This is a genomic window from Pseudorhodobacter ferrugineus DSM 5888 (assembly GCF_000420745.1).
In the GTDB taxonomy this organism is placed as follows: domain Bacteria; phylum Pseudomonadota; class Alphaproteobacteria; order Rhodobacterales; family Rhodobacteraceae; genus Pseudorhodobacter; species Pseudorhodobacter ferrugineus.
Map to the genome: position 1 here is coordinate 1 of NZ_ATVN01000009.1, position 57,671 is coordinate 57,671.

The following is a 57,671-nucleotide window of genomic DNA, read 5'->3' on the forward strand; positions in this document are numbered from 1 at the left end:
GCTTCCGGTTCCGGCTGAGATCGTCCTGCAGCCATTGATCAATGAAGCCGGTGAAGCCATCAAGTTTGGGCCGCTTGATATCTGCCGTTCGTTGATATCCGGGCGGGACCGAAAACATCATCATCTTCTTCACGCTCGCACGCGAAATCCCGAAATGGCCCGCTGCCACCCGTTCGCTCATGCCGCCCCGACGCGCGAGGCGGACCTTCAAATATAAATCCACGACTAAAATCTCCCGCCCTCCCTGAAACCAGTAAGGGCCAAAGTGGCAACATTTTACATTGCCCGCAGCGAGATTATCACGCCACTTCCGTGGCTCACTTTTGCACTGCCGTTCTCACCAGCAGGGCAAGTGCGGCATGTGGATCGACGCAACGGTTGCGGCATCCTTCGTGACTAACCCAAAGGATTCGACCGTAGCTGAGCATGTTGGCTTTGCACTGGCACCTGACAACGGTTTGGGCAAGCGCTCCAACTGGCTTTGGGCTTGGGCACTTGCTATCCCAGCAGGTACTCAGAAAGAAGCAGCTGCAAAAGAGTTCCTGGAATGGGCAACCTCCAAGGAATATATCGACCTCGTAGCGGCTAAAGAAGGCTGGGCAAACGTTCCTCCGGGCGCACGCGCTTCGCTTTACGCAAACCCAGAGTACCAGAAAGTGCCATTCGCAAAAATGACACTGGACTCGATCCTGTCGGCTAACCCGCAAGAACCAACGGTTGATCCGGTGCCTTACGTAGGTGTTCAGTTCGCGGCTATCCCAGAATTTGCAGGCATCGCGACAGACGTGAGCCAGGAATTCTCGGCAGCTTATGCTGGTCAGCAGACCGTTGAAGAAGCTCTGGCAAAAGCCCAGAAAATCGCTTCTGACGCTATGGAAGCAGCTGGCTACTAAGCCCGACTGCCACCGAAGTCTGGGGGGCGGCTTGTCCGCCCCCCGGCCACTTTTCACCCCATTCCATCATCACCTAAACCTGTAGACAAAGCGCGTTTTGTGCTGTCAGGGGAGGATTGTCCAATGGCTACCAAAGCTTCTCGTACCGCTGCCCGAATAATGATGGCGCCTGCTGTTATTTTACTTCTGGGCTGGATGCTCGTACCGCTCATCATGACACTCTGGTTCTCGTTCCGTAACTATCTGCCGTTGCGGGGGGGTGATCTGGGCTTTGCGGGTTTTGACAACTACGCGCGGTTTTTCTCATCGTCGGCTTTTTGGCCCGCCGTTGGGGCCACGATGATCATCGTTATTGGCACGCTTATCATAACCGTGACTTTGGGCGTTTTGCTGGCCTTGCTGCTTGACCAGCCGATGTGGGGACAAGGCATTGTCCGTATCCTCGTCATCGCGCCGTTCTTTGTTATGCCAACCGTGTCGGCGTTGGTTTGGAAAAACATGTTTCTTGACTCGGTGAACGGGCTTTTTGCGCATGTCGCCCGGTTTTTCGGCGCTGCTCCCGTTGAATGGATGATCCAAGCGCCGCTCTCAAGTATCATTCTGATCGTCAGCTGGCAGTGGCTTCCCTTCGCGACCCTTATTCTATTGACCGCAATTCAATCGCTTGACAGCGAACAGCTCGAGGCCGCCGAAATTGACGGCGCACCAAAGGTAAAGCGTTTCTGGTATATCATCGTGCCGCATCTTGGCCGCTCGATCACCGTTGTGATCTTGATCCAGACCATCTTTCTTTTGTCAATCTTTGCGGAAATCTATGTGACCACCGCCGGGGCGTTCGGCTCCAAAACCCTGACCTACCTCATCTTCCAGCGCGTGTTGGAAAGCCAGAACGTGGGCTTGGGCTCGGCCGGTGGTGTCTTTGCAATCATTCTCGCCAACATTGTCGCCATCTTCCTGATGCGCATTGTCGGCAAGAACCTGGACTCGTGAGGGAACATCATGGCGCGCTCAATCACAAATAAGCAAAAGACGATCAACACGGCATTTGCCTGGGGCATCGGACTTATAATCTTCTTTCCGATCCTTTGGACAATCCTGACCAGCTTTAAATCCGAAGCCGACGCTATCGCCTTCCCGCCGAAATTCCTGTTTTTTGACTGGACATTGGAAAACTACGCCGTGGTGCAGGAACGCTCTGATTATATGCGTTTTCTGTGGAATTCGATCATCATCGCTGGCGGCTCTACGCTGCTTGGCATCCTAATTGCGGTGCCAGCGGCTTGGTCGATGGCCTTTGTGCCGTCACGTCGGACCAAAGACATCCTGATGTGGATGCTGTCGACCAAGATGTTGCCTGCGGTCGGCGTGCTCTATCCGATGTACCTTATCTTTATCAAAATGGGGCTACTGGATACGCGCATCGGTCTGGTTATTGTTCTGATGTTAATCAACCTGCCGATCATCATCTGGATGCTATACACCTATTTCAAGGAAATCCCGGCCGAGATTTTGGAAGCCGCCCGGATGGATGGCGCATCGCTTGGCAAGGAAATCATCTATGTCCTGACCCCGATGGCGATCCCGGGCATTGCCTCTACGATTTTGCTAAACGTCATCCTTGCGTGGAACGAAGCGTTCTGGACGTTGAACCTGACGGCAGCCAAAGCAGCCCCCCTGACCGCCTTTATCGCCAGCTATTCCAGCCCCGAAGGTCTGTTTTACGCCAAGCTTTCGGCGGCCTCGACGATGGCCATCGCACCAATTCTCATCATGGGCTGGTTCAGCCAAAAACAACTCGTTCGCGGCCTCACCTTTGGCGCAGTGAAATAAGGAGCTCGGATTATGGGACGTATTACTCTTGATAAGGTCGAAAAGCGATTTGGTGACGTGCAGGTCATTCCGCCACTGGACCTGACCATCGAAGAAGGCGAATTTGTTGTGTTCGTTGGCCCCTCGGGCTGTGGCAAATCCACGCTTTTGCGCCTGATTGCGGGGCTAGAGGATGTATCTGGCGGCCAGATCCGCATTGATGGCAACGACGCCACGATGATCCCTCCCGCCAAGCGCGGTTTGGCAATGGTGTTCCAATCCTATGCGCTCTATCCGCATATGTCGGTGCGCAAAAACATCGCCTTTCCGTTGAAAATGGCAGGCATGGACAAGGCCGAACAGGACCGCCGCATTGATAATGCTGCGAAAATCCTGAACCTGACCGATTATATTGACCGTAAACCCGGCCAGCTTTCGGGTGGTCAGCGGCAGCGTGTGGCGATTGGCCGGGCGATTGTGCGCGAACCGGCGGCGTTTTTGTTTGACGAACCGCTGTCAAACCTTGATGCGGCGTTGCGCGTTGGCATGCGCTTGGAAATCACCGAACTGCACTCACGCCTGAAAACGACAATGATTTACGTGACCCACGATCAGGTCGAAGCCATGACTATGGCCGATAAAATCGTGGTGCTGCGTGCGGGCCATATCGAACAGGTGGGCAGCCCGCTGGAACTCTATCGTCGTCCGCGCAACCTGTTCGTGGCAGGTTTCATCGGTTCGCCCAAAATGAACCTGATCGCAGGGGCCGAGGCGGCCAAACACAACGCCACCACCATTGGCATCCGCCCCGAACATATGGGCGTGTCCAAAACCGAAGGCATGTGGAAAGGCCGTGTTGGCGTGTCCGAACATCTGGGGTCCGACACGTTCTTTTATGTCCATGACACCGGTCTGACCGATGGCATCACAGTCCGCGTGCCGGGTGAATTTGATCTGAAATCCGGTGATACCGTCTATTTGACACCGGATATGACCCATTTGCACAAGTTTGATGATAAAGGACTGCGGATCGAATGACACGCCTCTCAGGAAAATCAGCCTTAATCACTGGTGCTGCGCGTGGCATCGGTCGCGGCTTTGCCGAAGCCTATGTGCGCGAAGGTGCGACCGTGGCCATTGCAGACATTAACCTTGACGCCGCCAAGGCTGCAGCAAGCGAGATTGGCTCCGCCGCCTATGCGGTCCAACTGGATGTCAGCGACCAATCCAGTATAGACGCGGCCATCGCGGCGGTCGTCGCCCGCGCGGGCAAACTCGACATTCTGATCAATAACGCCGCCTTGTTTGATGCGGCCGAAACGGTCGATATCACCCGTGCCAGCTATGACAAACTCTACGCCGTGAACGTGGCAGGCACCTTGTTCACCATGCAAGCGGCGGCCAAGCAGATGATCGCGCAAGGCCACGGCGGCAAGATCATCAACATGGCATCGCAAGCGGGGCGTCGCGGCGAAAGCCTTGTTCTGGTCTATTGTTCCACCAAGGCGGCTGTCATTTCCATGACCCAATCGGCCGGCCTGAACCTGATAAAGCATGGCATCAACGTCAATGCCATCGCTCCCGGTGTGGTGGACGGCGACCATTGGGTCCATGTGGATGCGATGTTTGCGAAACTTGAAGGCAAAGCCCCCGGCCAGAAAAAGGCCGAAGTGGCCGCAGGCGTGCCCGCAGGCCGCTTTGCCACCCCCAATGACCTGACAGGGATGGCAATTTTCCTCGCCTCGCCCGAATCCGATTATATCCTGTCGCAGACGTATAACGTCGACGGCGGCCAATGGATGAGCTGATAGGAAGACCCGTATGAAACTGTCCAACGCCACGCTGGCCGCGCTTCCCAAAACCGTTCGGGTGCCCCGCTATGACCGCGCAACCTTGACGCCGGGCATCGTGCATATCGGCCTTGGCAACTTTCACCGTGGCCATCAGGCGTGGTATCTGCACCGCTTGTTTGACGCAGGGGTAAACCATGATTGGGCGATCATCGGGGCAGGGGTCCGCGCCACAGATACTGCAATGCGCGACAAGCTGCTGGCCCAAGATTGCCTGACCACGCTGATCGAACTTGACCCCTCGGGAAAATCGGCCGAGGTGACAGGCTCGATGATCGGCTTTGTTGCCGTGGAGAAGGGCAACGCCGCGCTGATCCACCAAATGGCCGACCCCGCGATCCGTATTGTCGCGCTGACCGTGACCGAAGGCGGCTATTACATCAATCCGACCGATGGCAGCTTTAACGCAGCCCATCCCGATATCGTCTATGACGCGGCCCATCCCGACGCGCCCAAAACCGCCTTTGGCGCGATGATAGCGGCGCTGAAACTGCGCCGTGACCAAGGCATTGGCCCCTTCACCTGTCAAAGCTGCGACAACCTGCAAGGCAATGGCGCGATCTTGCGCCAAACCATTGTGGGCCTTGCCCGCATGTCCGCCCCCGATTTGGCTGATTGGATTGACACCCACTGCACCTTCCCCAATTCGATGGTCGATTGCATCGTGCCTGCGACTGGCCCGAACGAACTGGCCTTGGCCCGCGAATTTGGCATCGAAGACGCGGCCCCCGTCACGCATGAAAACTTTCGCCAATGGGTGATCGAGGATGCGTTCTGCGCAGGTCGCCCCGATTGGGACAAGGTGGGCGCCACCTTTACCCCCCATGTGCATGACTACGAAACCATGAAAATTCGCATCCTGAACGCGGGTCATCAGGTCATCGCCAACGCAGGCGAGGTGCTGTCGGTTGAAACCATCGCGGGCTGTATGGCCCACCCGGCCATCCGCGCGCTGTTCAGCAAGGTCGAAATGACCGAGATTGCCCCGCATGTGAAACCCGTCCCCGGCATGACGCCAACCGCCTATGTCGACCTGATCGAACAGCGGTTTTCCAATCCCTCCATCGTCGACACCACCCGCCGCGTGGCCTTTGACGGCTCGTCGCGCCACCCCGGTTTCTTGCTGCCGCTGGTGCGCTCTGGCTTGGCCTCTGGTGTGCCCATCGAAGGTTTGGCGCTGGTCGAGGCGATCTGGGCCCGTATGTGCGAAGGCACGCGCGAAGACGGCAGTCAGATCACGCCGAACGATCCGTTCTGGGACGCGCTGCAAACCGCAGCCCGCGCCGCCAAATCTAACCCGCAGGCTTGGTTGAACCAAAGCCATATCTATAGCGATCTGGCGCAAAACCCGGGTTTTTCGGTTGCTTTTACCGCAGCCCTAACCAGCATTTGGGCCAATGGCACCGTCGCCACGATTGACGCCTATTGCGCAAAAACGTAACGCCGCGCGAAAGCCCTGTAAAACGCGGCCAAGATCATCTTGGCCGCGTTTTGCATTTCAAATTGCATCAGACCAAACCGGTTTCAGCCATAGCGCAAACTGAGGCCCGCACAGGCTTGTGCCAGCAATCAGCGCGCACTGGGGGCCTTGTTCCAAGGGAAGAAAATGCCAACGAATGGGAACAACAAAAAAGCCGCCCGAAGGCGGCCTTTTGTAAGTCTTTGACAAGACTAACCGAAATGGAGCGGGCGAGGCGATTCGAACGCCCGACCCTAACCTTGGCAAGGTTATGCTCTACCCCTGAGCTACGCCCGCACCGTTTCGGTAAGGCACGATGTATAAAGACAGCGCGTCCGCTGCAAGGGGGAAAATGCATTGGTGACATTTTTTTCGTCATTTTCCGCAGAAAACTTTTCGCCCCTCTGCAAGCTCGCCGCATAACGCTCTGAAAACGCCATAAAAGTCGACTTTGGGCGGTGCGCGTCGGGCATTGCCAATCAAGGCCGCTCTGCCTATGCCAAGGAAAGCCAGATAAGGATGACCCGATGACATTGGACGAGCTTTTGACCCGCAGCGGCGGTGTTTGTGAATTCTGCGGTGGCGACCTGCGTTTGGGTGGTGTCGAGGTGGCACCCCTTGGCCCCGTCGTCCTCTGTGCCGTGTGTCGCGGCGACCGCGCCGATAGCGCAGGCCACTGGCGTTGCCTTGAAGGCGCGGCATGGTCAGCTGTACCCGCTGTGCAATACGCCGTCTGGCGCCGCCTGCGCAGCTTGGACGAGGCATGGGCCACCGAGACCCGTGATGCAATGATCCTTTTGCCTGAAGTGCAGGCGGTGGTCGATGCGCCCGATGCGGTGGAACACCGCGATAGCAACGGTGTTGTCTTGGCCGCGGGCGATACCGTTGTGTTGATCAAGGACTTGCCCGTCAAAGGCACCAGCATGGTTGCTAAACGCGGCACCGCCGTGCGGTCCATCACCTTGGTTGCCGATAATGCTGCGCATATCGAGGGGCGGGTTGACGGTCAGCGCATCGTGATTCTGACTGAGTTCGTAAAGAAGAAATAGCCGCCGCAATCGCAGAATTGGGCATGGGCCTTGGCAGGGGGCCACACCTGCAGCTTTCCGCTCACGGCCCGAAATCTCGGCAAAAAAGCGCCCAAGGCCCAAAGAATCGATCTGGATTATCCCCCCGTTATCAGTATGTTGCGCGGTGAAGGTAATGTGCCTTTGACGCGGCCCCATAGGGGCTATTTTTGGAGACTAACTATGAAGAAATTCGTTCTGGCCCTCGGCGCAATCTCGGCTTTGGTAGTGGCTCAGGCAAACGCTCAGACAGTTATCGCTGACACCGATGGCAATGGCGTATACTCGATGGAAGAGCTGGTTGTATCCTTCCCAGATCTGACCGCAGAAAACTTTGCAGCCGCCGATACCAATGCCGATGGTTCCATCGACATGGAAGAGCTGGCAGCAGCTGTTGAAGCAGGCCATATCCCTGCATAAGCAGACCTGACCCAGCATCCGCTCGGGTCCAAGGGGCCGTCGCACATCGCGGCGGCCCTTTTGTTTTCGGGTGGTCTTTTGCAGGTTGACGGTGGCGGGGGCGCTGCCCCCCTGTGCCTTGCGGCCCATTCCCCCCGAAGTATTTTGGCCAAGATGAAGTTGGAAGGCGCGCAGGACGGGATGACGGCGCGCAAACATGTCGCGCGCCGCTTTGCGCGGTGAGCCTTACTCCAACTCTACCAGCAAATCCTTGGCATCGATCTGCGCGCCGGGGCTTACATGTACAGCCTTTACCACCGCCGCGCGGTCGGCGTGCAGGCCGGTTTCCATCTTCATCGCCTCGATCGTCAGCAACAGATCGCCCGCATTGACCTTTTGCCCCACCGTCACGCCAACAGACGCAATCGATCCCGGCATGGGCGCGCCGATATGGCCGGCATTCCCGTCAACGGCCTTTGGCTTGGCGGCGGTTTTTGCCTTGATCGCGCGGTTTGGCACGCGAATAACGCGCGGTTGGCCGTTCAGCTCAAAGAACACCTTCACATTACCATCGTCGCTGGTCTCGCTCAGGGTTTGCAGCCGGATTTCAAGCGTTTTGCCTGACCCGATTTCGGCCGAGATTTCTTCGCCTTCTTCCATCCCATAGAAAAATGTCCGCGTGGGCAGAATGCGCACAGGACCGTACAGGCGGTGGCGGGTGCGGTACTCCATGAACACCTTTGGATACATCAGATAGCCGTTCAGATCCTCATCATCCACGGTTTCATCATCCGGCTCTTCGGCGCCGGCCGCCAGATCACTGGCCAATTTGGCGCGTGTGGCCTCTAGGTCTATCGGGGGCAGTTTGGCACCGGGGCGGTCGGTGAACGGCGCCTCGCCTTTCAGTACCTTTTGCTGAATGCCTTGTGGCCAGCCGCCGTGCGGTTGCCCCAGATTGCCGCGCAGCATGTCAACGACAGACTCGGGGAAGACCACCTCGACGTCAGGGTCTTCGACCTGTGCGCGGTTCAGCCCTTGGGCCACCATCATCAAGGCCATGTCGCCAACCACCTTTGAACTGGGTGTGACTTTGACGATATCGCCGAACATCTTGTTCACGTCCGAATAGGTCTGCGCCACCTCATGCCAGCGTTCCTCTAACCCCAAAGACCGCGCTTGCGCCTTCAGGTTGGTAAACTGACCGCCCGGCATTTCGTGCAAATACACCTCGGATGCTGGCGCTTGCAGGCCGCTCTCAAACGCCGCGTAATGGGCGCGCACGCCTTCCCAATAGTTCGAAATCTCACGAATGGCGCCAATATCCAGCCCCGTATCGCGGTCGGTATGCGCCAAGGCCTCGACAATGGTCCCCAAAGTCGCCTGTGACGTGTTCCCAGACAGCGCATCCATCGCGCAATCCACCGCATCCACACCCGCCTCGGCGGCGGCCAGAATGGTGGCACACGCAATCCCCGCCGTGTCATGCGTGTGGAAATGGATCGGCAGGCCAACCTCTTCCTTCAACGCCTTGACCAGCACGCGGGCCGCCGCGGGTTTCAACAGCCCCGCCATATCCTTCAGCCCCAGCACATGCGCGCCTGCGGCCTTCAAATCCTTACCCATCGCAACGTAATATTTCAGGTCATATTTGGCCCGATCAGGGTTCAGCATATCTCCGGTATAGCAAATTGTGCCTTCGCAAACCTTGTTCGCCTCAACCACCGCGTCCATCGCCACGCGCATGTTTTCGACCCAGTTGAGTGAATCAAAAACCCGAAACACATCAACCCCCGTCTCGGCGGCCTGTTTCACGAACGCCTGCACCACATTGTCAGGATAGTTGGTATAGCCCACCCCGTTCGACGCGCGCAGCAGCATCTGCGTCATCACATTCGGCATGGCCGCGCGAATATCGCGCAGCCGCTGCCACGGACATTCTTGCAAGAACCGATACGCCACATCAAACGTGGCCCCGCCCCAGCATTCCACCGAAAACAACCCGCCCAGATTGGCAGCATAGGCAGGCGCCACGCGGATCATATCAATCGACCGCATCCGCGTGGCCAACAGGGATTGGTGCCCGTCACGCATTGTGGTGTCGGTGATCAGCACTTTCGTCTGCGCGCGCATCCAGTCGGCCACAGCCTGCGGGCCCTTTTGTTCCAACAGGTTGCGCGTGCCCATCTGCGGCTCGGACCGCAGGGCAGGGGGTTTTGGCGTGCGGATGCCGCTGGCAGGCAAGGGGCGACCAGCGGTTTCGGGATGCCCGTTCACCGTAATATCGGCAATATAGGTCAGGATTTTCGTCGCCCTGTCGCGGCGTTTCTTGAAATCCATCAGCTCGGGCGTGTTGTCGATAAACTTGGTGGTATAGGTGTCATCCAAGAACGTGGGATGCTTCAGCAGGTTTTCCACAAAGGCGATGTTGGTGGAAACGCCGCGTATCCGAAACTCGCGCAGCGCGCGGTCCATCCGCGCAATCGCCTTTTCCGGCGTCTGCGCCCAAGCGGTCACTTTCACCAGCAAACTGTCATAATAGCGCGTGATCACACCACCCGCATAGGCCGTGCCACCATCCAGCCGGATCCCCATGCCCGTGGCCGAACGATACGCGGTCAAACGCCCATAATCGGGGATAAAGTTGTTTTGCGGGTCCTCGGTCGTCACGCGGCATTGCAGCGCATGGCCCGACAAAGTGACATCGGCCTGCGATGCGGCCCCTGTCGCCTCGGCAAGCGTCTTGCCCTCGGCAATCCGGATTTGCGCCTGCACAATATCAATACCGGTGACTTCTTCGGTCACCGTATGTTCAACCTGCACGCGCGGGTTCACCTCGATGAAATAGAACTTGTCGTCGGTCATATCCATCAGGAATTCGACCGTGCCTGCGCATTCATAGCCCACATGCGCACAGATCTTGCGGCCCAATTCACACACTTCGGCGCGCTGGGCATCGGTCAAATAGGGCGCAGGCGCACGTTCCACAACCTTTTGGTTGCGGCGCTGGACCGAACAGTCCCGCTCATACAAATGGTAAATCTCGCCATGCTTGTCGCCAAGGATCTGCACCTCGACATGGCGCGCACGGGTGATCATCTTTTCCAGAAAACCCTCGCCATTGCCAAACGCCGCTTCGGCCTCGCGCCGCCCTTCGCGCACCTTATCGGCCAGCTCTGCCTCGGAATTGATCGGCCGCATCCCACGGCCGCCGCCACCCCATGACGCTTTCAACATCAACGGATAGCCAACCTCCGCCGCTTGGCGTTTAATCAACGCCATATCGTCGCCCAAAACATCGGTTGCGGGAATAACGGGAACACCGGCCTCGACCGCCACCCGCCGCGCGCTGGCCTTATCCCCCAACGCCCGCATGGTGTCCGCCTTGGGGCCAATAAACGTAATCCCCGCCGCATCACAGGCATCCACAAAATCCGGGTTTTCCGACAGCAACCCATAGCCGGGGTGAATGGCATCCGCGCCCGACATCTTGGCCACGCGGATAATCTCGGGAATGCTCAAATACGCGCCCACCGGTGACAGGCCGTCGCCAATCCGGTACGCCTCATCCGCCTTGAACCGGTGCAGGCCCAGCTTGTCCTCTTCGGCATAAACCGCCACGGTTTTCTTGCCCATCTCATTGGCGGCACGCATCACGCGGATGGCAATCTCGCCACGATTGGCAATTAGAATTTTGCGGAATTCGGCCATGTCGGTCACTCCCAAAGACTAAGGTTGCGCGCACTCTATTCGTGCCGCAGTGCAGCGCAACCCATTCTTTGGCTTTTCTTGAAACATTTGTGCAAGAATTGGGGTAATCATTCCCCTTTCGGAACCACTCGGCTTTCCAGCGGCACCTCGCGCAGCAGCTGCGCAAAACCAAGACCCACCAGCGCCATTGCCGCCACAATCCAGAAAATCGGATGAATGGCGGTCACGATCGCCGTGGCAACGGTGTCTTGCAACTCTGGCGTCAGGGTTGCCATGATCTGCGGCCCAATCTCGCCGCCCAATTCCGCCGCGCGGTCGCCCAGCACATCGGCCATCCGGCCTGCGAACATTGCGCCAAACACCGCCACAGCCAGCGACCCGCCAACTTGGCGAAACATCACCCCCGCCGCCGTCGCTGTCCCCAATTGCGCGCGCGGCACCGCATTTTGCACCGCCGTTGTCACCACGGGAAAAATACAGCCAAGACCAAGGCCGAGCACCGCAATCGACAGGCCAAAACCAACCATCCCCGTGTCGCGCGCAATCTGCGTCAACAACAAGGCCCCCGCCACGATCAACCCCATCCCAAACATCGGCAACACGCGGTAGCGCCCTGTGCGCCCCATGAACTGCCCCGCACTGGTGCTTGCAATCAAAATCCCAACCGTCAAAGGGATCAGCAACAAACCCGAAACCGTGGGCGTAATTCCCTTGGCGATCTGCAAATACAGCGGCAAAAACGTCACCGCCCCAAACAACGCAGCACCTGTGATGAACCCCAGAATGCTTGTGAACACGAAAACATTCTGCGTAAACAGGGACAACGGCAAAATCGGCTCTGCCGCGCGCTGTTCAATCGCGATAAACGCCGCCGTCGATGCCGCGCAAAGCGCAATCAACCCCAAGGCGCTGGGCGATGCCCACTCAATCGACCGCCCGCCAAGGCTGGTGACAAGTGTCAAACTTCCCAAGGCCAGCGTCAGCGCCGCAGCCCCGGCCCAGTCAATCTTGTGGCTGGCCCGTTTGCCCGTGGCCGAAAACCCGATGGCAAAGCCCGCAACCGCAAGCGCGCCCAATGGCAGGTTGATAAAGAAAATCCAGTGCCAGCTGAACGCATCCACAAACCAACCGCCGAGCAGTGGCCCCATCACCGCCGACAGCGAAAACACCCCCGCAAACACGCCTTGAATTTTGCCCCGATCGCGCGGCGGAATAACATCGCCAATCACCGACAGCGCCAGCACAAACAACCCGCCGCCGCCCAATCCCTGCAAGGCCCGCGCCGCAATCAAAAACTCCATGCTTTGCGCTATCCCGCACAGCGTGGACCCCAGCAAAAACAGCCCAACTGAAAAAAACACCATCCGCCGCCGCCCGTATAAATCGCCCAGCTTGCCATACAGCGGGGCGGCGATGGTCGACGCCAGAATATACGCCGTCACCACCCATGAAAGATGGTCCAGCCCGCCAAGATCGGCAACAATCGTCGGCAAAGCGGTGGACACGATGGTCTGGTCCAAGGATGCCAGCAGCAAGAGCACCGCCACCGACCCAATCACCAATCGGATGGACTGGCTCGGCGGGGCAGGGGTTGGGTTCTGGAAATTTTCTGTCATATCAATTCTTTCATGCGGCAACCGTGCCGAGGCGACAGGCTAATCTACCCGAATTGCGCCCACAGACCAGAGGTGACGCACTCAAATCACCATATCTTGCGCAAGCGGCCCGCTTCATCTGCGCCGCCACCAACGCTTGCAGAACAATAGAAGAACAGCCCTTTCCCTTAGCAATTTTCCGCGCTAACCTCTCATCCATGAACGGATATGATGAACATGACGCCTATGAGGCCGCCGCCGCACCACAGGTGCCGCTTTCGCAACGCGCCCTTGCTGCGCGGCCTGCGCCCTATCTTGACGACCTGAACCCCGCCCAACGCGCCGCGGTTGAGGCGATGGATGGTCCCGTCCTAATGCTTGCAGGGGCGGGCACGGGCAAAACCAAGGCGCTGACCACCCGTATTGTCCACATGCTGAACACAGGGCGCGCGCAGCCGCATGAAATTCTGGCCGTGACCTTTACCAACAAGGCCGCGCGGGAAATGAAAGACCGCGTGGGCCGCATGATCGGCAATGCCGAGGGCATGAAATGGATGGGCACGTTCCATTCCGTTTCGGTCAAAATCCTGCGCCGCCATGCCGAATTGGTGGGTTTAAAGCCAAACTTCACCATTCTGGATACGGATGACCAACTTCGCCTGCTGAAACAACTTGTCACCGCCAATGGTATTGACGAAAAACGCTGGCCGCCCAAGATGTTGGCGGGCATTATTGACGCGTGGAAAAACCGCGCGTGGACCCCTGAAAAGGTACCATCGTCCGAAGCCGCCGCCTATAACAACCGTGGCACCGAACTGTATCAGCAGTACCAAGACCGTCTGCGCACCCTGAACGCCACCGATTTCGGCGACCTGCTTTTGCACACCGTCACCATCTTCCAAACCCACAGCGATATTTTGCAGCAGTATCAACGCTGGTTCAAATTCATCCTTGTCGATGAATACCAAGATACCAACGTCGCCCAATACCTGTGGCTGCGACTTTTGGCGCAGGCCCATAAAAACATCTGCTGCGTGGGCGATGATGACCAGTCGATCTACGGCTGGCGCGGGGCGGAAGTGGGCAATATCCTGCGGTTCGAGGCGGATTTTCCCGGCTCCCACGTTGTCCGGCTGGAACAAAACTACCGCTCCACCCCCCATATCCTCGCCGCCGCGTCCGCCGTGATCGCGGGCAACACGGGGCGGCTTGGCAAAACCCTGTGGACCGAGGAAAAAGACGGCGAGAAAATCCGCCTGATCGGCCATTGGGATGGTGAGGAAGAGGCCCGCTGGATCGGCGATGAGATGGAGGCATTGCAACGCGGCACCCGCCATATGGACCCGCACAGCCTTGATGATATGGCCATCCTTGTCCGCGCCAGCCACCAGATGCGCGCGTTCGAGGATCGGTTTCTAACCATCGGTCTGCCCTACCGCGTCATCGGTGGCCCGCGTTTCTATGAGCGTTTGGAAATCCGCGATGCGATGGCCTATTTCCGCCTTGCGATCTCGCCCGAAGACGACCTCGCCTTTGAACGCATCGTCAACACCCCCAAACGCGGCTTGGGCGACAAAGCCGTGCAAAACATCCAGCGCACCGCGCGGGCCAGCGGCATGTCCTTGCTGCAAGGCGCGCGCCAACTGCTTGCCGATGGCGGGATCGGCGGCAAAGGCGCAGGCCAGCTGCGCGCCTTTGTCGATGGGATGGACCGCTGGCACATCGCCACCTTGCAGCCCGACTATAACCACGTGGAGCTGGCTGAGGTTATTTTGGAAGAATCCGGCTATACCGCGATGTGGCAAAATGACAAAACCCCCGAAGGGCCGGGGCGGTTGGAAAACCTGAAGGAACTTGTCAAAGCCCTTGATAACTTTGAGAATTTGCAAGGTTTCTTGGAACATGTCAGCCTGATCATGGACAACCAGACCGAGGAACAAGGTGCGAAAGTGTCAATTATGACCCTGCACGCCGCCAAGGGCCTCGAATTTCCCGCCGTGTTTTTACCGGGCTGGGAGGATGGCTTGTTCCCCAGCCAGCGCAGCATGGACGAAAGCGGCACCAAGGGGCTAGAGGAGGAACGCCGCCTTGCCTATGTCGGCATCACGCGAGCCGAGGCGCTGTGCACGATTTCCTTTGCCTCGAACCGCCGCGTCTATGGCCAATGGCAAAGCCAGCTTCCCAGCCGCTTTATTGATGAATTGCCGATCGCGCATGTCGACATCCTCACGCCCCCCGGCCTTTACGGTGGTGGGTTCGGTGCCGCCGCCCCCGCGCCACGGTTGGAAGAACGCGTGGCCAGCGCCGATGTCTATAACAGCCCGGGTTGGCGGCGGATGCAGGAACGATCTGCGCAGCGCCCCACCAGCCAACCGCGCGAGGCGAAAAATACCGTGATCGACCTTGCCGCCGTGTCGTCATTCACGCGTGGCGACCGCGTGTTCCATCAGAAATTCGGCTATGGCACGATTGAGGGTATTGAGGGCGACAAGCTGGACGTGGCCTTTGACAAGGCGGGGTTGAAAAAAGTGGTTGCAGGGTTCGTGATGCCCGCCGATCAGGCGCATGACCTGCCGTTTTGAGTATTTGGGCAAAGATGAAATGGGGGGTCAGGTCTTTTTCGTGACCTGTTCCAAGGCACAAACCGCAAGCCCCGCGAGCAAGCCCCAGAACGCGGCCCCAATGCCAAAGAACGAGACAGATGAGGCTGTAGTGACCAACGTGACCAAAGCCGCAAAGCGTTGATCGGCATGGGCAAAGGCCCCAGTGGCCGCGCCCATCAAGGGCCCGAGCAGCGCCAAGCCCACCAAGGCGGCGATCAACGCGGGCGGCAAGGCGGCAATAATTGGAATGATCAGCGGGCTGAACAGCCCCAGCAGCAGCCAGACGCCTGCATAGGCGAGGCCCACTTTCCAGCGTTCATTGCGGTCGGGGTGGGTGTCCTCGCCCAGGCAAATCGCCGCCGTAATCGCCGCCATGCTGATCGTATGGGCCCCTGCAAAGGCCGATAGGAAAGACGCAGCCCCCGTACCGATCAGCGCAGGGCGCACAGGGGCCACATAGCCCGCCGCCCGCAGCACCGCAAACCCGGGCAGGTTTTGCGACGCCATTGTCACCAAAAACAGCGGCAGTCCCAAACCCACCAGCACCGAGGCGCGAAACTCTGGCGCAATCAACGTGATCTGCGGTAGGCCCAGCGATAGTGCGGGCAGGGTGGCCTGACCCAGCGCAAACGCCAGTCCCACGCCCACAGCCAGTGCCGCCAGCACGGCGAGTGCCGGATTGCGCAGCCGCACCACGGCAAAAACGCCAATCATCGGCAGCACCAAAAGCGGCAAACCCTCAATCGCGCCCATCAAGGGCAGGCAAAATGGCAGCAACACCCCCGCCAACATCCCCGCCGCAATGCCATCGGGTATCCGCTGCACCAAGCGGCCCAGCGGCCCCCAGGCCCCTGTCAGCACGATCAGCGATGCTGCCAGCAAAAACGCCCCCACCGCTTCGACCATCGTGATCCCGCCACTCGCGGCAATCAGCGCAAGGCCCGGCGTGGACCATGCCAACACCACGGGCACCCGCGTATAAAAGCTTAGAAATCCGCTGGTTAGCCCTTTGGCCAGGCAAATCGCAAACACCCATGAGGCGCTTTGTGCAGGCGTGGCCCCCAAGGCCGCCGCGGCCGATAAAAGCAGCGCAATCGTGCTGCCATAGCCCACAAGCGATGCCACGATGGCCGAGGAAAACAAAGATAGCCGCATAAACCCGCCCATTTCGCATGACATTGCAAGACGGACTATCCCCGCCCCTGCGCAGGGCTTCAAGTCGCAAAATCTGGGAAAGGGGACTGCGGCGACACTCAGGGAGGAGGAGGAGTGTCGCCGCGCCTTTTCACCGCTGGCCCAGAGGGAGGAAAGGGCGGCGGTATCCGGTTGGGCAACCCGCAGGGCCAGCCCGAAACTTTGGTGCAGCGGCCCCCGGGAGGAGGATAGGGACCGCTGCATCTGTCACCCGGCGCAGGGAGGAGGAGAGCGCCGGATGTCCGTTGTGGGGTGATCACGAAGACCAGCACCCGAAACCTTGGTGCAGCGGCCCCCGGGAGGAGGATAGGGACCGCTGCATCTGTCACCCGGCGCAGGGAGGAGGAGAGCGCCGAGTGTCCGTTGTGGGGTGATCACGAAGACCAGCACCCGAATTCTGTGCGGTGATCCCCGGGAGGAGGATAGGGATCACCGCTAATCTCATCCGGCGCAGGGAGGAGGAAAGCGCCGAATGAAAACTCTGAAATCCACCGATCCGGCGGGTTTCGAATAAAGGACGGCGACACGAGGGGAGGGAGGAGATGTGTCGCCGTGGTCGCATCAGGCCCGGGGAGGAGGATCGGGCCGTTGCAAGTTAGATGTTACTTCCCGTAGGCCGCTTCAAGTGCGATGCGGGTGATCATCGAGCGATTGATGCCCAGATCATTCAATTCGCGGGTCGACAGGCCACGCAATTCCGATACCGTCTGGTTGTAAACGCGGCGGCGGTGCAGCGACTCTTTTACCGATTTTACTGTGGTGGCGATGCGGTCCATCAGACCAAAACCAGCCGCAGAAGATGTATTCAGATATGCCATGTTATGCCTCGTATCTCTTAACCAAAGCGCTTTCATTCGCGCTGTTAGGGATAACATGGGGTAATTGCTGCGAATGCACAATATACCAATGCTGCAATGCAGCTATGCAGGAACGGAATGGCATTCGGGGTTAAATTACCTAAGGTAAACAGGCGCTTCGCCTTATTTTTTAGCATTTGGTCAACACGCCCTTGCCCTTTGCGCGCAAAGTGACACCCTATGCACCAGATTTAAGCGGAGTGCGAAGAATGGCCCTTGATAATGACAGCGTGATGACAGCCTTGGCAGGCGTGGCCTTGCCGGATGGGGGCACGCTCGTGTCGCGTGACTTGATTCGCGCCTTGGTGATTGATGGCGGCACCGTCCGCTTTGTGATTGAGGCGGCAACCCCCGATCAGGCCCGCGCCTTGGCCCCCGCTCAGGCGCAGGCGGAAACGGCTTTGCGCGCCTTGCCCGGTGTCACCAATGTCCAAGCGGTGATGACAGCCCACGGCCCCGCGCCCAAACCGCCCAGCCTGAAAATCGGCCAGCATCCCACCCCGCAACAAGGCGGCCCTGCACCGATCAATGGTATTGACCGTATTATCGCAGTGGGGTCAGGCAAAGGCGGGGTGGGCAAATCCACCGTGTCGTCAAACCTTGCCGTGGCCTTGGCCAAGCAGGGCAGGCGGGTCGGTTTGCTCGATGCCGATATATACGGCCCCAGCCAGCCGCGCATGATGGGCGTCTCCAAGCGCCCCGCATCCCCCGATGGCAAAACCATCATCCCGTTGCAGGCGCATGGCGTCACCGTGATGTCCATCGGCCTCATGCTGAAAGAAGATGAGGCCGTGGTCTGGCGCGGCCCGATGATCATGGGCGCGCTGCAACAGCTGCTGACCCAAGTCGAATGGGGCCAGCTCGACATTCTTATCATCGACCTTCCCCCTGGCACGGGTGATATTCAGCTGACCCTGTGCCAGCGCACCCAACTGACCGGCGCTATAGTTGTATCCACCCCGCAAGACGTGGCCATGCTGGATGCCCGCCGCGCGCTGGATATGTTTGCCAAGCTGAAAACCCCTGTGCTCGGCCTGATCGAAAACATGTCCACCTATCACTGCCCTCAATGCGGGCATGAGGCGCATTTGTTCGGTCATGGCGGCGTGGCGGCCGAGGCAGCCAAGATCGGCGTGCCCTTCCTTGGCGAATTGCCGCTAGAGCTTGAAACCCGTATCGCGGGCGATGCAGGCACCCCGATCGCGCTGGGCGATGGTCCCGCCGCCGCCGCCTATGCCACCCTTGCTGCGCGGCTTATTGCGGGTGGCATGGCCTGATTTCCTCGCCCTGACCCGATCGATAAAAGGCCGCGCCCATCCAGCGCGGCCTTTTTCATGGTGCGGCCATTTTCAGGCGCCGTCATGGGATGCGATGGGCCGTAGCGGCCCAAACTGTGGGATTTCTTGGGAATACCTCGGGAAATCGCCACAGTTCCGAATCACTTTCGGGTAAATTTCCTATCTTTCGATCCGTTTCATCCTGTTTTGGGGTCTGATTGTTGCGCGTTCCCGCCTTTTTTTGGCTGATCATGAAAAAAATTGGGCTTTTCTGGGATTGGATGGAAAAGAATTCGGCCACTACATGTAGTGGTAATAACTTCACGCAACAGCACAATTAGGCTTCATCTGGCAGAATTTGCCTCTATATGCTGTTTTTCAGCCCAACTCAAAACAAGATGTGCCTCTTGGCGCCCAAAATTTTCCATTGCGTCCCATGAATTCCCATGGCAAAAACAAGTCACGGAAGCAAGAGAACGGGCACGAAAAAACAGGGGCAACCAAAGACCCCGAAAAGGCGAAAATAGCAGGCTCATACAGGCAACCGCTTATTTTGCTTCCGACGAACACAAAGATCCGGCGCGCGAGCGAGCAGACATCCCCCCAGGTGGCGCGCGCAGTCGGTAGACCCCGGAAACGGGACAGGGCGGCGGATTGGGCAGTGGCAGCAGCCCGATCCGCCGTTGTCCGTTTTACGGACACCTCTAAAGGCGCCGTTTTACGGACACCTCTAAAGGCGCTCCGTTTTGTGGGCACCTCTAAAGGGCTTCGTTTTACGGACGCGAAACGAAAAAGGACTAAAAGGGACGATCACACCGTGTCGGAAGACTTCAGAGGCGAATACTACCAAAAGGTAGATAGCAAGGCGCGGGTCTCCATCCCTGCGGCTTTTCGCCGTGTCCTCGATGCCGGTGATCCGTCCAGCTCCGATACCTCCCGCACCCGTATTGTCATGGTCTACGGCGGCAAGTCCCGCCAGTACGTTGAATGCTATACGGTGCGCGATGCCGATCTTTTGGCCGAACGGGTCCGCGCGTTGGATATCGGGTCCAAGGCCCGCCAAATCGCCGAACGTGACCTGATCACGCGGTCCCTGACAATCGAAATTGACGAAAACGGCCGCATCGTTTTGCCGCAAAAGGTGCGTGACAAAATCGCCTTTGATGATGGCGACGAAACCGCATTTGCAGGCACGCTCGACCGTTTTCAAATCTGGAAGCGTGACACCTATGACGCCGTGAACGGCAGTCTGGATGACGAAGACGACGAGCTTCCCGAAGGCATGGACGTTCTGGCATTGCTCAGCCGCGCAAAACCCGCCGCAAATTCGGGGGCTTAGACCTTGGAACACAGCGATCCCACACCCGATCGCCCGCATATCCCCGTTTTAATCGGTTCGATTCTGGCCGCTGTTGGCCCCGTGTCGGGCCATTGGCTTGATGGCACTTTCGGGGCAGGGGGCTATGCCCGTGCTTTGCTCGATGCCGGTGCGCAAACCGTGACGGGCGTGGACCGTGACCCTTTGGCGCTGGACATGGCCGCCGCTTGGGCCCCCGAATACGGCGACCGCTTGCGCCTTGTTGCAGGCAATTTCTCCGAATTGGACCAGCACGCAGGTGAACCCCTCGACGGGATCGTCCTCGACCTCGGTGTCTCGTCCATGCAGCTTGACCAAGCCGCGCGCGGGTTTTCCTTTGCCAAGGACGGCCCCTTGGATATGCGCATGGCCCAATCGGGCGACAGCGCCGCCGATCTGGTCGCCACCGCCTCCGAAGCAACGCTTGCCGACATCCTGTATCACTACGGCGAGGAACGCGCCTCGCGCCGGATCGCCCGCGCCATTGTGGCCGCGCGCGAAACCGCACCCATCACCAAAACCTTGCAACTGGCCGCAATCATTTCGGCCAACCTGCCGCGCCCTAAACCGGGCCAATCCCACCCCGCAACGCGCAGCTTTCAGGCCATCCGTATCGCCGTGAACACCGAATTTAACGAGCTGATAGAGGGGCTTATGGCCGCCGAGCGCGCGCTGAAACCCGGTGGCATTTTGGCCGTTGTTACGTTCCACAGCCTTGAGGACCGGATCGTCAAACGCTTTTTCCAAAACCGCTCGGGCAATGATGCGCAGACCAACCGCTACGCCCCCCAGCGCCCCGAGGATACGGCCCGCTTCACCCTTGTGACCAAGGGCGCCGTTGCCCCCGATGCCGATGAAATCGCGGCAAACCCCCGCGCGCGCTCGTCAAAACTCCGCGTGGGCCGCCGCACAACCGCCCCCGCCGGTCCGGTCGATCCCGCCGCCTTGGGCGTGCCGATGTTGCCCGAAACCCAATCCTACAAGTCCCGCTCTGCCAAAAAAGGACATCGCTGATGCGCCCCTTCCTGTTCATCTTGTCTGCTATGGTCTTGATGTCGCTTGCCTTTTGGGCCTACCGCGAAAACTACGCCACCCAGGCCGCGCTGAAAGATGTGTCCAAGCTGAACCGCGAAATCGCCGACCTGCGCGAGGCGCTGTCGCAGCAGCGCGCCGAATGGGCCTATCTCAACCGCCCCTCGCGCTTGCGTGACCTCGTGGCGTTGAACTTTGACGCGCTTGGCCTGTTGCCGTTGGACCCGGGCCAATTCGCGCCCGTCGATCAGGTCGCCTTCCCGCTGCCCCCCATCGCCGCGCCCGAACTGGGCACCCCGATTGATACCGTGGGCGAGTTTGAAAACGACGGCGAAGGCCATATCGAAAACGTCCCCAATGACGGCACCAAAACCTCGGAGGACCCGCTATGATCCGCACGCCTCTGCGCCCGCTCGCCCGCGTCTTGCAAGCGCGCGAAAAGGGGGAAAACCCCGATCATATTGAACGTGAAAACATCCGCCTGCGCGCCGAAGACACCCGCGCCCGCGCCTTGAACCGCGCCGAGGGGCGTTTGCTCTTGCTCGGCGCCGCTTTCTTTACCGCCTTTGCAGTGGTCGGCATCCGCATGGGCACTTTGGCCGCCTCGGTCCCCGAAGAACCGCGCTCCGCCGCGACTGGCACCGAAATCAGCGGTCGCCGCGCCGATATCACCGACCGCAATGGCCGCATCCTTGCCACTAATTTTTCGACCTTCTCGCTCTATGCCCAACCAAAACAAATGGTTGACCCCAAACATGTCGCCACCCAACTCGCCACCCTGTTCCCCGACATGAACGCCGAAGACCTAGAGCGCCGCTTCACCGATGGCCGCTCTTTCATGTGGTTGCGCAAGAAACTCAGCCCCGAACAAATGCAATCCGTGCATGACATCGGCGATCCCGGCCTACTCTTTGGCCCCCGCGATATGCGGCTTTATCCCAATGGCAAACTGGCCGCCCATGTCCTTGGTGGCGCGTCCTTCGGTGCCGAAGGCGTGCATTCCGCCGAGGTGATCGGCACCGCAGGGGTGGAACGCGCGATGGATGCGCGCCTGCGCGACCCCGCCCAAGCCGCCACGCCCTTGGCCCTGTCCATCGACCTGACCGTCCAATCCACGATGGCCGAGGTGCTAGAGGCGGGCATGGTCATGATGAACGCCAAAGGGGCCGCTGGCGTCTTGCTGGATGTGCATACCGGCGAAATTATCTCGATGGTCTCCTTGCCCGATTTCGACCCCAACGACCGCCCGACCCCTTTGCTGCAGGGCGATCCGGGCGACAGCCCGCTGTTCAACCGCTCGCTTCAAGGCGTCTATGAACTCGGCTCCACCGCTAAAATCTTTGCCGCCGCACAGGCAATGGAACTGGGCCTCGTCAATCCCAACTCGATGGTCGATGCCAACGCGCCCATGCGCTGGGGCAAACACAAAATCGGCGAATTCGAAGGCAAAAACTACGGGCCCTTGCTGTCTGTCACCGATGTGATCGTCAAATCCTCCAACGTGGGCACCGCACATCTGGCGCTGCAAATCGGCGGCGAACGCCAGCAGGCTTTTTTCAAATCGCTCGGCCTGTTTGATCCCGTCCCGATCGAGCTGACCGAGGCCCCGGGCGCAGGCCCGCTGATCCCCAAACGCTGGGCCGATATCGTCACCATCACCACGTCCTATGGCCACGGCATGTCGGTCAGCCCGATGCATTTGGCATCCGCCTATGCGGCCATTGCCAATGACGGCGTGCTCTTGCCGCCCACCTTGCTGAAACGCGACACAATCCCGCAAGGCACCCGTGTCATGTCACAGCAAACCGCTGCCGCCTCGGCGTCAATGCTGCGCCAGGTCGTCACCCGTGGCACCGCGTCTTTCGGCGAAGTCGAAGGGTATGAGGTGGGTGGAAAAACCGGCACGGCGGATAAGGTGAAAAAGGGTGGCGGCTATGACAAGGGCAAGAATATCAACACCTTTGCCAGCATATTCCCCGCCTCCGACCCGCAATATGTCCTGGTGGTCACACTGGACGAGGCGTCGGAAAACACCGGCCCCAAACCCCGCCGCACCGCAGGCTGGACAACCGTTCCCGTCGCCGCCGAGGTAATCCGCCGCACAGCCCCCTTGTTGGGCCTGCGACCGAAGATAGACTATCCCCCCCTGAATGCGGTATCAGCACCCAAACCATAACCAGCATTTGGGGGCATTCGTGACACAGGCCAAACATCTTTCCGACCTTGGCCTGACGGCACGCGGTGGCGATAATCCTGTAATCACAGGGCTTTGCGTCGACAGCCGCGCCGTGCAAAAGGGCGCGCTGTTTGCCGCCTTGCCCGGTTCGGTGATTCACGGCGCCGAATATATCCGCGCCGCCGTGGCACGCGGGGCCGCAGCCATCCTCACGGATGCCGAAGGGGCGGCGATTGCCCAAGCCGACATTGCCCCCGCAGCGCTGATCGTCACCCAAGACCCGCGTCAGGCGCTGGCCTATGCCGCCGCCCTGTGGTTCGGCACCCAACCCGAAACCATGGTCGCGGTCACGGGCACCAATGGCAAAACCTCGGTGGCCACCTTTACGCGCCAAATCTGGATGGCCCTCGATCACGCCGCCATCAACATCGGCACCACAGGGGTTGAAGGCGCGTGGCACACTCCCTCGCCTCACACCACACCCGAACCCATCACCTTGCACGGTATGCTGGCCGACGCCGCCCGCGCAGGCATAACCCACGCCGCGATGGAGGCATCAAGCCACGGCCTTGACCAGCGCCGCCTTGATGGCGTCCGGCTGGTCGCCGCAGGCTTTACCAACTTCACCCAGGATCACCTCGATTATCACCACACATTCGAGGCGTATTTTGACGCCAAAGCTGGCCTGTTCACCCGCATCCTGCCCGAAGACGGCGTGGCCGTGATCAATATCGACGACAGCCGCGGCATGGATATGGCGAACCTCGCCGAAGATCGCGGCCAGGATGTCTTGCGCGTGGGCCGCGACCCTACCGCCGATCTGCGCATCTTGGGCCAGCGTTTTGATGCCACAGGCCAGGATTTGCGCCTCGAATGGCTGGGTGAGGCGCATCAGGTCCGCCTCGCGCTCATCGGCGGGTTTCAAGCCGAAAACGTGGTGCTGGCGGCGGGCCTGTGCATCGGCGCAGGCGATGATCCGGCCCAGATTTTCAACACACTCCCCCAACTTGTCGGCGTGCGTGGCCGCATGCAGCTCGCCGCAACGCGCCAAAACGGCGCTGCGGTCTATGTCGATTACGCCCATACGCCCGACGCGCTTGAAACGGCGCTCAAGGCCCTGCGCCCGCACGTCATGGGCCGCATCGTTGTGGTGTTCGGGGCAGGGGGCGACCGCGACACCACCAAACGCCCGCTGATGGGGGCCGCCGCCGCCGCCCATGCCGATATCCTCTTCGTGACCGATGACAACCCACGCTCCGAAGACCCGAGCTTGATCCGCGCCGCCATCCTCGCCGCATGTCCCGAGGCCACCGAAATCGGTGACCGCGCCGAGGCGATTTTGCGCGGCGTCGATGCCCTTGGCCCCGGCGATGTGCTGCTGATCGCAGGCAAAGGCCACGAATCCGGCCAAACCATCAAAGGCCAAACCTACCCCTTCGACGATGCCGAACAAGCCTCCATCGCCGTCGCTGCCCTTGACGGGCTGATATAATGCCGCAGACCCCGCCAATTTCCCCCTTCCGCTTTCTTTTCGGCCCAAATATCCCACAGGGGGTCAAGGGGGATGTGAAATCCCCCTTGTTCGGGCGCTTAAGACCACTTTCTCAAGATCGCCTGAATAAGACCGCCAGCCCGTTAGGACCATCCGCATGACCCCGCTCTGGACTTCCCAAGCAGCCATCGCAGCCACTGGCGGCCAAACCGCGACCGACTGGCAAGCCACCGGCGTTTCCATCGACACGCGGACCTTGCAAAAAGGCGATTTGTTCGTGGCCCTGACAGACATCCGTGATGGCCATGATTTCGTGGCCGCCGCTTTGGAAAAAGGCGCCGCCGCAGCCCTTGTCACGCATATCCCAAAGGGCGTGCCTGCCGATGCCCCGCTCCTCATCGTCCCCAATGTGCTCCGCGCGCTCGAAGCGTTGGGCACCGCCGCCCGTGCCCGCACACAGGCCCGCGTGATCGGCGTCACAGGCTCGGTCGGCAAAACCTCGACCAAGGAAATGCTGCGCGCCGCCTTTGCGGGCCAAGCAAAACTCCACGCCGCCGAGGCCAGCTATAACAACCACTGGGGCGTGCCGCTCACACTGGCCCGTATGCCCGCCGATACTGGCATCGCTGTGGTGGAAATCGGCATGAACCACCCCGGTGAAATCGCGCCTTTGTCGATCATGGCCAAACCCCATGTCGTCATCATCACCACCGTCGCCGCCGCACACCTAGAGGCGTTTGATAACCTCGCAGGCATCGCAGCTGAAAAGGCTTCGATCATCGACGGGCTGGTCGAAGGCGGCACCGCGATCCTTCCTGCGGATCTCGAGGTAACGCCAATCCTCACCGCCAAAGCCTCGCTCGCAGGTGTCACCACCGTGCTGTTCGGTGCCCATGCCCAAGCCGACTACCGCCTGACCGATGTGCAAATCACCGAATTCGCCACCATCGCGCGGGCACGCCAAGCGGGGCAGGATATGCTCTTCAAACTCTCCACCCCGGGCAAACACTTCGCCGCAAACGCGCTGGCCGTGCTCGCCGCCTCTGATGCCCTCGGCCTTGACCGCGCCATCACAACTACCGATCTGGGCCGCTGGGCCCCCCCCGCAGGGCGCGGCACCCGTGAAACCATCCTGCTCGATGCAGTCGAAAACCACAGCTTCGGCCTGATCGACGACGCCTTCAACGCCAACCCCGCCTCCACAGCCGCAGCACTTGATTTGCTGGCAGCTTGCGAACCCACCAACCGCGTGGGCCGCATCTCCACAGGCCGCCGCATCGCCATCCTCGGCGATATGCTGGAACTCGGCCCCACCGAACTTGCCCTCCACGCAGCCCTCGCAGATCACCCCGCGCTGGCCCATATCACGATGGTCCATTGCGTCGGCCCACGGATGAAATCGCTGTACGACGCCCTGCCCAAATCCAAACGCGGCCATTGGGTTGAAACCGCTGCCGAACTGCTGCCAAAGGCCCCGCACCTCGCCGATGCAGGCGATATCGTGCTGGTCAAAGGCTCCAAAGGTATCAAAGTCAGCCTGGTGGTTGACGCCTTGCGCAAATTGGGGCAACCGAACCCCGCACATCAAGGGACGGAATAATGCTTTACTGGCTTACGGAGTTTTCAGACGGCGGCGACGTGTTCAACCTGTTCCGCTACATCACCTTCCGCGCTGGCATGGCGTTCTTTACCGCGCTGATCTTCGGCTTCATCTTCGGCCTGCCGCTCATCAACCTGCTGCGCCGCCGCCAAGGCAAGGGCCAACCGATCCGCGATGACGGCCCGCAAACCCACTTTGCCAAGGCCGGCACCCCCACGATGGGCGGGCTCCTCATCCTCTCGGCACTCCTGTTTTCGACCCTCCTTTGGGCGCGGCTTGATAACCCCTATGTCTGGATCGTGCTGGGCGTCACCTTCGCCTTCGGCCTGATCGGGTTCGCCGATGACTACGCCAAAGTCTCCAAGCAAAACACCAAAGGCGTCAGCTCCAAACTCCGCTTCATCCTCGGCCTAATCATCGCCGCCGCCGCCTGCACCGCCGCCGCCTTCGCCCATCCCGAGCCCTTGGCCTACCAACTTGCCTTGCCCGTCTTCAAAAACACGCTCATCAACCTTGGCTGGTTCTTCGTCCCCTTCGGCATGATCGTGATCGTGGGCTCGGCCAATGCCGTGAACCTCACCGACGGCCTTGACGGGCTGGCCATCATGCCTGTGATGATCGCCGCAGGCACCCTTGGCGTGATCGCCTATGTCGTTGGCAACTATAATTATACCGAATACCTCGGCGTCCATTTCGTGCCCGGTACGGGTGAACTCCTCATCTTCACCGCAGCCCTCTTCGGCGGCGGCCTTGGGTTCTTGTGGTACAACGCCCCCCCGGCCGCCGTCTTCATGGGCGACACTGGCTCGCTCGCGCTTGGCGGCGCCTTGGGCGCCATCGCCGTCTGCACCAAGCACGAAATCGTCCTCGCCATTGTCGGCGGGCTGTTCGTGGTCGAGGCGCTGTCGGTCATCATCCAGGTCCTCTACTTCAAACGCACCGGCCGCCGCGTGTTCCTCATGGCCCCGATCCACCATCATTTTGAGAAGAAAGGCTGGGCCGAACCGCAAATCGTCATCCGCTTCTGGATCATCTCCCTGATCCTCGCCCTGATCGGCCTCGCCACCCTGAAACTCCGGTAACGGTGGGGTAAAACCCCACCCTACGCTTGGCCTGCCGTGGTGCGCTAAAGCACACCCTACGCATATTCCTCCAACCCCGTAGGGTGCGCTTCAGCGCAACATCTCCTTGCTCTGCCTCAAATCAACCGCAAGCTGCAGTGATACAACGCAGAGGCCGAACATGACCGCAAACCCCCACCTCAAGGCCTATCTCGAAAACTACCTCGCCCTGCCGAACCCCGGCTTTGCCATAATGATCAACGCACCGTGGGGGGCGGGCAAAAGCCATGCGATAAAACCATATAAAGCCTCTAAAGATGTTCTCTACGTCAGCCTCTTTGGTGCAAAAAAGACCGAAGATATTGATCGCGCAATTCTCTTGGAACGATTGCCATTGCTAGACAACGCGTGGACCAAAGGCTTGGGCAGCGTCGCAGGTACTGCACTGGAATACATGAAATTCGATTTGAAACCCGAGAGTTTCGCACAAATTGGGCTTCCTTCCACTCTGATTTTCGATGATTTGGAACGCACGTCGCTGACAATCCCAGAGCTTTTTGGTCACTTGAACGGCTTCGTTGAACACCAAGGGAAACGCGTTATCGTCCTCGCCAATGAGGAAGAATTGCAGGGAAAACACCCTGATTATGCCAAGTACAAAGAAAAACTCGTAGGCCGCACCCTCCGTATCAACGCCGATGTTGCCGCCGCATTCCCCGCTTTCCTTGAAGAGATCACCGATCCAGCTTCCAAAGCGGCGCTCACCACAAACCAAGTGCGTATCCTTGAGGTTTTCACCCTCTCAACCTTCGAAAACCTCCGCCTGTTGCGCCACGCCATGCTGGAATTTACCCAACTCTATGCGGGGTTGGATGAGGGTATGCGTGCCAAAGGCGCCTCCGTGTCAGACCTGATCGCAACCTATTTTGCTGTGCACATGGAATACGGTAAGGGCAAGTTAAGTCTGCAAGACTTAACCGAGCGTGCTGGATGGGCCAGAGCAATGCGCAGCGTTTCAAATGCGAAAGGCGAAGTATCAAAATCAGTCATGGAATTGGCTGCAGAAAAATACGAACCCGCTCAGCTTGATATTTACGAGGGCGATGTTTTGCCAAATGACGTTTGCATAGACCTGATTGCAAATGGCCACGCAGATCAAGCACTGATCCGCACTGCACTCAAAAACACCAGCGGTTTTGCGGATCAAAAGAACGAAGAGGCATGGCGCACCCTGTATTGGTGGCGGCACCGCGACGAAGAACAGTTTAATGCGGCTTTGCACCTTGTCCAAACGGATCTTGCAAACCTTACTGTCACCAATCCACATATCCTAATGCACATCTTTGGCTCTTTTCTTGGTTTGGCCAAAGACGATGGTCCGCTTAGCAAGGATGCGGCGAAAGTCATGTTGGATGCCAAGGCTTATATCGACAGGCTTCAAGCAAACGGAACCTTGCCACCATGGGGCAAAGGCTCAGGGCGCGGAGAGTTGATAGATAGTGATGCTTACGATGGGCTAGGCTACTCAAATCGAGATGAGCCGGAATTTCATGACATACTGGACCATCTAAAATCGGCTGCTTCCACCGCATTCAAAAAACAAACAGAAACCGTCGCCTCGCAATTACTAGCCAGAATTCCCGATGAACTGAATTATGTCATTGAGGTTTTGACCTGCCGCACAGACGGTCTTCGGGGGTCAGGTTACCTGACAGCGCCGATCCTGACCCATCTTGATGCGCCCAACTGCGCTAAGGTATTTGTAGACCAGAAAACAGATGTCACATATGCGCTTTTCAAAGCCTTGGACCAACGCGCAAGTAACCAGACGGGAAGGTTCCCCGATCAAGATATTCGTGACCTTGAACGCGATTGGCTTAGCGTTTTTTGGGCTGAGATTGAAAAATTTGCAGATAAAGCTTCTGCGTTTCGCAAGGCTCAACTCAAAACCTATGTAAGGGATTACAAAGCAAATGAAGCAAAACGGTTACCGCCCTCAAGGCGCTCATAACGCCCTAACCCCATCATCTGTTCACAAATATCCATATCCCGCCGCTGGCCGCACCCCCCGCAGCCTGCAGCAACGCCCCCGCGTCCGCGTTAAAATCCGGTTAACGAAATCAGCAAAACCCTGCAATTTCAAAGCATTACGGAAATGTCCGCGCGCGGTCATCCCGCCAAAAAGCCCTCAAAACCGCTCGGCCCGCACCACTTGGGTGTCCGAAATGCTCACCACCCCGATATGGCGCTCCACCACGCCAAAGGCCGCTTTCAGCAGCCCGTCCAGCCGTTCGGGCCGGATCAAACAGACCACGGCCACCATGCCCGACCGCCCGATTTGCCCCTCGCGGCTCCATTCCCCCGACCGCCCCGCGCCGCCCATCACCGGCAACACCGTATAGCCCGAAACTCCGGCCCCCCGCAGCGCCTCTGTCAGCCGCGTCTCCATCACCGCTTCGATGATGATTTCCACCCGTTTTGCTGCGTGCATTTCCATCGCTTAGCCCCCCAAAATCGCCGTTGCTACCGCCAGATACAGCGGGATCCCAATCGTCAGGTTAAACGGAAAGGTGATCCCCAACGCCAGCGTCAAAGATATCGCCGGATTGGCATCAGGCAAGGCGACCCGCATCGCCGCAGGCACCGCGATATAGCTAGCCGAGGCGCTCAGAACCATCATCAACACAGCCCCCCCCAAACTCAACCCAATCAACGCAGCCGCCGCCAGCCCGAACCCCGCCCCGATCAGCGGCATCAGTAACCCAAAGGCCAAGACCCCGCCCCGCACCTCGCCCCGCGCCTGCCGCAAACCGCGGCCCGCGACCAATCCCATATCCAGCAGGAACAGGCACAAAACCCCTTTGAACGGGGCCGTAATAAACGCATCAATCTCGGCCTTACCCTCGGGCCCTGTGATCCAACCAATCAGGAACGCACCCACCAGAAGCACAATCGACCCGTTCAACAAAATCTCGCGCCACAGATGGCCGCCTTGATCCACGCCCCCCCCTTTGCGTGAAATCAACCACAGCGCCGACAGGATCGCAGGGGCCTCCATCGCGGCGGCCACGGCCACCATATAGCCCTCAAATGTAATCCCCTGCGCCTCTAACACCGATGAGGCGGCCACAAAGGTCACAATCGAAATCGACCCGTAATGCGCCGCCACTGCCGCAGCATCGGTCACGCTTAATTTGGTCATCGCGCGCAAAATGGCAAAGGCCACAAAGGGGATCAGCGCCGATAAAATCACCCCGAACAGCAGCGATAGGCCCAACTGCCCGCTCATCCCGTTGCTGGCCACCGCGACCCCGCCTTTGAACCCGATGGCAAACAGCAGATACAGCGACATACCCTTGGCCACCGCCTCGGGGAAGGCAAGATCGGACCGCGCAAGGGCAGCTGCAAGGCCCAGAACGAAACACAAGATGATTGGAGATAGGAGGTTATCGAGCGCCAGCGCCAAAATGTCTTGCATCTTATCCCCCCAAATTTTTCCGCACCATATGAGGCCCGCGGCGATTAACAAGATACAATTCTTTATTTATAATGGTTTTTGTCGGGTATTGTTGCATTTTCAACCTGCCGCCATTCGCCCCCTTGCAGCGCAAAGCGTCCACACGCATTCTGCGCGCTGACCCAATGAAAGGCCGCGCCATGATTCCTGTGACTTGTTTTGAAGGCCAAAGGGTCGCGGTTTTGGGCCTTGGCCGGTCGGGCTTGGCCACGGCCGCAGCACTTGCAGCCGGTGGTGCCGATCCGATCCTTTGGGATGACAGCCCAGAGGCGCGCGGGCGCGCCGAGGCGGCGGGCCATACCTGCACCGACCTTGGACGAAACGGGGCGTTTGATGGCGTGGCGGCCCTGATCGTGTCACCTGGCATCCCGCATCTTTACCCCACCCCCAACCGCGTGATCGCGGCGGCGCTGGCGGCGGGTGTGCCCGTTGACAACGACATTGGCTTGTTTTTCCGCAGCTACGCGACGAATGATTGGGACGGGTTTGACACCTTGCCCCGTGTCATCGCTGTGACGGGATCAAACGGTAAATCCACCACAACAGCACTTATTCACCATATCCTAGAGGTGGCAGGCCGCCCCACGCAAATGGCGGGCAACATCGGGCGCGGTGTGTTGGATATTGACCCGGGCATTGACGGCGAAGTGGTGGTGTTGGAGCTGTCGAGCTATCAAACCGACCTGGCGCGCGCATTGACGCCGGATATCGCGGTGTTCACCAACCTGTCGCCGGATCATCTGGACCGTCACAACGGCATGGGCGGCTATTTCGCCGCCAAACGCCGCTTGTTTGCCGAAGGTGGCCCTGACCGCGCCGTGATCGGGGTGGATGAGGTGGAGGGTCAGTTCATGGCCAATCAAATGGCCGAAGGGGCACAAGATGACCGCGTGATCCGTATATCATCCGGGCAAAAGCTGGAAGGCTTTGGCTGGTCGGTGTTTGCGCGTAAGGGGTTCTTAAGTGAATGGCGCAAGGGGCGGCAGGTTGCCTCGATTGATCTGCGCAGCGTTCCGAGCTTGCCGGGCGCGCATAACCACCAAAACGCCTGCGCCGCCTACGGAGCCGTGCGCGGGCTTGGCATCGGGCCAAAAGTGATTGAACAAGCCTTTCACAGCTTTGCAGGCTTGCCGCACCGCAGCCAATTGGTGGGCGAACGGGCAGGGGTGCGGTTCATCAATGACAGCAAGGCCACCAATGTGGACAGTGCGGCCAAGGCCCTGCAAGCCTTTCCCAAAATCCGCTGGATCGCGGGCGGTTTGGGCAAAGACGGCGGCATCAAGGGGTTGGTGCCGTTTCTGGGGGCCGTTAGCAAAGCCTATCTGATCGGCCATTCCGCCCGCGATTTCGCGCTGGAACTGGGCGACACCCCGCATGAAATTTGCGAAACAATGGACGTGGCCGTGGCCCGCGCCGCCGCCGAGGCCGAAGACGGCGAAGTGGTTTTGCTGGCCCCCGCTGCGGCGTCGTTTGACCAATACCCGAACTTTGAAAAACGCGGGGATGATTTTGTGGCGCGGGTGCAAGCCTTGTTGGGGGCGTGATTGCGGGCAGGGGTGGCGGGGGCGCTCGCGCCCCCCTTCGCCTTAAGGCGAATTCCCCCCTGAGGATATTTGGACCGAAAAGAATGCGGGGGGCGGGGTTCGGATTGTGAAAAACCCCACAAATGGCGGGCTAAACCTATGCTTACCCCTAGCCATGACGGGGGATCGTTGCTAAGGTTCGCAAATGATCCGGGGAAACATCCGGGCGTTTAGGCAGTAAACAGGCAAATCAGGCGGTATCCCATGACTGAGATGGTCTATGGTTCCATGCCCGAAAGGGTCGTGGAACCGGTTCTTCCCCGTTGGTGGCGCAGTATTGATCGGTGGTCTTTGGCCGCCGTCTTTGCGCTGTTTGGTATCGGCATTTTGTTGGGGCTTGCGGCCTCGGTTCCGCTTGCACAGCGCAATGGGCTGGATGCGTTTTACTATGTCAAACGGCAGGCGTTTTTTGGCAGCCTTGGTTTGGCCGTTATGCTGGGCATTTCAATGATGCCGCCTGCGATGGTGCGGCGCTTGGGTGTGATTGGGTTTATGGGCGCGTTTGCGGCGATGGCCTTGCTGCCCGTGATTGGCACCGATTTTGGCAAAGGCGCTGTGCGCTGGATCAGCTTCGGCTTTGCCAGTGTGCAGCCGTCCGAGTTCTTGAAGCCGGGGTTTATCGTCTTGACCGCATGGCTGATGGCCGCAGCCCAAGATATCAACGGCCCGCGCGGCAAATCGCTGTCCTTTCTTATTACCTTTATCATCGTTTTGCTTCTGGCCTTGCAGCCCGATTTCGGCCAAGCAGCGTTGATCATTTTTGGCTGGTCGGTGGTGTATTTCATCGCCGGTGCGCCGATGATCTTGATTGCATCCGTGCTGGGGTTGGTGGGGGCAGGGGCGATGTTTGCCTATAATGCGTCTGAACACTTTGCCCGCCGGATCAACGGCTTCCTATCGTCCGAAATCGACCCGCGTACCCAAATCGGCTATGCCACCAACGCCATCCAAGAAGGCGGGTTTTTCGGGGTCGGCGTAGGCGAAGGCCAAGTGAAATGGTCGCTGCCCGATGCGCATACCGATTTTATCATCGCAGTCGCAGCCGAAGAATATGGCCTGATTTTGGTGCTGATCATCATCGCCCTTTACGCCATGATCGTGGTGCGCTCCTTGTTCCGGCTGATGCGTGAACGCGATCCGTTCATCCGCTTGGCGGGGGCCGGTTTGGCCTGTATCTTTGCCGTGCAGGCGATGGTCAATATGGGAGTCGCCGTGCGCTTGCTGCCGTCCAAGGGCATGACCCTGCCGTTTGTCAGCTATGGCGGGTCGTCGGTGATTGCGGCGGGCATTACGCTGGGCATGCTTTTGGCCCTGACCCGTTCGCGCCCACAGGGGCAAATTGGTGAAATCCTGTTCCGGCGGGGGCGTTGATGAAACCATTGTTGTTGATCGCAGCGGGTGGCACAGGCGGGCATATGTTCCCCGCCCAAGCGCTGGCCGAGGCGATGGTGGCGCGGGGGTGGCGGGTGAAACTCTCCACAGATGCCCGTGGCGCGCGCTATGCAGGCGGCTTTCCCCGCGAAGTTGAGGTGGTTGAGGTGGCATCAGCCACCTTTGCCCGTGGCGGGCTGGCCGCCAAAGCGATGGTGCCGTTTCGCATTGCGGGCGGCGTTCTGGGGGCCTTGTGGGCCATGCTGCGCGACAAGCCTGCCGTGGTCGTGGGCTTTGGCGGTTACCCGTCAATTCCAGCGCTTTCAGCGGCAACCTTGCTGCGCTTGCCGCGGATGATTCATGAACAAAACGGCGTTTTGGGCCGCGTGAACCAGCTCTTTGCCACCCGCGTGATGGCTGTGGCCTGCGGCACTTGGCCCACGACACTGCCCAGCGGTGTCACAGGCACCCATACCGGCAACCCCGTGCGCGCCGCCGTGCTGGAACGCGCCGGTGCAGGCTATATCCCGCCCGGTGATTACCCGATGTCGCTGGTCGTGATCGGCGGGTCCCAAGGCGCGCGCATCCTGTCCGATGTGGTGCCCGCCGCTGTGGCCCAGTTGCCCGATGCCATCCGCGCCAATCTGCGCGTGGCCCATCAGGCCCGCGCCGAAGACCTTGACCGCGTGATCGCATCTTACGCCAGTGCAGGCGTCACCGCCGAGGTTCAACCCTTTTTCGCCGATATCCCCCGCCGCCTGTCCGAGGCGCAGCTGGTCATCTCGCGCTCCGGCGCGTCTTCGGTGGCCGATATTTCGGTCATTGGTCGCCCGTCCATCCTGATCCCCTTTGCCGCCGCCACGGGCGACCATCAAACTGCCAATGCGCGGGGGCTTGTCGATGCGGATGCCGCCATCCTGATCCCCGAATCCGAGTTTGACGCAGACAGCCTGTGCGCGCAAATGACCGCGGTGCTGGAAAATCCCCGTGCCGCCCTTGCCATGTCGCAAGGTGCGCTGGCCTATGCCCGCCCCGATGCAACTGACCGCCTTGTCGAACTTGTCGAAAGCCTGACAGAAAGGGCCCCCCAATGAACGCCACAACCAAACTGCCAATCGAACTGGGCCCCATCCATTTTGTCGGCATCGGCGGTATCGGCATGTCAGGGATCGCCGAGGTGCTGATAACCCTTGGGTACCGCGTGCAAGGCTCGGACGCGAAAACCTCTAAAATCACCGACCGTCTTGCCGGTTTGGGGGCCGAGATTTTTGAAGGCCAGCGCGCCGAAAACATCGGTGACGCCGCTGTAGTGGTCATTTCCACCGCAATCAAAAAGGGCAATCCTGAACTGGAGGAGGCCCGCCGCCGTGGCCTGCCCGTTGTGCGCCGCGCGGAAATGCTGGCGGAACTCATGCGCCTGAAATCCAATATTGCGATTGCAGGCACTCATGGCAAAACCACGACCACCACGATGGTTGCTACGTTGATGGACAAAGGCGGGTTTGACCCGACCGTCATCAACGGCGGCGTGATCCACGCCTACGGCTCCAACGCGCGCGCAGGCGCTGGCGAATGGATGGTGGTCGAAGCCGACGAATCCGACGGCTCCTTTAATCGCCTTCCCGCGACCATCGCCATTGTCACCAATATCGACCCCGAACATATGGAACATTGGGGCAGCTTTGATGCTTTGCGCAAAGGCTTCCTTGATTTCGTCTCGAACATCCCGTTCTACGGCCTTGCCGTCTGCTGCACCGACCACCCCGAAGTGCAAACGCTGGTCGGTAAAATCACCGATCGCCGCGTTGTCACCTTTGGCTTTAACACCCAAGCCGATGTCCGTGCGATCAACCTGACATATGAGGACGGCGTCGCCCATTTCGACATCGCCCTGCAAGGCGAAAGCCCCGATGCCGACGGCAACTCCGTGGTCATCAAAGACTGCACCTTGCCGATGCCGGGCGATCATAACGTGTCGAACGCCTTGTCCGCCGTGGCCGTGTGCCGTTTCCTTGGCATGAAGACATCCGAAATCCGCGAGGCATTGGCCGCGTTCGGCGGCGTCAACCGCCGCTTTACCCGTGTGGGCGTGGTGAATGGCGTGACCATCATTGATGACTACGGCCACCACCCCGTTGAAATTGCCGCCGTGTTGCGCGCCGCACGCCAAGCCACCAAAGGCCGCGTGATTGCCGTCCACCAACCCCACCGCTATTCGCGCCTGTCGTCGCTGTTTGATGATTTTTGTACCTGCTTTAACGAGGCAGATGTCGTGGCCATCGCCGAGGTTTACGGCGCAGGCGAAGACCCGATCCCGGGTGCCTCGCGCGATGATCTGGTCGCAGGCCTGATCGCCCACGGCCACCGCCACGCCCGCGCCATCATGGATGAAACCGATCTGGCCCGCTTGGTCCGCGAACAGGCCCGCCCGGGTGATATGGTCGTCTGCTTGGGCGCAGGCACCATCTCCACTTGGGCCAACAATCTGCCTGACCAATTGCAAGGTGCGGCGGCATGACTGCAGCCCTCACCGCAGCACTTGTCTGGCTGGTCGCGGCCAATGTAACCGGCTTTTTCCCCAGCCGAGATTACCATTGGCGCGCCGCCTATGTGCTGATCGCGGTGGGCATCCCGATCTTGGGCTGGGTTACATGGGTGAACGGCCCCATCGTTGGCCTGATCATCTTTGCGATGGGCGCCTCCGTGCTGCGCTGGCCCGTGGTGTATTTCTGGCGCTGGATAAAGGCGAAAACGGTTAATCCGGCGGAGTAAGCAAGGCCTTTAAGGATAGAGAGATAAGGGCATCGCCCGAACCGAGGGGTGGGCGAGAAGCGCCCGCCCCGTGGGGGCGGTTCGGGCGCTGCCCGGTGTTCCACCGGGCGAAACGGAAGGCTTGTCTATGCATCAATTTCCGCCAATTATGCGGCTATGAATGCATCAGATATCAAAGACGAAGAAACCCTCCGAAAATGGCTGGAAACCCGGCCACATGCGGAAATAGGGCTCATAGCAATCCGATCCGCGTTGCGGGCATTTCCTGTTTGGGGTCGGGCAATGTATGATCCCTGGGCCGTTGACCGGAATCTGACTGCGATGCCTGTCTTACGTCAGCTTTTGTGTACTTCGGTCGCCCGCACTTCTCAGGCGGTTCAAGTGAGATACTCTGCTCGCAATGCGACCCCTTCATTCTTTTACAGGGTTGATGACCGCGCGTCCTTGGCCGCTGCCGCCGCTTACAATTCGGCATTGTCGGTAACACAGCCAGAGATTTCCATATCTGCCGCAGCGGCAGCTCGCGCGGCTGCCAATCTTGCAGACGCCCTCAAGTCTTCATGGGAGGAGGTTAGACACGACTGCAATTTGTTGTCTGCGAGTAGAGGAATTGGTGGCGCGCCACTTTGGCATTTTCTGCAACCCGACTTGTTCATGCTTGCAAATTTGGAAATGCATCAAATTTGGCAAGATACTCCAGAGACTTGGCAGTTTTGGCTCCGCTGGTACGAAGCCGCCCTCGAAGGCAACCCCCTTAACCCCGACCTAGAACGCGACATCGCCTTGATCCCCGATGCCGATTGGGAAAAAGGGGCCGAGCATATCGCCGCCCTGATCGCGGCCCTTGAAGAACGCCACGATCTCAAAGCCCAAGTCCAAGCCTTGCGCCAACAGCTCACCCTCGCCCAAACCGCCGCTGCCGATGCCGCCCATCGCGGCCACAACCAGCCGCCAGAACTGATCGACAGCGCCCCCGAGGTGCAGCGCCAGATTACCATCATCTTTGACACGCTCGATGACGCCGAAGAGGAACTCTCGAAAACCAACCCATCGCCGACACGGCTCAAGGTGATTGGGCAGGCGCTTTTGAACGCAGGCATCGCGCTTGCGAAATACTGCGGGGGCTTGGGTGATGCCGCATTGCAAAAGGCGGCCGAGGAGTTGGGGACCAGCGGCACCAAATGGGCGATCCGTATCGGTGCTGCAAGTTTGGCTGCCCAAGCGCAACCCGTCCAAAGCTTGGGTCGCGTGATCCTTGAATATGCGCTGAAGCTGGCCCAAGGCGGCTAAGTCTTGCCAAGCCAACCGCTGTACGCCTGTATGTACGGATGGCATACAAATGGCATACGCAAAACATACACCCCAAAAGCGCAAAATCGCCGTCCGCCCCACGCGGGGCTTGCTCTAGATATAGTGTCTGGCTATTCCATGCATATGACACAAAACCTTCCTCCCGTGCGCGGCACATTGACCCCGAACCGCCCCTTGGCAGACCTGACATGGCTGCGCGTTGGGGGGCCTGCCGATTGGCTTTTCCAGCCCGCCGATGTGGATGATCTGGCCGCGTTTCTGGCGGCCTTGCCTGCCGATGTAGACGTGTTTCCGATGGGGGTCGGCTCCAACCTTATCGTGCGCGACGGGGGCTTGCGCGCCGTGGTCATCCGCCTTGGTCGTGGATTTAATTCGATTTATATTCAAGGGGATAGGGTCATCGCAGGTGCCGCCGCCCTTGACGCCCATGTCGCGCGTAAGGCGGCCGATGCAGGGTTGGATCTGACATTCCTGCGCACCATTCCCGGCTCCATCGGGGGCGCTGTGCGGATGAACGCGGGCTGTTATGGCCAATATGTCGCCGATGTTTTGCTGGAAATTCAAATCGTTACGCGGCAAGGGCAGGTCCAAACCTTGCCCGCCACCGCGCTTGATTTGCAATATCGCCAGTCAACCTTGCCCGAAGGCGCGGTGATCCTGTCCGCCACCTTCCGCGCGGGCACGGGCAACCCGCAGGACTTGCACGATAAAATGACCGACCAAATCGCCAAACGCGATGCCAGCCAGCCCACGCGCGACCGCAGCGCAGGCTCGACCTTTCGCAATCCGGCGGGGTTTTCCTCGACGGGTGCAGCAGATGACAGCCATGAGCTGAAGGCGTGGAAAGTCATCGACGACGCGGGAATGCGCGGTGCCACCCGTGGTGGTGCGCAAATGAGCCCGATGCATTCCAATTTTCTGATCAATATTGGTGGCGCATCCGCCGCAGATTTAGAAGAATTGGGCGAAGAAGTACGAAATAGGGTTTTCCAGCACAGCAAAATCACGTTAGAGTGGGAAATCAAGCGGGTCGGTGAAAGGCTTGCTGAAAAACAATAATATGGGCCGCAAAAGGCCTTGAGGCAGTAAATATGGTTGGCATGTCGAGCGGGGCAGCCTCCAAAGTGGTCGTGGTGATGGGTGGGCTTTCCGCAGAGCGGGAGGTGTCCTTGTCATCTGGGCGCGAATGCGCAGCGGCCCTGACGGAGGCGGGATTTGAGGTGGTTTCGGTGGATGCCGGGGCCGACCTTTGCGCGGAATTAATCAAACATAAACCTGATGTGGTGTTCAATGCATTGCATGGCCGTTGGGGTGAGGATGGCTGCGTTCAAGGTCTGCTCGAATGGCTGCGCATCCCCTATACGCATTCCGGCGTTCTGGCCTCGGCGCTTGCGATGGACAAGGAAAAATCCAAAGCAGCGTTTCGTGCGGCGGGACTTCCGGTGGTGGCCAGCGTGTTGGCAGCCAAGGCCGATGTCCGCGCCGCCCATGTTTTGCCACCCCCATATGTGGTAAAACCGAATAACGAAGGCTCGTCTGTCGGGGTCTATATCGTGCATGAGGCGGCCAATTCCCCGCCGCAATTGTCCGACGATATGCCCGATTTGGTGATGGTCGAAACCTATGCGCCGGGCCGAGAGTTAACAACTGCTGTACTGGGCGACCGCGCCTTGACCGTCACCGATATCATCGTGGACGGCTGGTATGATTACGCGGCGAAATATTCCGTGGGCGGATCGCGCCACGTGGTCCCCGCCGATATTCCGGTTGATATTTTCAAGGCATGTCAAGACCTTGCGCTGCGCGCTCACCGCGCCCTTGGCTGCAGTGGTTTGTCGCGCACCGACTTTCGCTGGGATGAAACCCGTGGGCTGGATGGCCTTATTATTCTTGAAACCAATACCCAGCCAGGGATGACGCCAACCTCGCTTGCACCCGAACAAGCCGCCGCTGTTGGGATGTCTTTCCCCGACCTGTGCCGCTGGATTATCGAGGACGCCTCATGCGACCGTTGACTGCACCTCGCCGTACCGTCCCATCCCAAAACGCAGTGCCGCGCCGCGATCCCGCACCAAGCCGGACTGCGTACCGGATGCAACGGCTTTGGCTGACTCCATATATTCGCACGGCCTTGCGCGTGGGCCTGCCTGCCTTTGTTTTGACCTTTGGGTTTGGCCTTTATCTGGCAGATGATACGCGCCGCGATAATTTGAGTTCAGTCTACACGGACCTACGCGAAAAGGTGAAAAACCGCCCCGAATTTCTGGTTAAACTGCTGGCGATTGATGGTGTATCCCCTGATCTGGCCGAAGCCGTGCGCACCACCTTGGCGCTGCCCTTGCCGCAAAGCTCGCTTGACCTTGACCTAGAGGCCGCACGCGCCAAAATCGCACAGCTAAGTGCCGTGGGCGATGTGAAAGTGCAGATCCAGTCGGGCGGCGTTTTGCAAGTGACCATTCAAGAACGTGAACCTGCCTTTGTCTGGCGCGATGCAGCAGGGATTTGGCTTATTGACGATACCGGCACCCGAATTGCTGAAATTACCGACCGCAACGACCGCGCCGACTTGCCCTTGATCGCGGGCGATGGCGCAGATCAAGCCATTGATCAAGCGCAGCAAATTCTGACTTCGGCAGGCCCTTTGCTGCCCCGCTTGCGCGGCCTTGTGCGTATGGGCGAACGTCGTTGGGACATCGTGCTTGACCGCAATCAACGCATCCTTTTGCCCGTAAACCAACCCGTTTTGGCACTGGAACGCCTGATCGCGCTGGATCAGGCCCAAGACCTGCTGGCACGTGACGTTGTGGCGATTGACCTTCGCTTGCAAGCCCGCCCATCGCTGCGGCTTGCGCCTTATTCCTTGGCTGAAATGCGCCGCATACGCGGTATTATCCCTGCGGAGAGTGACCTATGACCGATCTCTATCAAACCCAGCGTGCGATGCGGAATATTCGCCGTGCCGCTATGCAGCGCGGGGTCGTCGCGATTTTGGATATCGGGTCCAGCAAGGTTGGTTGTCTGATTTTGCGGTTGGAAAATGCCGATGGCGCGCGGGAAATGGATGGCGTGGGGTCTATGGCGGGGCAATCCTCGTTTCGGGTGATCGGGGCCGCGACAACGCGGTCGCGCGGGGTTCGGTTCGGCGAAATTGCCGTGATGAATGAAACCGAACGCGCCATTCGCACCGCCGTGCAATCGGCGCAGAAAATGGCCGGCATCCGTGTTGACCATGTGATCGCCTGTTTTTCGGGGGCAGAGCCGCGCAGCTATGGCCTTGCAGGCGAATGGGAATTGCAAGACAGCGTGGTCAGCGAGCAGGACGTGGCCCGCGTTTTGGCCGCCTGCGATGTGCCCGATATCGGCGAAGGGCGTGAGGTATTGCATGCCCAGCCCGTGAACTTTGCGCTGGATCATCGGTCTGGTTTGGGCGACCCACGTGGGCAAATCGGCAACCGTTTGTCTTGTGATCTGCACATGATGACTGTTGATGCGAGCGTGGTTCAGAACCTGATTTATTGCCTGAAACGCTGCGATCTGGAACTGGCTGGCCTTGCATCATCCGCCTATGTCTCGGGTGTGTCGTCCTTGGTTGAGGATGAGCAGGAACTGGGTGCCGCCTGCATTGATATGGGCGGCGGATCGACTGGGATCTCTGTCTTCATGAAAAAGCACATGATTTACGCCGATAGTGTGCGCATGGGTGGCGATCATGTGACATCTGACATTTCCAAGGGCCTGCAAGTGCCTTTGACCACGGCGGAACGGATCAAAACCAAATTTGGGGGTGTGCATGCAACCGGCATGGACGACCGCGAGATGATCGAGATTGGCGGCGACAGTGGTGACTGGGAAAAAGACCGCCGCCAAGTCAGCCGGACGGAGGTTATCGGCATCATGCGCCCGCGTGTCGAAGAGATTTTGGAAGAGGCCCGCGCCCGTCTGGATGCCGCAGGTTTCGACCATCTGCCCAGCCAGCAAATCGTGCTGACGGGTGGGGCAAGCCAAATTCCGGGCCTTGACGGTTTGGCCGCGCGTATTTTGGGGCAACGGGTCCGTTTGGGCCGCCCCTTGCGTGTTCAGGGCTTGCCGCAAGCCGCGACAGGGCCCGCGTTTTCCTCGGCTGTGGGCTTGTGCTTGTTCGCCGCAAACCCGCAAGATGAATGGTGGGATTTCGATATCCCGACCGAGCGTTACCCTTCGCGTTCGCTGAAACGCGCTTTGAAATGGTTCAAAGACAACTGGTAACCACAATATTCGCTCTATAGGTCGAAATGACGTGGAAACTGGCATGTTTTCGCCCATATTTTGTGGGCTTAGCGCGTTTTTTTCGTGACCTTTGGCTTGGTTGTGGATAAGATTTGTGAGATAGCGGTATTGAAAGCGCCAACTTAAGGCGCGGGGCACACTCATAAGGCAGGCGGACAGGCAATGGCACTTAATCTGATGATGACTTCGCAACGCGAGGAATTGAAGCCGCGGATCACCGTTTTTGGTGTCGGCGGGGCAGGGGGCAACGCTGTCAACAACATGATTGATCAGCAGCTTGAAGGTGTCGAGTTTGTTGTGGCCAATACCGATGCGCAGGCGCTTCAGCAAAGCCGTGCAAGCGCCACAATCCAGATGGGCCTGAAAGTGACCGAAGGCTTGGGAGCTGGTGCGCGCCCGTCCGTGGGTGCCGCTGCTGCCGAAGAAACCATCGAAGAAATTGTTGACCATTTGGCGGGCGCGCACATGTGCTTTATCACCGCTGGTATGGGCGGCGGCACTGGTACAGGTGCTGCGCCAATCATCGCGCAAGCCGCGCGCGAACTGGGTGTTTTGACGGTTGGTGTTGTCACCAAGCCGTTCCAGTTCGAAGGCAACAAGCGCATGAAGCAAGCCGAAGAGGGCATTGAAGCGCTTCAGAAAGTTGTCGACACGCTGATCATCATTCCAAACCAGAACCTGTTCCGTTTGGCGAATGAACGCACCACGTTCACCGAGGCTTTCGCTATGGCTGATGATGTGCTGTACCAAGGTGTTAAAGGCGTGACCGACCTAATGGTTCGCCCCGGCCTCATCAACCTCGACTTTGCCGATGTTCGCGCCGTGATGGACGAAATGGGCAAGGCGATGATGGGCACCGGAGAGGCGGAAGGCGAAGATCGTGCCGTTCAGGCCGCTGAAAAGGCCATTGCCAACCCGCTGTTGGACGAAATCAGCCTGCATGGTGCCAAGGGTGTGTTGATCAATATCACCGGTGGCTATGACCTGACGCTGTTTGAATTGGACGAAGCTGCCAATATTATCCGCGAAAAGGTTGACCCCGATGCAAATATCATCGTTGGGTCCACCTTGGATACCACGATGGAGGGCCGCTTGCGCGTCTCTGTTGTCGCGACTGGGATTGATGCAAATGTCACGCAGCGTGAAACCCCTGTTGTGCGCCGATCGATGGCGGTTCCGTTGACAAGCCCTTCGTTTGTAGCTCCAACCCCCGAACCTGTTGCCGAAACACCGCGTCCAGCGTTGAAGGTCTCTTCGGCGACACTCACCCAAGCGGTACCTGCGCCACGGCCGGTGCAAGAAGAGGCGCCAAGCCTGTTCGACCGCCAGCCGCAGCAACCAGCGGCCTATTACGACCATCAAGAAGAAGCATCTGCAGACGATTTGCCGCCGCCTGCGTACCGCCCGCAGCCTGCACCGCAGCCGCGTGCAATGACCACGCCCTTGGATGCGGATGCGTCGGAATTCATGGCGCCACGTCCGCGTGCAACTGGCACCCCATCACCCGAGGCTTTGGCCCGTTTGCAAGCGGCTGTGTCAAAGTCGCCTGCGCAGCGCCCCGCGATTGCCCAGGCAGCCCCGCAGCAAGCGGCACGTCCACAGCCCGCCGCCGAGGCATCGCGCCCGCGTTTTGGCATCGGGTCGCTGATCAACCGTATGGCTGGCCATGGTGAAGGGCATGCTGAACGGCCTACGGCACAGCCGCAAATGGCACGCCAGCAACCACCCGTCACCAGCTATGATGACGAGCCCGAGATGAATGCAGATCAAGAGCGGATCGAAATCCCTGCCTTCCTGCGCCGTCAAGCCAATTAATCTGTTCAAATTTGAACCTGAAAAGGCCCGCGATTGCGGGTCTTTTTTTATTGATTTATCAATGCGTTGATCGTCAGTAGGCGGCATTCTGTAACGCCCCAGTCGTTTTGTAACACAAGGTCACAAAGAGTGAGTTGTTACCGGAGCGCCCATTGATTACTTAAAATTCAGCAAAAGTCTGGCTTGTGCCTTGCGCTGCCTGCCTAACGCTTTTTCTGCGCAGCCGTAAAAGTTACGATACCGAAAAAAGTAGAAACGACCGGAAGGTTCCAACGTGCAACATACACTTAAATCCGATGTGGTTTTTGTCGGGACCGGGCTGCACAGCGGCAAGGCGGTTCGTATGGTTGTTAAGCCTGCCTCGGCTGACTATGGCATCTGGTTTCGCCGCACTGATTGGGACGCAGGTGACACGATGATAGCGGCACGTTGGGATAAGGTCGTTCCGTCGCGGCTGTGCACCTTGGTTGAGAATGCGTCAGGGGCCCGTGTGTCGACAATCGAACATATCATGGCAGCCCTTGCTGGCTGTGGTATTCACAATGCTCTGATCGAGATAGATGGCCCCGAAGTGCCAATCCTTGACGGGTCTGCGCGCCCCTTTGTCGCGGGATTGCTGGCAAAAGGGTTCCGGCCCCAAAGCGTGCCGGTCCGTGCGATTCGTGTTTTGCAGACCATTGAGGTGGTCGAAGGCGAAGCCGTTGCGCGGTTGGAACCATCCGAAATGCTGGAAATCGATTTTTCCATCGACTTTGCGGATGCCGCCATCGGCCATCAGGAAAAGTCGTTGAACATGTCCAACGGTGCGTTTGTACGCGAGCTGTGCGATAGCCGCACCTTCTGCCGGCAGGCCGATGTCGATGCGATGCGCGCGAACGGTTTGGCTTTGGGGGGGAATCTAGAAAACGCGGTGGTATTCGAAGGCGATCAAGTCTTGTCGCCAGGCGGCTTGCGCCATGCGGATGAACCCGTGCGCCACAAGATGTTGGATGCTTTGGGTGATCTTGCACTAGCAGGCGGACCGATTCTTGGCCGCTATGTTGGCCACCGCGCCGGGCATGCGATGACCAACCGCCTGTTGCGTGCTCTTTTTGCCCGCCCCGATGCTTGGGAAATCGTAGAATGTGGCGCGCCGACAGGTCGAAAGCTGCCAGGAGTGGGTGTTTTGCGTTCAGATATCCCAGTTCATTGCTAAGCAGCGCCAAAAAGGGTGAAAGGCGTTTTGCGCACCGGATTTTTCTGTGCTAGGAAAGATCAAACTTGGCCTGCTAAGGTCGGTTCTCGCAAGAATATGGGGTAGGCGGAAGATGGCAGGCGTTAAGTCATGCGCGCGGTTTCTTGGGGCGGCCCTGATCGTTGCGGGCCTTGCAGGTTGTGGTGACCGTGGCCAGGAACAGGTTTCGTTGGAAAATCTGACCGCAGAGCAAATCTATAAACAGGGCGAGCTGGAGCTGGAAACAGGTAGCAAGCCTGAAAAAGCGATTCGTTATTTTTCGGAAGTCGAGCGGCTGTACCCCTATTCCGAGTGGGCCAAGCGGTCGTTGATTATGCAGGCGTTCAGCCAACATAAGGCGCAGGAATATGAGGATGCCCGCGCCTCGGCGCAGCGCTACCTTGATCTGTATCCCGCCGAAGATGACGCGGCCTATGCGCAGTTTATCCTCGCTTTGTCCTATTACGACCAGATTGATGAGGTTGGCCGCGATCAGGGCCTGACCTTCCAAGCGTTGCAAGGCATGCGCGAGGTTATTGAGAAGTATCCTGATAGCGATTATGCGCGCTCGGCCATGTTGAAGTTTGAATTGGCGTTTGACCATCTGGCTGCCAAGGAAATGGAAATCGGGCGTTACTACCTGAAAAAGGGTCAGTATACCGCTGCGATCAACCGGTTCCGCGTCGTGGTGCAGGACTTCCAGACAACCACCCACACAGCCGAGGCGCTGCACCGCTTGGTCGAGGCGTATCTTGCGCTTGGCCTGACGGATGAGGCGCAGACCGCTGGTGCCATTCTGGGCCACAACTATCAGTCCAGCCCCTTCTATGATGACAGTCACCGCCTGCTAACAGGGCGCGGCCTGTCGATGGAAGCGGCGGGTCAAAGCTGGTTGAGCAAGGTTTATTCTCAGGTAATTCAGGGCAAGTGGTTGTAAGGTGCGCTTGGCTTTGCACCCCGTCGGGGGCGTTTGATGCTGCGTTCGCTGGAAATCCGCGATCTTCTGATTATTGACCGGCTGGATCTTGCGTTCCAACCGGGTCTGAATGTGCTGACCGGTGAAACCGGTGCAGGGAAATCCATTTTGCTGGATGCATTGGGGTTTGTGCTGGGCTGGCGCGGGCGGGCCGAGTTGGTGCGGGCAGGGGCCGATCAGGGCGAGGTGACGGCGGTGTTCGACCTTGCCCCCAATCACGCTGCCCATGCCGTGCTGGTCGAAGCAGGGATCGCCGCTGAGGATGAGCTGATCTTGCGCCGCATCAACACCGCCGATGGCCGCAAGACCGCTTGGGTCAACGACCGCCGTGCCAGTGGTGAGGTGCTGCGCGCTTTGTCCGATACTTTGGTCGAATTGCACGGCCAACATGATGACCGTGGGCTGTTGAACCCACGCGGCCATCGCCAGATCCTGGACGCCTTTGCCGCTGTAGACCTTGCCCCCGTTCGTGCCGCTTGGACGGCCCTGTCCGCCGCCCGCCGCGCCAAAGCAAAGGCCGAGGAGGTACTGGCCGCCGCTCGTGTGGAGGAAGAATTCCTGCGCCACGCGGTGACCGAGTTAGACAAGCTGAACCCCGAACCTGGCGAAGAGGCCACCCTTGATGCCCGCCGCCGCGCCATGCAGGGGGCCGAGAAAATTCGTGCCGATATCGTGCGCGCCCATGCAGCGCTGTCCGACCAAGGTGCCGAGGCCGCGCTGGTCGATGCCCTGCGCTGGTTGGAAGGGGCGGCTGGCCGCGCAGACGGGCGTCTGGAAGGGGCGATTGCTGCTTTGGGCCGTGTGTTGGTCGAACTGGACGAGGCGCAATCGGGTGTCGAAGATTGCCTGTCTGCTTTGGATTTTAACCCGCTCGAGCTGGAACAGCTAGAGGAACGCCTGTTTGCGATCCGCGCCTTGGCCCGCAAACACAGTGTTTTGGCCGATGATCTGGGCGGCTTTGCCGATGATTTGCGCGCGCGGCTTGCGGTGATTGACAATGGCACGGGTAACCTTGCCGCATTGGATCAGGCCTTGGCAGATGCCACCAACGCGTACCACCGTCACGCCATGGCTTTAACTGCCACGCGCAAGGCTGCGGCCAAGCGTTTGGATACGGCAATGGCCGCCGAACTGGCCCCATTGAAAATGGAACGCGCGGTCTTTTCCACCGCGATAAGCCCTGCCGATGCTGGTCCCGATGGCGGCGACGAGGTGGCCTTTACCGTTGCCACCAACCCCGGCGCGCCTGCCGGCCCTTTGAACAAAATTGCGTCAGGTGGCGAGTTGTCACGCTTTTTGCTGGCGCTCAAGGTCTGTTTGACGGGCAACACCCCTGGCCTAACGATGATTTTTGATGAAATTGACCGTGGTGTCGGCGGGGCAACTGCCGATGCCGTGGGCCGCCGTTTGGCCGCCCTTGCCACAACCGCACAGGTGCTGGTCGTGACCCATTCACCGCAAGTGGCCGCCCTTGGCGCGCATCATTGGCGAGTGGAAAAGAAAGTGACCAAGGGGATGACGACCTCTACCGTAACTCCTCTTTCCCCCGACCACCGGATTGAGGAAATCGCGCGCATGTTGGCGGGTGATACAATTACACCGGCGGCAAGGGATGCCGCACGGGCGCTGCTGGGCAACTGACGCCTAGAGCATTTCGCCTTGAACTTGAAACACCTATCGCTGTCTGACATCTGAGGTTTCAGCGCGTTAGGTGATGTCGCGTATTTCAAGTTAAAGCGAAACTCTTTAACTCTCAACCACCGCAAATTGCAGGGAAATTGCCCGCCAGCCGCCCGCTTTTGCGACCAGAACGGCGATCAACATCGCGCCAATACGGCCAACATCGCGCCCCGATTCATCCACAATGCCGGACAAGACAAAGCGCTGGTGCAGCACCGCCGCCCCCGGCCCTAAAGGGCGCAAATTGGTCTTTCCGGTCACAAGGCGCGATTGGCTGAACGCCCCTGCCAGCTCATCCGCAAACAGCGTCTCTATCGCGCTGCGCCCCGAGGCCCAACCGCTGGTCAGGCTTAGCACATCTGCGTCTTCGGTCAGCAAAGCGGCAAGGCCCGCCGCATCACGCGCACCCCAGTTCAGGGCAAAGGCGCGGGGAAATTCTTCGGCTTTTGCGGGTATCATTTTTGTCGCACCATCTTGCCGGGATTCATCAGGTTTGCAGGGTCCAACGCTCGTTTGATTTGCCCCATCACATCCCAAGCTGCGCCATGTTCCGCTGCCATATAGCCCAGCTTGCCAACGCCGATGCCGTGTTCACCCGTGATTGTTCCACCCAAATGCAGCGCGCGTTCGATCATCTGCGAAGACAACCGCTGCGCGATCGCCATTTCAGCTGGATTATTTCGGTCTACCAACAGGATAGCATGGAAATTTCCGTCCCCGACATGGCCCAGAATTGGCCCCATGATCGGGCTTGCTTCAATATCGGCGCGCGTGCCTTCGACGGCTTCGGCCAGCCGTGAAATCGGTACGCAGACATCGGTCACAAGGGCTGTGGCACCGGGCCGTAGCGCCAGAATGGCGGGATAGGCGTTGTGACGCATGCGCCATAGCTTGGCGCGGTCTTCGGTCGCTTTGGCAAAGGTAAAACCGCTGCTGCCCATTTCGGCTGCAATCTCGCCAAAGCGCTCGGTTTGTTCCTGAACCCCTGCGGGCGAGCCGTGGAATTCGACCATCAACTGCGGTTCTACAGTCAGCGAGGTGCCGGCATAGGCGTTGCAGGCCTCAACCGCCGTGGCATCCAGAAATTCAATCCGTGCCATCGGAATGCCACTTTGAATTGTCGCAATCACGCAATCTACGGCGTCTGTGATGGTTGGAAAGGCGCAAACGGCGGCAGAAACGGCCTCGGGCTGGCCGTGCAGGCGCAGGGTCAGTTCGGTCATCAGGCCCAAGGTGCCCTCGGACCCGACAAACAGCGCCGTCAGGTCATAGCCCGCCGAAGACTTTGGCGCAGAGGTTCCGGTGCGAATGGTACGCCCATCCGCAAGCACCACTTCTAGCCCCAAAACGTTGTCGCGCATCGTGCCATAGCGCACTGCCGTCGTGCCGCTGGCGCGTGTGGCGGCCATGCCACCCAGTGTTGCATTCGCGCCGGGGTCGACAGGAAAGAACAGGCCCGTGGCGCGCAACGCGTCATTCAACGCTTCGCGGGTGATGCCGGGCTGCACCACGCACAGCATATCCTCGGGGTAAACAGAGAGCAGTTGATTCATCTGGGTAAAGTCAATTGTCACCCCACCTTTCAAGGCCAGCGCGTGCCCTTCCAGCGACGTGCCTGCCCCCCAACCGACCATTGGCACGCCATTCTTGGCGCAGAGCCGTGCAATCATTGCCACCTCGTCGCTGGTCTGCGGGACCACTACAGCATCGGGTTGCCCCCCGCTGATATGGGTTTCCGACTGGCTGTATTGGGCCAGTGACGCAGGAGCGCGAGTAAAGCGCGGTCCTAGCCTGTGGGCGAGTTCGGTAAGGGCGGCGTCAAGATTCATGTAGTCTCCTGCGTGGTTTGTGCCACGCTATTACATGGGCCTTGGTAGGGAAAGCTATGGTTTTAACGCGGCCAAAGCGGGCGCCAAATCGCCGTAGCCGGTAAAGCGGCGCTCATAGGCAAGGCCGAGCCTGCGCGCGCAATCCTCGGCCTTTTTGTCCAGCGCGGGGTCATTGGTTTGGGCCTGATAAACCAGCTTGGTGTAATTGCCGAAATACATGTCGCGCAGTTCGGGATGCCGATCAAGGCCCATGGGTTTCCAGACAAAAGCATCGAACTGGCGGACAAGAAAATCGGTCAGGTAAAAGGCGGTAAATTCGGTTTCGGTTTTTTGGACGAAAACATCGTTACCTTCAAAAAACGAATAGCAGTGGGGCCCTGCAACCATCTCTACCCCAAGTTTCTTGCACATATCCAACAATTGGCCGCCGGTACCGCAATCGGCATAGACAACAAAAATCTGGCCATAATCCTTGCGATGCTCCAAAACTGACTTCTCGACAGCGGCGGGGATGCGGTCGGGCCACAAATGCAGGTTTGCAGGCAGGCATTGCAGGTCAAGGTGGTCCCAGCCGTTCAGCGTTTTCAGGGCAAGGATCTCGTGGGCCAATGCCCCACAAGCAATCAGTAAAACACGGCCTAGTCCGGTCGCGTTCAGGCCCGCTTCGGTCAAAGTTGCGTCATCAGGGGCAGCGGTCATTTTCGGCCCATCCAAAGGCGCAGGCCAAGCGCAGCCCCAGCAAAGACAAGCCCAAGAACAGCCATCGGCAGGCCAAAGATCTGTGCGGCGGCGATGGTCAATCCCGCTGCGGTGATCACGATGAGGATTAGCGAGATAATGACGCGGGCGGGCATGCGGGACTCCGATGTTTGTCATCCAAGGGTAGGGTGGGGCGGTTGAAAAGCCAAGAGGTGAACACGGCGGGTTGATCGGGGAAAGCGTCATCCGGTCTGGCCCCTTTGGGCAATCTGGTGTTTAAGATTGGGGGAATTGACACAGGAGATGCCGATATGGCCGACTATACCCCGCCGAAAGTTTGGACTTGGGACGCGCAGAATGGCGGGCAATTTGCCAGCATAAACCGGCCCATCGCGGGGGCTACCAAAGAGTGGGCGCTGCCGGTGGGCAAGCATCCTTTTCAGTTGTATTCGCTGGCCACGCCGAACGGGGTGAAGGTGACGGTGATGCTGGAGGAATTGCTGGCGGCGGGTCATACGGGTGCGGAATATGATGCCTGGCTGATCAAGATCGGGGACGGCGATCAATTCGGGTCGGGGTTTGTTGAGGTGAACCCCAATTCCAAGATTCCAGCCTTGATGGATCATTCGGGTGATACGCCGCTTCGGGTGTTCGAGTCCGGATCGATTTTGCTGCATTTGGCCGAGAAATTCGGCGCCTTTATCCCAACCGATCCGGCGGGGCGGGCCGAATGCCTGAACTGGCTGTTTTGGCAAATGGGGTCAGCGCCGTATTTGGGCGGCGGATTCGGTCATTTCTATGCCTATGCGCCCGAAAAATTCCAATACCCGATTGATCGCTTTTCGATGGAGGCGAAACGGCAGCTGGATGTTTTGGACCGCCAGCTTGCAACCCATGAATTTATCGCGGGCGATAGCTATTCTATCGCGGATATGGCGATTTGGGCGTGGTATGGGCAGCTGGTTTTGGGGCGGCTTTATAATGCGGCGGAATTTCTGGATGTGGCGTCTTATAAAAACGTCGTGAAATGGGCCGAGGCGATTGATGCGCGGCCTGCTGTTCAAAGAGGCCGGATGGTGAATCGGGCCTTTGGAGAGCCTGAATTGCAGCTTCATGAGCGCCATGATGCCGGTGATTTTGAGACCCAGACTCAAGATAAAATCGGCGGGTAAACGCGGTCCGCGCGTGGAATGACCGCGCGCGGACATTTCTTTAAAACATTGATATATTTGTATAAAGACTTTTTTGTTAACCGAATTTTAATGCGGACACGGGCAGGTTGTTGATTGGCGATTTACATATTCTTTTTTTGGAATATAAATAGACGTGCCCGTTTCAAAAGGATGTCTGCGATGACCTGTTTGCGATTGCTTTGCCCGATGGACCCCGCGCGCAATAGGGGGCCAATGCAATGACGATTTGGGTTTATGCAGTGGCGGCGGTTGCGATTGCGGGGGCGGTGATCCTTGGGGTGGCCAATTTTGGCGGCGGCGCGCAGGCGCAGAATGTGACGCTGGAGCCGCTTTCGGGTGATGCGCTGGCCGCCGATGACAGCTTGCTGTTGGTCGATATTCGCACGCCTGAGGAATGGAAGCAAAGTGGCGTGGTGGATGGCGCGCTGCTGGTCACCTATAGCACGCCCGAGGCGTTTTTGCAGGTGGTGGGGCCAAAGCTGAAGCCGGGGCAGCGGATCGGGCTGATCTGTCGGTCTGGCAACCGCACATCACGCGCGGCGCGGCAGTTGGCACCTTTGTTCAAGGGCGCGATTGTGGATGTGCAAGGCGGGATGAACCGCGTTTTGGGGCAGGGCTATCGGCCCGTGAAACCGACGCGCACGCAGGGTTGTATAAGCTGTTGAGGGGGCGGGAGTCGGGGTGAACCCCGACCTACGGGCTACACCTCTTTCAACTTATAAAACGGTGGCATTTTGAGGCCAGCGGCGTCGATCGCGGCTTTCAATGTGTCGGAAACATAAAAAACGAATCCCGCAATGCCCGACTCTGCCGAGACAAACCCACGCCAGATATGGTGGTCCGCGATAACGCCGCGCGACAAGGCGATTCCATGCGCGTGATCTTCCTTGGGGGGGGGCGATTTTCAAAATCCGCACTGACTTTTTCCAACAACCCTGATCGCTGTTAGCTTTATCGAAAGCGTCCAGCTGAGACAGCACACGAAGCATGAAATAATCGACCGGATAGGCCTCCACTGACGGCAGGACAATCTCAACGGGCCATATCTGGTGCCGCCCCGGTTCCAATTTCACAATCAGGTCGCGAAGCCGCGACGAGACGGCAATACCCGCGCTAAGATTGATGAGATCCCCAAGCGACTTGTAGGGCTTTGCAAGGGTATAAAGCCTCGGCAACAGGTCCTGTGCCATGAAATCTGTGCCGCTATGCATGGCATCAACGAGAGCCCAACGAAACTCATTGAAAAACTTTTGCTCAGTCTGGCCTTTGGCCAACATCTCTTGAAAACGCTCGTTCAGATAATCTTGAAAGCCATGAAACTCGCCATCTGGAAAGAACCTTCCGAACGATGCAGATTTATCAAACCCATAGGCCATGCGTCGCACCCAATTGCTTTTTCACATCCGTTTTACATGCCAAAGCCCCGGCGTTTCCACCGGGGCTTTTATGGATGTCGCAGCGGTTTTACGCGCTGGCGCGGTTGTGTTTGCGCATCATGAAGCCTTTGGCGGTTTCCACGGCCACGGCGGCATCGCGGCAATAGGCGTCTGCGCCGATGGCCTTGCCGAATTCTTCGTTCAGGGGCGCGCCGCCGACCAGAACAATGTAATCCTCGCGCATGCCTTTTTCTTTCAGCGTGTCGATCACGACCTTCATATAAGGCATGGTGGTGGTGAGCAGGGCGGACATGCCAAGGATGTCTGGCTGTTCGGCCTCTAGTGCCTCAAGGTATTTCTCAACCGAATTGTTGATGCCAAGGTCGCGGACTTCAAAGCCTGCGCCTTCCATCATCATGCCGACAAGGTTTTTGCCGATGTCGTGGATGTCGCCTTTGACGGTGCCGATAACCATTTTACCCATGCGGGGGGCACCTGTAGCGATCAGCAGCGGTTTCAGGATGGCCATGCCGCCCTTCATCGCGTTGGCGGCAAGCAGCACCTCGGGGACAAACAAAATGCCATCGCGGAAGTCGGCTCCGACGATGGTCATGCCAGCCACAAGCGCCTTGGTCAGGGCGTCATAGGGGGCCCATCCGCGGGCGATCAGGATGTTCACACCTTCTTCGATTTCCTCACGCAGGCCATCGTAAGGGTCGTCATGCATTTGCAGGACCAGTTCGTCATCGGAAAGTTCGGAAAGGATGATTTCGTCGTCAGACATTGCATGCTCCTGCGCGTGGCCCTGATTTGTGCATGGTCGCAAAGGGGGCGGACCACTTTTCGGTTTGCGACATTGATAGGGTGAAACCCGACAAGTTGCAATTTGGAGATACGATTTACTGGCGTTTGTTTATGTTTTGTTCCAGTGTGGCAGGATGACGCAATTTAGGGATGAGATCGGGTCGGTGGAACGCGGGGTTCGGGTGCGGGCGCGTGGGGTTGGGTCAAACGCTGTGGGGCGGTTTGAAGCGGCTTCGCGGGTGGCTGTGGATGACGGGTGGGAGATGCCCCAGGATGAGCGGTTGTTGCGCACCGAGGTGCGGGTGGAACGGGCGCGGACGGCAATTAGCTATAATGCGTCGCCGGACCTGCCGTTTGACCGGTCGGTGAACCCGTATCGGGGGTGCGAACATGGCTGTGCCTATTGCTATGCGCGGCCAAGCCATGCGTTTTTGAACCTGTCGGCGGGGTTGGATTTTGAAACCAAGTTGGTTGCGCGGCCCGGCATTGGCGCGGTGCTGGACGGCGAGTTGCGGGCGCGCGGGTACAAGGTGGGAGTGATTGCAATTGGGACAAATACCGATCCGTATCAACCGGTTGAGGCGCAGTATGGGGTGATGCGTGAGGTGCTGGAGGTATTGGCGGCGCATAACCACCCCGTCGCGATTACGACCAAGGGCGCGTTGATTGAGCGGGATCTGGATATTCTGGGGCCGATGGCTGTGCGCGGGTTGGTGCGGGTGGGGGTGTCGATGACAACGCTGGATGCAGGGTTGTCGCGGCGGTTAGAGCCGCGCGCGCCTGCCCCTGCGCGGCGGTTGGTGATGATTGCGCGGTTGGCCGATGCGGGGGTGCCGGTGCGGGTGATGGTCGCGCCGGTTATTCCGGGGCTGACGGATGCGGAGATGGAGGGAATTATGGCGGCAGCGCAGGGTGCGGGGGCGGTGGCGGCCAGTTGGATTATGCTGCGCCTTCCTGGCGAGGTGGAGGGGTTGTTTCGCGATTGGTTGGCCCAACATGTGCCGGGGCGGGCCGAAAAGGTGTTGGCGCGTTTGGCCGAGTTGCACGGGGGGGCGGTGTATTATGCCGCTTTTGGCACGCGGATGCGGGGGCGCGGGGTGTGGGCGGATTTGATGGCGCGGCGGTTTGAGGCGGCGCGGACGCGGTTGGGGCTGGCGTTGCGCTTGGACCCGCTGCGCTGTGATCTGTTTACCCCGCCTGTGCGGGTGGGGGATCAGCTGCGGCTGTTTTAACGGGTTTGGCGGTTTGGCGGCGCGATTGGGCCGCAAGCCGTTGTGGATATTTGGGAACAGATGAAAGGGGCGGGGGCGTTTTTGGCCCCCACCTGACGCAGGTTAGGCGCGGCGGCCACCACGGCGCTCGCGCTTTGGGGCGTTGGCATCATCGCCGGTGCCATCGGACGCCGAGGAGAAGCCGCCCAGTGCGGCCGAGATCTGTTCCAGCGTGGGGCGCGGGCCTTTGGGGCGGGATTCGAGGGCGGCGCGCATGGCGGCAAGGTGTTCTGGCATGGTGCCACAGCAACCGCCAATGATTTTGACACCGGCATCGCGGGCCAGCACGGCGTATTCGGCCATCAAATCAGGCGTGCCATCATAGTGGATATGACCGTCATGGTATTTTGGAATGCCTGCGTTACCCTTTGCGATCAAGGGGATAGACGATCCTTGGGCGGCAAAGCCCAGCATCGTACGCATCAGGTCAGACGCACCGACACCACAGTTGGCACCGAACGCCAGCGGCGGATAGGCCAGTTTTTCGACCATTTCGACCATTGCGGCGGATGTGGTGCCCATCATGGTGCGGCCTGCCGTGTCAAAGCTCATGGTGCCGCAATAGGGCATACCCGCCAGTTTTGCGGCCTCGGCCGCCGCGCGGTATTCTTCGGGGGCGGAGATGGTCTCAATCCACAAAACATCCGCGCCGCCCGCCTTTAGCCCTTCGGCCTGTTCGTGGAACATTTCAACGGCGGACGCATGGGTCAGGGTGCCCATCGGTTCAAAAATCTCACCCGTGGGGCCAACCGAGCCTGCGACGACGATGGTACGACCCGATGCATCGGCCACGTCGCGCGCGATTTCGGCGGCAATGAGGTTCAGCTCCATCACGCGGCCTTGGGCCTGATGCAGTTTCAGGCGGCTGGCGTTGCCGCCAAAGCTGTTGGTCAAAAAGATATCCGAGCCTGCATCAACCGCGCCTTTGTAGAGCTTGCGGATATTGGCAGGTTTATCGACGTTCCAAAACTCGGGCGGTTCGCCTGCCTCTAGGCCCATGTTGAACAGGTTGGTGCCGGTCGCGCCATCGGCCAAAAGCCAGTCGCGACTGTCCAGTAGTTTCGTGAGTGCGTTGGTCATGGTGTGTCCTGCCTGCTGCCGGAGGGGACGGCCTGTCGCATTGGCCGCGCTATTTCATCCCATTTGCCACGGCTGGACGCTGGAGGCAATTTGATTTTGGCCTGCGGGGCTTTGGGTTGCGGGTGTTTGGGGCAGGGGCGGCGGCGTGCGGATTTCACGGTACACCTCGGATGCGGCTAGCGCGAGCGACAGACGGTTCGGCGCCGCAATGTAGAGCGGCTGCCAGCGCGGGGCAAAGCTGTCTTTGAACTGACACAGGCCCGATGGCAGGTGCAAAAGGCGGTTCAAAACAGGCGGTAGCCGCGGGGCGGCGGCAAGGGACAGGCGGGCGATGCCTGCGCCTGCGGCGGTGTTCAGCGCAAGTGTGACCAGCGCGTAATTGGTGCCATCGGGGGTGTCTGTGCGGTGGCGCATCAGGTCAAGCGCCCATTCATGGCTGTTATGGTGAAAGCTGATAAAGGCGCAAAGATTGTCGCCGTCAAAGGCCCCAAAGATGCGTTGGGCCGCGATTTGCGCAGGGGCGAAACGGCCCATAGAAAAGCCGCGTTCACCGCCGTTATTGCTGGCCCATTCGCGGTTGATGCAGGCGGTGGCATGCAGATCGGCAGGGGTAAGTTCGCGCAATGTCAGGCCCGATTTTTCAACCTTGCGCAGTTTGCGGCGCAGGGCGGATTTGTCGGATCCGTTCAAGGTAAAGGTGGTGGGATTGAGCCACGCCTCGCCAGCGACGGGGAGGATGAACCAACCAGCGGCGCGCGCAGCGGCAGCAAGAGCGGGGCCACATTTATAGAGGCACGGCACCCGCGTGCGCGCCTTGGCCAAGGCTGAAAGGGCGCCAAGGGATTGCGCGTGATTTGGCGCACCGAACGGGTCCAAAAGCAAGATCATGGCATGTGGTGTTTCGCCGATAAGCGCCTGAGAGTGCGGTGAAATATCGATTATTTTGATATGGTTTTGGGCGGCTAGTTCGGCCTCGGCGGGGGTATTGGCATAGGGCTGTCTGCGCCGTGGTTTCGCTTGGGCCTTGGCGGGGCGGCGCTGCGTTACCACGCGCAGGGCCGCAAGGACCGCAGGCACGGCGTAATAGGCAAGCCGAAAGGCGAGCACGCCTGCGATGAGTGCGGGTTCATCGACCATCGGCAAGGCGGCGAGGAGTGTCATTTCAAACGCGCCAACGCCGCCGGGGGTGCCAGACAACAGCCCTGCGCCCAAGGCCAAAAGATAGGCGGGCAAGAGTGCGGCAAAGGGCAGCGCCAGATCGGGCGGGCACAAAAGCCATAAAGCGGCCGCCGCCGCGACGGTATCAACCAAGGTAAAGGCCAGAATGTGCCAAAGGGTGAACAGGTTGGGCAGGGTGATTTTATGGCCAAAAACCCGCCAGCAGGGTTGGATCAGGCACAGGGCCGCAACCAACAGGCCAAGCGCGCAACCTGCGAGTGCAAGTGATTTCAACGGTGCGGTCGGGACGGTCAACAGAACTGCGCCG

General features: G+C 59.2%; 49 protein-coding genes, 1 tRNA gene and 2 pseudogenes (1 of these 52 running past the window's edge). 36 read left to right on the forward strand and 16 right to left on the reverse strand.

Annotation, left to right across the window (positions count from 1 at the left end):
* A pseudogene (locus G560_RS0109445) lies at positions 1-181 on the reverse strand (IS21 family transposase); the annotation flags it as partial.
* A gap of 160 nt (positions 182-341) precedes the next feature.
* Between G560_RS0109445 and G560_RS18935 the strand changes: the two are divergent.
* The 6 genes and pseudogenes from G560_RS18935 to G560_RS18940 all read left to right on the forward strand — a co-directional run.
* Positions 342-893 (forward strand): annotated as a pseudogene (locus tag G560_RS18935) (extracellular solute-binding protein); the annotation flags it as partial.
* Positions 894-1,016: 123 nt separating this feature from the next.
* Entirely contained in the window at positions 1,017-1,883 is an 867-nt protein-coding gene (locus G560_RS0109455; protein WP_022704074.1) for a carbohydrate ABC transporter permease, read from the forward strand.
* A 9-nt stretch (positions 1,884-1,892) separates the two neighbouring features.
* On the forward strand, positions 1,893-2,723 hold the full coding sequence (locus G560_RS0109460; protein ID WP_022704075.1) for a carbohydrate ABC transporter permease: 831 nt from the start codon (positions 1,893-1,895) through the stop codon (positions 2,721-2,723).
* Between the two features lie 12 nt (positions 2,724-2,735).
* Entirely contained in the window at positions 2,736-3,740 is a 1,005-nt protein-coding gene (locus tag G560_RS0109465) for an ABC transporter ATP-binding protein (protein ID WP_022704076.1), read from the forward strand.
* The gene (locus tag G560_RS0109470; RefSeq protein ID WP_022704077.1) at positions 3,737-4,510 is read left to right on the forward strand and encodes an L-iditol 2-dehydrogenase; all 774 of its coding nucleotides are present in this window, start codon (positions 3,737-3,739) and stop codon (positions 4,508-4,510) included. The genes G560_RS0109465 and G560_RS0109470 overlap by 4 nt, the downstream gene beginning before the upstream one ends.
* Before the next feature lie 13 nt (positions 4,511-4,523).
* Positions 4,524-5,993: a mannitol dehydrogenase family protein gene (locus tag G560_RS18940; protein WP_022704078.1), complete on the forward strand. Its 1,470-nt coding sequence runs from the start codon at positions 4,524-4,526 to the stop codon at positions 5,991-5,993.
* Between the two features lie 240 nt (positions 5,994-6,233).
* Here G560_RS18940 and G560_RS0109485 read toward each other — a convergent pair.
* Positions 6,234-6,308: transfer RNA gene (locus G560_RS0109485), tRNA-Gly, on the reverse strand.
* A gap of 230 nt (positions 6,309-6,538) precedes the next feature.
* On the opposite strand from G560_RS0109485, the gene G560_RS0109495 reads away from it, so the two are divergent.
* The 3 genes from G560_RS0109495 to G560_RS20990 all read left to right on the forward strand — a co-directional run bounded on the left by G560_RS0109495 (position 6,539) and on the right by G560_RS20990 (position 7,720).
* Positions 6,539-7,060 (forward strand): alkylphosphonate utilization protein, encoded by a 522-nt coding sequence (locus G560_RS0109495; protein ID WP_022704079.1) that lies wholly within the window; start codon positions 6,539-6,541, stop codon positions 7,058-7,060.
* A gap of 201 nt (positions 7,061-7,261) precedes the next feature.
* Positions 7,262-7,498, forward strand: a complete 237-nt coding sequence (locus G560_RS0109500; protein ID WP_028913928.1) for an EF-hand domain-containing protein — start codon at positions 7,262-7,264, stop codon at positions 7,496-7,498.
* Between the two features lie 60 nt (positions 7,499-7,558).
* The gene (locus tag G560_RS20990) at positions 7,559-7,720 is read left to right on the forward strand and encodes a hypothetical protein (RefSeq protein WP_022704081.1); all 162 of its coding nucleotides are present in this window, start codon (positions 7,559-7,561) and stop codon (positions 7,718-7,720) included.
* Positions 7,721-7,723: 3 nt separating this feature from the next.
* Here G560_RS20990 and G560_RS0109510 read toward each other — a convergent pair whose 3' ends face one another.
* Positions 7,724-11,185, reverse strand: coding sequence for a pyruvate carboxylase (locus G560_RS0109510; protein WP_022704082.1), 3,462 nt, complete (start codon positions 11,183-11,185; stop codon positions 7,724-7,726).
* Positions 11,186-11,292: 107 nt separating this feature from the next.
* Positions 11,293-12,801 (reverse strand): MDR family MFS transporter, encoded by a 1,509-nt coding sequence (locus G560_RS0109515; protein ID WP_022704083.1) that lies wholly within the window; start codon positions 12,799-12,801, stop codon positions 11,293-11,295.
* Positions 12,802-12,998: 197 nt separating this feature from the next.
* Between G560_RS0109515 and G560_RS0109520 the strand changes: the two genes are divergently transcribed.
* Positions 12,999-15,362 (forward strand): ATP-dependent helicase, encoded by a 2,364-nt coding sequence (locus G560_RS0109520; protein WP_022704084.1) that lies wholly within the window; start codon positions 12,999-13,001, stop codon positions 15,360-15,362.
* 27 nt (positions 15,363-15,389) lie between these two features.
* On the opposite strand, the gene G560_RS0109525 is transcribed toward G560_RS0109520, so the two are convergent.
* Positions 15,390-16,538, reverse strand: coding sequence for a benzoate/H(+) symporter BenE family transporter (locus tag G560_RS0109525; protein WP_028913930.1), 1,149 nt, complete (start codon positions 16,536-16,538; stop codon positions 15,390-15,392).
* A gap of 641 nt (positions 16,539-17,179) precedes the next feature.
* Entirely contained in the window at positions 17,180-17,395 is a 216-nt protein-coding gene (locus G560_RS0109530) for a DUF1127 domain-containing protein (RefSeq protein ID WP_022704086.1), read from the reverse strand.
* Positions 17,396-17,643: 248 nt separating this feature from the next.
* On the opposite strand from G560_RS0109530, the gene G560_RS0109535 reads away from it, so the two are divergent.
* The 9 genes from G560_RS0109535 (at position 17,644) to G560_RS0109575 (ending at position 29,440) form a co-directional block, all read left to right on the forward strand.
* Positions 17,644-18,711, forward strand: coding sequence for an Mrp/NBP35 family ATP-binding protein (locus tag G560_RS0109535; protein ID WP_022704087.1), 1,068 nt, complete (start codon positions 17,644-17,646; stop codon positions 18,709-18,711).
* A gap of 817 nt (positions 18,712-19,528) precedes the next feature.
* A complete protein-coding gene (locus G560_RS0109540; RefSeq protein ID WP_022704088.1) occupies positions 19,529-20,050 on the forward strand; it encodes a division/cell wall cluster transcriptional repressor MraZ in 522 nt (173 codons plus the stop codon).
* Positions 20,051-20,053: 3 nt separating this feature from the next.
* The gene (gene rsmH, locus G560_RS18945; RefSeq protein ID WP_022704089.1) at positions 20,054-21,082 is read left to right on the forward strand and encodes a 16S rRNA (cytosine(1402)-N(4))-methyltransferase RsmH; all 1,029 of its coding nucleotides are present in this window, start codon (positions 20,054-20,056) and stop codon (positions 21,080-21,082) included.
* Complete coding sequence (gene ftsL, locus G560_RS18950; RefSeq protein WP_022704090.1) at positions 21,082-21,492, forward strand: cell division protein FtsL; 411 nt, start codon at positions 21,082-21,084, stop codon at positions 21,490-21,492. The genes rsmH and ftsL overlap by 1 nt, the downstream gene beginning before the upstream one ends.
* A complete protein-coding gene (locus tag G560_RS0109555) occupies positions 21,489-23,276 on the forward strand; it encodes a peptidoglycan D,D-transpeptidase FtsI family protein (RefSeq protein ID WP_022704091.1) in 1,788 nt (595 codons plus the stop codon). Before ftsL ends, G560_RS0109555 begins: the two co-directional genes overlap by 4 nt.
* 19 nt (positions 23,277-23,295) lie before the next feature.
* Positions 23,296-24,768 (forward strand): UDP-N-acetylmuramoyl-L-alanyl-D-glutamate--2,6-diaminopimelate ligase, encoded by a 1,473-nt coding sequence (locus tag G560_RS0109560; protein ID WP_028913931.1) that lies wholly within the window; start codon positions 23,296-23,298, stop codon positions 24,766-24,768.
* 157 nt (positions 24,769-24,925) lie between these two features.
* Positions 24,926-26,368: a UDP-N-acetylmuramoyl-tripeptide--D-alanyl-D-alanine ligase gene (locus G560_RS0109565; protein ID WP_022704093.1), complete on the forward strand. Its 1,443-nt coding sequence runs from the start codon at positions 24,926-24,928 to the stop codon at positions 26,366-26,368.
* Positions 26,368-27,450: a phospho-N-acetylmuramoyl-pentapeptide-transferase gene (gene mraY, locus G560_RS0109570; RefSeq protein WP_022704094.1), complete on the forward strand. Its 1,083-nt coding sequence runs from the start codon at positions 26,368-26,370 to the stop codon at positions 27,448-27,450. The genes G560_RS0109565 and mraY overlap by 1 nt, the downstream gene beginning before the upstream one ends.
* A gap of 160 nt (positions 27,451-27,610) precedes the next feature.
* On the forward strand, positions 27,611-29,440 hold the full coding sequence (locus tag G560_RS0109575; RefSeq protein WP_022704095.1) for a P-loop NTPase fold protein: 1,830 nt from the start codon (positions 27,611-27,613) through the stop codon (positions 29,438-29,440).
* A 177-nt stretch (positions 29,441-29,617) separates the two neighbouring features.
* On the opposite strand, the gene G560_RS0109580 is transcribed toward G560_RS0109575, so the two are convergent.
* Together G560_RS0109580 and G560_RS0109585 are read right to left on the reverse strand one after the other, a co-directional pair.
* Positions 29,618-29,926, reverse strand: a complete 309-nt coding sequence (locus G560_RS0109580) for a P-II family nitrogen regulator (RefSeq protein ID WP_022704096.1) — start codon at positions 29,924-29,926, stop codon at positions 29,618-29,620.
* A 3-nt stretch (positions 29,927-29,929) separates the two neighbouring features.
* The gene (locus G560_RS0109585; protein WP_022704097.1) at positions 29,930-30,907 is read right to left on the reverse strand and encodes a sodium-dependent bicarbonate transport family permease; all 978 of its coding nucleotides are present in this window, start codon (positions 30,905-30,907) and stop codon (positions 29,930-29,932) included.
* 179 nt (positions 30,908-31,086) lie between these two features.
* Here G560_RS0109585 and murD point away from each other — a divergent pair, with 179 nt between their 5' ends.
* The 14 genes from murD to recN all read left to right on the forward strand — a co-directional run bounded on the left by murD (position 31,087) and on the right by recN (position 47,894).
* Complete coding sequence (murD, locus tag G560_RS0109590) at positions 31,087-32,490, forward strand: UDP-N-acetylmuramoyl-L-alanine--D-glutamate ligase (RefSeq protein WP_028913932.1); 1,404 nt, start codon at positions 31,087-31,089, stop codon at positions 32,488-32,490.
* Positions 32,491-32,733: 243 nt separating this feature from the next.
* Entirely contained in the window at positions 32,734-33,900 is a 1,167-nt protein-coding gene (locus G560_RS0109595) for a peptidoglycan glycosyltransferase FtsW (protein WP_022704099.1), read from the forward strand.
* Positions 33,900-34,994 carry a UDP-N-acetylglucosamine--N-acetylmuramyl-(pentapeptide) pyrophosphoryl-undecaprenol N-acetylglucosamine transferase gene (locus G560_RS0109600; RefSeq protein WP_022704100.1) on the forward strand — a complete coding sequence of 365 codons (1,095 nt, stop codon included), beginning with the start codon at positions 33,900-33,902 and terminating at the stop codon, positions 34,992-34,994. The genes G560_RS0109595 and G560_RS0109600 overlap by 1 nt, the downstream gene beginning before the upstream one ends.
* Positions 34,991-36,418: a UDP-N-acetylmuramate--L-alanine ligase gene (murC, locus tag G560_RS0109605; RefSeq protein WP_022704101.1), complete on the forward strand. Its 1,428-nt coding sequence runs from the start codon at positions 34,991-34,993 to the stop codon at positions 36,416-36,418. Before G560_RS0109600 ends, murC begins: the two co-directional genes overlap by 4 nt.
* Positions 36,415-36,672, forward strand: a complete 258-nt coding sequence (locus G560_RS0109610) for a DUF2484 family protein (protein WP_022704102.1) — start codon at positions 36,415-36,417, stop codon at positions 36,670-36,672. Before murC ends, G560_RS0109610 begins: the two co-directional genes overlap by 4 nt.
* A 672-nt stretch (positions 36,673-37,344) precedes the next feature.
* The gene (locus tag G560_RS0109615; RefSeq protein WP_162140857.1) at positions 37,345-37,962 is read left to right on the forward strand and encodes a hypothetical protein; all 618 of its coding nucleotides are present in this window, start codon (positions 37,345-37,347) and stop codon (positions 37,960-37,962) included.
* Positions 37,963-38,106: 144 nt separating this feature from the next.
* On the forward strand, positions 38,107-39,042 hold the full coding sequence (gene murB, locus G560_RS0109620) for a UDP-N-acetylmuramate dehydrogenase (RefSeq protein ID WP_028913934.1): 936 nt from the start codon (positions 38,107-38,109) through the stop codon (positions 39,040-39,042).
* A 32-nt stretch (positions 39,043-39,074) separates the two neighbouring features.
* The gene (locus G560_RS0109625; protein ID WP_022704105.1) at positions 39,075-39,998 is read left to right on the forward strand and encodes a D-alanine--D-alanine ligase; all 924 of its coding nucleotides are present in this window, start codon (positions 39,075-39,077) and stop codon (positions 39,996-39,998) included.
* The gene (locus G560_RS0109630; RefSeq protein ID WP_028913936.1) at positions 39,986-40,897 is read left to right on the forward strand and encodes a cell division protein FtsQ/DivIB; all 912 of its coding nucleotides are present in this window, start codon (positions 39,986-39,988) and stop codon (positions 40,895-40,897) included. Before G560_RS0109625 ends, G560_RS0109630 begins: the two co-directional genes overlap by 13 nt.
* Entirely contained in the window at positions 40,894-42,228 is a 1,335-nt protein-coding gene (ftsA, locus tag G560_RS0109635) for a cell division protein FtsA (protein ID WP_022704107.1), read from the forward strand. Before G560_RS0109630 ends, ftsA begins: the two co-directional genes overlap by 4 nt.
* Positions 42,229-42,411: 183 nt before the next feature.
* Positions 42,412-44,064, forward strand: a complete 1,653-nt coding sequence (ftsZ, locus tag G560_RS0109640; RefSeq protein ID WP_028913937.1) for a cell division protein FtsZ — start codon at positions 42,412-42,414, stop codon at positions 44,062-44,064.
* Between the two features lie 274 nt (positions 44,065-44,338).
* Positions 44,339-45,259: a UDP-3-O-acyl-N-acetylglucosamine deacetylase gene (gene lpxC / locus G560_RS0109645; RefSeq protein ID WP_022704109.1), complete on the forward strand. Its 921-nt coding sequence runs from the start codon at positions 44,339-44,341 to the stop codon at positions 45,257-45,259.
* Between the two features lie 112 nt (positions 45,260-45,371).
* On the forward strand, positions 45,372-46,214 hold the full coding sequence (locus G560_RS0109650; RefSeq protein WP_022704110.1) for an outer membrane protein assembly factor BamD: 843 nt from the start codon (positions 45,372-45,374) through the stop codon (positions 46,212-46,214).
* A gap of 36 nt (positions 46,215-46,250) precedes the next feature.
* On the forward strand, positions 46,251-47,894 hold the full coding sequence (gene recN / locus G560_RS0109655; RefSeq protein ID WP_022704111.1) for a DNA repair protein RecN: 1,644 nt from the start codon (positions 46,251-46,253) through the stop codon (positions 47,892-47,894).
* 105 nt (positions 47,895-47,999) lie between these two features.
* On the opposite strand, the gene G560_RS0109660 is transcribed toward recN, so the two are convergent.
* From G560_RS0109660 to G560_RS20995, 4 genes are read right to left on the reverse strand one after another with little or no spacing between them, the layout of a single operon-like run.
* Positions 48,000-48,392, reverse strand: a complete 393-nt coding sequence (locus G560_RS0109660; RefSeq protein ID WP_022704112.1) for an SgcJ/EcaC family oxidoreductase — start codon at positions 48,390-48,392, stop codon at positions 48,000-48,002.
* A complete protein-coding gene (locus G560_RS0109665; protein WP_022704113.1) occupies positions 48,389-49,762 on the reverse strand; it encodes an FAD-binding oxidoreductase in 1,374 nt (457 codons plus the stop codon). The genes G560_RS0109660 and G560_RS0109665 overlap by 4 nt, the downstream gene beginning before the upstream one ends.
* A 54-nt stretch (positions 49,763-49,816) precedes the next feature.
* The gene (locus G560_RS0109670; protein WP_022704114.1) at positions 49,817-50,461 is read right to left on the reverse strand and encodes a DUF1638 domain-containing protein; all 645 of its coding nucleotides are present in this window, start codon (positions 50,459-50,461) and stop codon (positions 49,817-49,819) included.
* On the reverse strand, positions 50,458-50,616 hold the full coding sequence (locus G560_RS20995) for a hypothetical protein (protein ID WP_022704115.1): 159 nt from the start codon (positions 50,614-50,616) through the stop codon (positions 50,458-50,460). Before G560_RS20995 ends, G560_RS0109670 begins: the two co-directional genes overlap by 4 nt.
* Positions 50,617-50,772: 156 nt before the next feature.
* Between G560_RS20995 and yghU the strand changes: the two genes are divergently transcribed.
* Both yghU and G560_RS0109685 read left to right on the forward strand, forming a co-directional pair.
* Positions 50,773-51,633 (forward strand): glutathione-dependent disulfide-bond oxidoreductase, encoded by an 861-nt coding sequence (gene yghU / locus G560_RS0109680; RefSeq protein ID WP_028913938.1) that lies wholly within the window; start codon positions 50,773-50,775, stop codon positions 51,631-51,633.
* 239 nt (positions 51,634-51,872) lie between these two features.
* A complete protein-coding gene (locus tag G560_RS0109685) occupies positions 51,873-52,319 on the forward strand; it encodes a rhodanese-like domain-containing protein (RefSeq protein ID WP_022704117.1) in 447 nt (148 codons plus the stop codon).
* A 51-nt stretch (positions 52,320-52,370) separates the two neighbouring features.
* Here the strand turns inward: G560_RS0109685 and G560_RS0109690 are convergent, their stop codons facing one another.
* Complete coding sequence (locus G560_RS0109690; protein ID WP_022704118.1) at positions 52,371-53,030, reverse strand: imm11 family protein; 660 nt, start codon at positions 53,028-53,030, stop codon at positions 52,371-52,373.
* An 88-nt stretch (positions 53,031-53,118) separates the two neighbouring features.
* Positions 53,119-53,814, reverse strand: coding sequence for a corrinoid protein (locus G560_RS0109695; protein WP_022704119.1), 696 nt, complete (start codon positions 53,812-53,814; stop codon positions 53,119-53,121).
* A gap of 154 nt (positions 53,815-53,968) precedes the next feature.
* On the opposite strand from G560_RS0109695, the gene G560_RS0109705 reads away from it, so the two are divergent.
* Positions 53,969-55,066: a PA0069 family radical SAM protein gene (locus tag G560_RS0109705; protein WP_050525209.1), complete on the forward strand. Its 1,098-nt coding sequence runs from the start codon at positions 53,969-53,971 to the stop codon at positions 55,064-55,066.
* Between the two features lie 102 nt (positions 55,067-55,168).
* Here the strand turns inward: G560_RS0109705 and bmt are convergent, their stop codons facing one another.
* A complete protein-coding gene (gene bmt, locus G560_RS0109710; protein ID WP_022704121.1) occupies positions 55,169-56,185 on the reverse strand; it encodes a betaine--homocysteine S-methyltransferase in 1,017 nt (338 codons plus the stop codon).
* Positions 56,186-56,239: 54 nt separating this feature from the next.
* Positions 56,240-57,671, reverse strand: partial view of a phosphatidylglycerol lysyltransferase domain-containing protein gene (locus tag G560_RS0109715; RefSeq protein ID WP_022704122.1) — the 3' portion only. It continues 470 nt past the right edge of the window; 1,432 of the gene's 1,902 nt are visible here — the last part of the coding sequence; the start codon falls outside the window, past its right edge — the gene reads right to left on this strand; it ends in the stop codon at positions 56,240-56,242.

Bases quoted from the DNA above. Each gene is read 5' to 3' on its own strand.
- G560_RS0109455 (WP_022704074.1), top strand. From the start codon at position 1,017: ATGGCTACCAAAGCTTCTCGTACCGCTGCCCGAATAATGATGGCGCCT.
- G560_RS0109460 (WP_022704075.1), top strand. From the start codon at position 1,893: ATGGCGCGCTCAATCACAAATAAGCAAAAGACGATCAACACGGCATTT.
- G560_RS0109465 (WP_022704076.1), top strand. From the start codon at position 2,736: ATGGGACGTATTACTCTTGATAAGGTCGAAAAGCGATTTGGTGACGTG.
- G560_RS0109470 (WP_022704077.1), top strand. From the start codon at position 3,737: ATGACACGCCTCTCAGGAAAATCAGCCTTAATCACTGGTGCTGCGCGT.
- G560_RS18940 (WP_022704078.1), top strand. From the start codon at position 4,524: ATGAAACTGTCCAACGCCACGCTGGCCGCGCTTCCCAAAACCGTTCGG.
- G560_RS0109495 (WP_022704079.1), top strand. From the start codon at position 6,539: ATGACATTGGACGAGCTTTTGACCCGCAGCGGCGGTGTTTGTGAATTC.
- G560_RS0109500 (WP_028913928.1), top strand. From the start codon at position 7,262: ATGAAGAAATTCGTTCTGGCCCTCGGCGCAATCTCGGCTTTGGTAGTG.
- G560_RS0109510 (WP_022704082.1), bottom strand. From the start codon at position 11,185: ATGGCCGAATTCCGCAAAATTCTAATTGCCAATCGTGGCGAGATTGCC.
- G560_RS0109515 (WP_022704083.1), bottom strand. From the start codon at position 12,801: ATGACAGAAAATTTCCAGAACCCAACCCCTGCCCCGCCGAGCCAGTCC.
- G560_RS0109520 (WP_022704084.1), top strand. From the start codon at position 12,999: ATGAACGGATATGATGAACATGACGCCTATGAGGCCGCCGCCGCACCA.
- G560_RS0109525 (WP_028913930.1), bottom strand. From the start codon at position 16,538: ATGCGGCTATCTTTGTTTTCCTCGGCCATCGTGGCATCGCTTGTGGGC.
- G560_RS0109530 (WP_022704086.1), bottom strand. From the start codon at position 17,395: ATGGCATATCTGAATACATCTTCTGCGGCTGGTTTTGGTCTGATGGAC.
- G560_RS0109535 (WP_022704087.1), top strand. From the start codon at position 17,644: ATGGCCCTTGATAATGACAGCGTGATGACAGCCTTGGCAGGCGTGGCC.
- ftsL (WP_022704090.1), top strand. From the start codon at position 21,082: ATGCGCCCCTTCCTGTTCATCTTGTCTGCTATGGTCTTGATGTCGCTT.
- G560_RS0109555 (WP_022704091.1), top strand. From the start codon at position 21,489: ATGATCCGCACGCCTCTGCGCCCGCTCGCCCGCGTCTTGCAAGCGCGC.
- G560_RS0109565 (WP_022704093.1), top strand. From the start codon at position 24,926: ATGACCCCGCTCTGGACTTCCCAAGCAGCCATCGCAGCCACTGGCGGC.
- mraY (WP_022704094.1), top strand. From the start codon at position 26,368: ATGCTTTACTGGCTTACGGAGTTTTCAGACGGCGGCGACGTGTTCAAC.
- G560_RS0109575 (WP_022704095.1), top strand. From the start codon at position 27,611: ATGACCGCAAACCCCCACCTCAAGGCCTATCTCGAAAACTACCTCGCC.
- G560_RS0109580 (WP_022704096.1), bottom strand. From the start codon at position 29,926: ATGGAAATGCACGCAGCAAAACGGGTGGAAATCATCATCGAAGCGGTG.
- G560_RS0109585 (WP_022704097.1), bottom strand. From the start codon at position 30,907: ATGCAAGACATTTTGGCGCTGGCGCTCGATAACCTCCTATCTCCAATC.
- murD (WP_028913932.1), top strand. From the start codon at position 31,087: ATGATTCCTGTGACTTGTTTTGAAGGCCAAAGGGTCGCGGTTTTGGGC.
- G560_RS0109595 (WP_022704099.1), top strand. From the start codon at position 32,734: ATGACTGAGATGGTCTATGGTTCCATGCCCGAAAGGGTCGTGGAACCG.
- G560_RS0109600 (WP_022704100.1), top strand. From the start codon at position 33,900: ATGAAACCATTGTTGTTGATCGCAGCGGGTGGCACAGGCGGGCATATG.
- murC (WP_022704101.1), top strand. From the start codon at position 34,991: ATGAACGCCACAACCAAACTGCCAATCGAACTGGGCCCCATCCATTTT.
- G560_RS0109610 (WP_022704102.1), top strand. From the start codon at position 36,415: ATGACTGCAGCCCTCACCGCAGCACTTGTCTGGCTGGTCGCGGCCAAT.
- G560_RS0109615 (WP_162140857.1), top strand. From the start codon at position 37,345: ATGCATCAAATTTGGCAAGATACTCCAGAGACTTGGCAGTTTTGGCTC.
- murB (WP_028913934.1), top strand. From the start codon at position 38,107: ATGACACAAAACCTTCCTCCCGTGCGCGGCACATTGACCCCGAACCGC.
- G560_RS0109625 (WP_022704105.1), top strand. From the start codon at position 39,075: ATGGTTGGCATGTCGAGCGGGGCAGCCTCCAAAGTGGTCGTGGTGATG.
- G560_RS0109630 (WP_028913936.1), top strand. From the start codon at position 39,986: ATGCGACCGTTGACTGCACCTCGCCGTACCGTCCCATCCCAAAACGCA.
- ftsA (WP_022704107.1), top strand. From the start codon at position 40,894: ATGACCGATCTCTATCAAACCCAGCGTGCGATGCGGAATATTCGCCGT.
- ftsZ (WP_028913937.1), top strand. From the start codon at position 42,412: ATGGCACTTAATCTGATGATGACTTCGCAACGCGAGGAATTGAAGCCG.
- G560_RS0109650 (WP_022704110.1), top strand. From the start codon at position 45,372: ATGGCAGGCGTTAAGTCATGCGCGCGGTTTCTTGGGGCGGCCCTGATC.
- recN (WP_022704111.1), top strand. From the start codon at position 46,251: ATGCTGCGTTCGCTGGAAATCCGCGATCTTCTGATTATTGACCGGCTG.
- G560_RS0109660 (WP_022704112.1), bottom strand. From the start codon at position 48,392: ATGATACCCGCAAAAGCCGAAGAATTTCCCCGCGCCTTTGCCCTGAAC.
- G560_RS0109665 (WP_022704113.1), bottom strand. From the start codon at position 49,762: ATGAATCTTGACGCCGCCCTTACCGAACTCGCCCACAGGCTAGGACCG.
- G560_RS0109670 (WP_022704114.1), bottom strand. From the start codon at position 50,461: ATGACCGCTGCCCCTGATGACGCAACTTTGACCGAAGCGGGCCTGAAC.
- G560_RS20995 (WP_022704115.1), bottom strand. From the start codon at position 50,616: ATGCCCGCCCGCGTCATTATCTCGCTAATCCTCATCGTGATCACCGCA.
- yghU (WP_028913938.1), top strand. From the start codon at position 50,773: ATGGCCGACTATACCCCGCCGAAAGTTTGGACTTGGGACGCGCAGAAT.
- G560_RS0109685 (WP_022704117.1), top strand. From the start codon at position 51,873: ATGACGATTTGGGTTTATGCAGTGGCGGCGGTTGCGATTGCGGGGGCG.
- G560_RS0109690 (WP_022704118.1), bottom strand. From the start codon at position 53,030: ATGGCCTATGGGTTTGATAAATCTGCATCGTTCGGAAGGTTCTTTCCA.
- G560_RS0109695 (WP_022704119.1), bottom strand. From the start codon at position 53,814: ATGTCTGACGACGAAATCATCCTTTCCGAACTTTCCGATGACGAACTG.
- G560_RS0109705 (WP_050525209.1), top strand. From the start codon at position 53,969: ATGACGCAATTTAGGGATGAGATCGGGTCGGTGGAACGCGGGGTTCGG.
- bmt (WP_022704121.1), bottom strand. From the start codon at position 56,185: ATGACCAACGCACTCACGAAACTACTGGACAGTCGCGACTGGCTTTTG.